Raw genomic sequence first — 57,671 nt, 5'->3', positions numbered from 1 at the left:
CAGTGCTGCGCGAAGTGGACAAGCTGGACAAGCGCGGCGCCGATTACGTGCGCGAGACGCTGGTGGGCGAGGGCTTCGAGATTCCGGCCGAGCAGGTCGAGAAGATCCTGGCGTTCGTGGCCGTGCGTTCGCAGGGCCATGCCGATGCACTGGCGCAGCTGGCCACGCTTGAAGCCGACGCCGGTTCTTCGGAGATCCTGCGTACCGGCGTCGCCGAACTGCGCGAAGTGCTGCAGCTGGTGCAGGCGCTGGGCGTGCCGGAAACCGCGTACTGCCTGAATTTCTCCATTGCGCGCGGCCTGGACTACTACACCGGCACCGTCTACGAGACCACGCTGACCGACCACCCGCAGATCGGTTCGATCTGCTCGGGCGGCCGCTACGAAGACCTGGCCAGCCACTACAGCAAGTCGAAGCTGCCGGGCGTGGGCATCTCCATCGGCCTGTCGCGCCTGTTCTGGCAGCTGCGCGAAGCCGGCCTGATCGATGGCATCGAGGGCAGCAGCGTGCAGGCGCTGGTGGCGCTGATGGACGAGCAGGGCATGCCGCAGTCGCTGGACATCGCGCGCCGCCTGCGCGCCGGTGGCATCAATACCGAAGTGCAGATGGAGCCGAAGAAGATCGGCAAGCAGTTCCAGTACGCCGCCAAGGCCGGCATCCGCTTCGTGGTGCTGGCCGGCGAGGACGAGCTGGCGCGCGGCGTGGTGGCAGTGAAGGACCTGCTGCGCGAGCAGCAGTTCGAAGTCTCCCGCGACGAGCTGGCCAGCACCCTGCAGGTCGAGCTGGAGCAATCGAAGGTGATGTAACGGCCCCTGGCAGCATGCAGCGCTTCAACGAAACGCCCACCAACCGGTGGGCGTTTTCGTTTCCGGGCCCCGTTCCGGGGTCAGAGCCGTTTTCCTCTGGAAAACAGATCCGACCCCAGCCGTCCCGACAGCTCGCGACCACCTGTCGAGGGCGGGGTCGGTCCGGAACCCAGCTGTGCCGATGCTCCGCCCTCTGTGGGTGCGGGGCAGCTGCCCTGCCGCCCCAAACCCTGCATTTGACGCACCGCGCAAGAATGCGCTAATGTACTAACGCGCTATTACATTGATGCATGGAAACGACCCCGTGAAAGCCCGCCCCGAAATTGCCGCCAAAGACCCGAAGGCCGACCTTGAAGCCCTGGCCCGGGCCTTTGCCGCCCTGCGCGAGCCGGAACAGGTCGAGGCCTTCCTGCGCGATCTGTGCACACCGGCCGAGCTGGAAGCCATGGCCGACCGCTGGAAGGTGGTGCCGCTGCTGCAGCAGGGCGTGCCGTATCGCGAGATCCACGAGCGCACCGGGGTCAGCGTGACCACCACCGGACGGGTGGCGCGAACGCTCGAGCATGGCCATCGAGGCTATGCCGCCGCCATCGACCGCCTTGCTTCGCGCTGATCCGCGCCCCGTTCCGAACTTCGAGACCTCCCCCATGAGTGCAACCCAGGCAGCGCCGGCACGAGACCGGCTGCGTATCGCCATCCAGAAGAGTGGCCGGCTGGCCGAACCCGCGCGCAACCTGCTCAGCGCCTGCGGCCTGAGCTGGCGCGAGAGCCGCGACAAGCTGTTCTGCTACGGCGAATCGCTGCCGGTGGACCTGCTGCTGGTGCGCGACGACGACATCCCCGGCCTGATCGCCGACGGCGTCTGCGACCTCGGCATCGTCGGCCGCAACGAGCTGGACGAGCAGGCTGCGGCACGTCGCCAGATCGGCCTGCCGGATGCCTACCAGGCACTGCGCGGACTGGGCTTTGGCCAGTGCCGGCTGATGCTGGCGGTACCCGAGGAGTGGCAGTGGCAGGGACCGGCGCAGCTGGCCGGTGCCCGCATCGCCACCAGCTACCCGGCCATCCTCAAGCAATGGCTGGCCGAACAGGGCGTGGACGCACAGGTGGTCGAGCTGTCCGGGTCGGTGGAAATCGCCCCGCGCCTGGGTACCGCCGACCTGATCTGCGATCTGGTCTCCAGCGGCGCCACGCTGCGCGCCAACCAGCTGACCCCGGTGCACAACCTGCTCGACAGCGAGGCGGTGCTGGCCGGTGCGGTGCGCGTGCCGGATGATGCACGTGCATCGCTGCGCGCGATGCTGCTGCGCCGCCTCGACGGCGTGGTGCAGCGCCAGGACCGCAAGCTGTTGATGTTCCGCGCCAGCGAGGATCGCGTCGACGCGCTGGCGCAGCTGCTGGCCGATGCCGAGCCGCTGGTGCGGCTGCCGGCCGACGGCGGCGCACTGCGCCTGCAGACCATGTGCCCGGGCCCGCTGAGCTGGCAGCGCATGGAGGAACTCGAGCGCGCCGGCGCGCAGGGCTTGATGGTACTGAGCGTGGAGCGGTCGCTGGCATGAACCGTCTGATCTGGTCCCGACTTGATGAGGCCGCGCGCAGTGCGGCACTGACCCGCCCGGTGCAGACCGTGGCGCAGCAGACCCGCGATGCGGTGGCTACGCTGATTGCACAGGTGCGCGGGCAGGGCGATGACGCGCTACGTGCGATTACCGCACGTTTCGACGGCGTCGAGCTGCCATCGTTCGAAGTGAGCGAAGCCGAGTTCGCAGCGGCCGATGCCGCCGTCCCCGCCGAGCTGCGCCAGGCGATGGTCGAAGCTGCCGAACGCATCGCCCGCTTCCACGCCGCCGGCATGGGTACGCGGTATGCCGTGGAAACCGCACCGGGCGTGGTCTGCGAACGCATGCTGCGCCCGATCGGCCGCGTCGGCCTGTACGTGCCGGCCGGCAGCGCACCGCTGCCGTCCACCGCGTTGATGCTGGGCGTGCCCGCGCAGCTGGCCGGCTGCCCGCAGGTGGTGCTGTGCACGCCGCCACGCGCCGACGGCACGGCCGATCCTGCGGTGCTGGTGGCCGCACGCCTGACCGGCGTGCAGCGCGTGTTCAAGCTGGGCGGCGCCCAGGCCATCGCTGCGATGGCTTACGGCACGGCCAGCATTCCGGCCTGTGACAAGCTGTTCGGGCCGGGCAACAGCTTCGTGACCGAAGCCAAGCAGCAGGTCGCACAGGACGGCGCCGCCGCCATCGACATGCCGGCCGGTCCCTCCGAAGTGCTGGTGATTGCCGATGCAGGTGCAAACCCGGCGTTCGTTGCAGCCGACCTGCTGTCGCAGGCCGAGCACGGCCCGGATTCGCAGGTGCTGCTGCTGACCGACGATACCGCGATGCTGGCGGCGGTCGAGGCCGAAGTCGAGCGCCAGGTGGCCTTGCTGCCGCGCCAGCAGATCGCACGCCAGGCGCTGTCGGCCTCGCGGCTGATCCAGGTCGACTCGTTGGACGAAGCCTTCGCGATCAGCAACCGCTATGCACCGGAGCACCTGATCCTGGCATTGCGTGATCCGCGTGCGTGGCTGGACAAGGTGCAGGCGGCCGGCTCGGTGTTCCTGGGTGATTACACCCCCGAGGCACTGGGCGACTACTGCAGCGGCACCAACCACGTGCTGCCCACCGCGGGTGCCGCACGCGCCTACAGTGGTGTCAGTGTGGCCAGCTTCCAGAACCTGATCAGCGTGCAGAGCGCCAGCGCCGCCGGCCTGGCAGCGATTGGCGGCTGCGCGCGCATCATCGCCAGTGCCGAAGGCCTGGATGCACATGAACGTGCGGTCGCAGTGCGCATGGAGGTGGCAGCATGAACGCGGCTATCGATGATGTGCTGGCACTGGTTCGCCCGGATCTGCAGGCCTTCGCCGGCTACAGCTCGGCGCGCAGTGCGGCGGTGCAGGGCGAGGTCTGGTTGAACGCCAATGAATCGGCCTGGGCCAATCCCGCTGATGCCGCGGGCAGCAGCCGGCGCTATCCCGAACCGCAGCCGTTGGCATTGCGCGAGGGACTTGCGGCGCTGTACGGCGTGACGCCACAGCAGCTGCTGATCGGTCGCGGCAGCGACGAAGCCATTGATCTGCTGGTGCGTGCCCTGTGCGTGCCGGGCCGCGATGGCGTACTGGTCACGCCGCCGGTGTTCGGCATGTACGCCGTCTGCGCACGCCTGCAGGGCGCCGCATTGATTGAAGTGCCGCTGGTGGACAGCGAGGATGGCCTGCGCGCCGATCTGGATGCGGTGATCGACACCGCCAGGGCGCGCAATGCCAAGCTGGTGTTCCTGTGCGCACCGTCGAACCCGGCCGGCAGTGATATCGCCCTGGACGAGGTCGAACGGGTGGCGGTTGCGTTGCGCGGGCAGGCACTGGTGGTGGTGGACGAGGCCTATGTCGAGTACGCGCAGCGTCCGTCGGCGACCACGTTGCTGGCCGTGCACGCCAACCTGGCGGTGCTGCGCACGCTGTCGAAAGCACACGCACTCGCGGCCGCGCGCATTGGAACGCTGATCGCCGCGCCGGAACTGATTGCCGTGCTGCGCCGCTGCCAGGCGCCGTATCCGGTGCCGACCCCGTGCGCGGAACTGGCCGTGCAGGCCCTGCAGCCGGCCGCGCTGGCACGCACCGCCGAGCGCGTGGCCACGGTCATCGCCGAGCGCGAACGCCTGCGAACGGCACTGGCCAGCCTGCCCGGTGTACGCCGGGTGTACGCCTCGTCCGGCAACTACCTGCTGGTCCGCTTCGCCGATGCGCAGGCGGCGTTCGATACGCTGCTTGCTGCAGGGGTGGTGGTGCGCGACCAGCGCGCCGCGCCGCAGCTGGGCGATGCGCTTCGCATCAGCATCGGCAGCCCGGAAGAGAATGACCGCGTGCTCGCGGCCCTGTCGGCGCGGAGGGCCGCAGCATGACCCCGATCCTGTTCATCGACCGCGACGGCACCCTCATCGAGGAGCCGTCCGATTTCCAGATCGACGCCTACGAGAAGCTGCGCTTCGTGCCGCAGGTGATCCCGGCGCTGCTGAAGCTGCGGGATGCCGGCTACCAGTTCGTGATCGTCACCAACCAGGATGGCCTGGGCAGCGACAGCTACCCGCGTGCCAGCTTCGATGGCCCCAACGAGCTGATGCTGCAGATCTTCGAAAGCCAGGGCATCACTTTCCGTGACGTGCTGATCGACTGCAGCTGGCCGCACGACAATGCGCCGACCCGCAAGCCGGGCATCGGACTGATGACGGCTTATCTGCAGGACCGCAGCATCGACTGGGCGCGTTCGGGCATGGTCGGCGATCGCATCACCGACCTGCAGTTTGCCGACAACCTCAACATCCGCGGTTTCCAGCTGCGCACCGCGCAGTTTGGTGGCGAGTGGGATTGGCCGGGCATTGCCCATGCGCTGGCCGATGCGCCGCGCACCGCCGTGGTCCAGCGCAACACGAAAGAAACGAAGATCCGCGTCGAACTGGACCTGGATTGCGCGGGTGATGCACGCATCTCCACCGGCCTGCCGTTCTTCGACCACATGCTGGAACAGATCGGCAAGCACGGTGGCTTCGCGCTGGACATCCAGGCCGAGGGTGACCTGCACATCGACGAACACCACACCATCGAGGATACGGGGCTGGCCCTGGGCCAGGCGCTGCGCGAGGCGCTGGGCGACAAGCGCGGCATCGGCCGCTACGGTTTCACCCTGCCGATGGACGAGACGCTGGCCAGCGCTGCGCTGGACTTCAGTGGCCGCCCGTACTTCGTGTTCGAGGGCGAGTTCAAGCGCGAACGCGTGGGCGATATGCCGACCGAGCTGGTGCCGCATTTCTTCCGCTCGCTGTGCGATGCCAGCGGCCTGAACCTCAACCTGCAGGTACGCGGCGACAACGATCACCACAAGGTGGAGGCGTGCTTCAAGGCCCTGGCCCGCGCGCTGCGTCCGGCGCTGGCCCGGCAGGGCACGGCACTGCCGAGCACCAAGGGGGCGCTGTGAGTGACGTTGCGCTGATCGATGCCGGCGGCGCCAACCTGGGCTCGGTGCGCTACGCACTGGAGCGCCTGGGTGCGACTGTGCGGCTGGTGCGCGATGCGGACGGTCTGGTCGGTGCGCAGCGGGTGATCCTGCCCGGCGTCGGCGCCGCCGGTCCCGGCATGCAACACCTGCATGCGCAAGGCCTGGTGGAACCGCTGCAGCGACTGGAGGTGCCGCTGATGGGAATCTGCCTGGGCATGCAGCTGCTGTTCGAACGCTCCGAGGAGGCGGGTGTGGAGACACTGGGACTGATTCCCGGCGTGGTGCGCAAGCTGGTGCCGGCCTGCGGCATCCGGGTGCCGCACATGGGCTGGAACCGCCTGCTGCCGCTGCGCGAATCGCTGCTGCTGCGCGGCGTGCCGGAGCGTGCCAGCGCCTACTTCGTGCACAGCTACGCCGCGCCCCTCAATACCCACACCGTCGCTGCCTGCGACCACGGCGGCCTGTTCACTGCCGTGGTGGAGCAGGGGCGTTACTACGGCGCACAGTTCCACCCCGAGCGCTCCGGCGAGACCGGCTCGCTGATGCTGCGCAATTTTCTCGAGGGCACTGCTGCATGAGTTTCATCGTCTACCCCGCGCTGGATATCCGCGACGGCCGCGTGGTGCGGCTGCGCCAGGGCGACTACGCGCAGGAAACCTCGTATGGCGACGATCCGTTGCCACGCGCGCAGGCCTTCGCCGCGCAGGGTGCGCAGTGGATGCATCTGGTCGATCTGGACGCTGCGCGCGCCGGTGGCTATACGCTGGCGCCGCTACTGTCGTCGATCCGCGCGCAGACATCGCTGCAGGTGCAGACCGGCGGTGGCGTGCGCGGCCGCGACGATGTGGCGCGCATCCTCGATGCCGGCGCCGGTCGCGTGGTGGTCGGCTCGCTGGCGGTGCGTCGCCCCGATGAAGTGGTCGGCTGGCTGGAGGAATTCGGCGCCGATCGCATCACGGTTGCGCTGGACGCGCGCCAGGACGCACAGGGGCAGTGGCAATTGCCGGTGCACGGTTGGACCGAGAACGCCGGAGTGACCCTGGATGACCTGGCCCAGCGCTACGCGCGCGCCGGCATGCGCCACCTGCTGTGCACCGACATCGCCCGTGACGGCATGCTGGCCGGGCCCAATATCGACCTCTATTGGCACCTGTCCGGCTTGTTGCCGGGTGTGGCGGTGCAGGCGTCCGGTGGCATCCGTGACGTAGCCGATGTGGCCGAGGCCCGTGCCGCCGGCTGCGGCGGTGCGATTCTCGGCAAGGCACTGCTGGAGCAGCGCATGGACCTGGCGGAGGCACTGGCATGTTGAGCCGCCGCATCATTCCCTGCCTGGACGTGCGCGATGGCCGCGTGGTCAAGGGCGTGCGCTTCCGCGACCACGTCGACATGGGCGACATCGCCGAGCTGGCGCAGCGCTATCGCGACCAGGGGGCGGACGAGCTGGTGTTCTATGACATCGGCGCCAGCCCCGAGGCGCGTTCGGTCGACGTGGCGTGGATCGAGCGCATCGCACGATTGATCGACATTCCGTTCTGCGTGGCCGGTGGCATCGACAGTGTGGAAACCGCGCGCCGCGTGCTGTTTGCCGGTGCCGACAAGGTGTCGATCAACTCGCCGGCGCTGGGGCGCCCGGAGCTGATCACCGAGCTGGCGGACGAGTTCGGCGTGCAGTGCGTGGTGGTGGGCGTCGATTCGGTGCGCGAGGCCGACGGGCAATGGCGGGTGCGTCGTTTCAGCGGCGATCCGGATAAGACCCAGGCGGTGCCGCTGCGCACCCTGGACTGGATCGTCGAAGCACAACGGCGTGGCGCGGGCGAGATCGTACTGAACTGCATGGACAGCGATGGCGTGCGCCGTGGCTACGATGTCGTGCAGCTGCAACAGGCGCGGGCACTGTGCCAGGTACCGTTGATCGCCTCGGGCGGTGCCGGTGCGATGGAGCACTTCGCCGAAGCCTTCGACCAGGCCGACGTCGACGGCGCGCTGGCCGCCAGCGTGTTCCACAGCGGCGCCATCGCCATTCCAGAATTGAAGCGCTACCTGCGCGGACAGCAGATCGAGGTGCGGGATGTCTATTGAAGTCAGGCCGTCGTTGGACGCATTGCAGGCGCTGGACTGGGCCAAGGGTGACGGCCTGCTGCCGGCGGTGGTTCAGGATGCCGATACCCTGCAGGTACTGATGCTCGGTTATGTCAGCGCCGAATCGCTGGCGGCCACGCTGGCCATCGGCCACATGACCTTCTTCAGCCGCAGCAAGCAACGGTTGTGGACCAAGGGCGAGCAGTCCGGCAACGTGTTGGTGGTGCAGTCGATCAGCGTCGACTGCGATGCCGATACTTTGCTGGTGATGGCACGGCCGGCGGGGCCAACCTGCCACACCGGTGCAGAGAGCTGCTTCGACCAGGCGCCGAAGGATTTCCTGGGCGGGCTGGGCCAGCTGGTGGCGATGCGTGAGGCGCAACGCCCGCCGGGCAGCTACACCACCAGCCTGTTCGAGGGCGGCATCCGCCGTATCGCACAGAAGGTGGGCGAGGAGGGCGTGGAGACCGCCCTGGCGGCGGTGGCGCAGGATGATGAGGCGTTGCTGGGCGAGGCCTCGGACCTGCTGTACCACCTGCTGGTGCTGCTGCGCGCGCGCGGGCTGTCGCTGGTTGATGCGCGCGCGGTGCTGGAAAAACGCCATCGTTGACGTGTGGTAGTGCCGGCCGCTGGCCGGCAAGCCCCGGATGCACGACGTTCATGAGGCTGCCGGCCAGCGGCCGGCACTACCGGCATGCGTCATCGCGTGCGCGATGTCATCAACGGAATCTACAATAGGCGGTCTTTCTTTACCCGGACCGCCCATGAAACTGCCTGCCGCCTGGCTGTGCTGCCTGTTGCTGACCTCGCCGGCCTGGGCCGCGGATACCGTGGTCACCGGCAAGGTCTATCTGGAGCGCGACGGCAAACCCGGCCGCGGTGCGACCGATCCGGGCCTGGCCGGCGTGCAGGTCTCCAACGGCGAGGCCATCGTCAAGACGGCTGCAGACGGCAGCTACAGCCTGCCGGTGCGTGATGGCCAGACCGTGTTCGTGATCAAGCCCGATGCGTATTCCTTCCCGAAAGCGGCCGACGGCCTGCCTTCGTTCTGGCGCCACTATCGCCCGAACGGTTCGCCGGCGCTGAAGTACGGTGGCATCGCCGCCACCAGCGATGTCACCCGCAACTGGGATTTCGCCCTGCAGTCGGATCGCCATGACAGCCGCCGTGGTTTCCAGATGCTGGTATTCACCGACTCCCAGACCGCCAGCCTGAAGGATATCGGCTACTACCAGCAGTCGATCGTCGCGCCATTGGTGGGACAGACCAAGGCGCGCATGGGCACCACCCTGGGTGACATCGTCAACGACGACCTTACCCTGTATCCGGCGATCAACAAGGTCACCACCGGACTTGGCGTACCGTGGTTCCATGTGCCGGGCAACCACGATCTCGACTTCGACGCGGTCAGCGACGAACACTCGCTGGACAGCTGGCGCAACATCTACGGTCCGGACACCTACGCGGTGGAAGAGGGCGGCGCCAGTTTCGTGTTCCTGGACGACGTGGTGTACGACCCCAAGGCCAAGCCGAAGTACATCGGCGGCCTGCGCGAAGACCAGTTCGCCTTCCTCGCCAGCTACCTGAAGGGCCTGCACAAGGATCGCCTGCTGGTGCTGGGCATGCACATCCCGCTGTTCGACGCGGCGCCCGGACGCGAGACCTTCCGCCATGCCGACCGTCAGCGCCTGTTCGACCTGCTGAAGGACTTCCGCAACGTGCTGGTGCTCAGCGGCCACAGCCACACCCAGCAGCACGTCTACCATGGCAAGGCCGAGGGCTGGAACGGCGACAAGCCGCTGCACGAATACAACGTCGGCGCCAACTGCGGTGCGTTCTGGTCGGGCGTGAAGAATGCCGCCGGCGTGCCGGACAGCACCATGAGCGATGGCACGCCGAAGGGCTATGCGTTGCTCGACGTGGCCGGCAATGGCAGCTACAGACTGCAGTACCGCGTGGCCGGAAAACCGGCCAGCGAGCAGATCGGCCTGCATGCGCCGAAGGTGCTGCGCCAGGGCGCCTACCCGGCCTGGGGCATCTATGCCAACGTCTACATGGGTGAGGATGCCAGCGTGGTCGAGTACCGCGTCGATGGAGGCGCCTGGCAGCCGATGAAGCAGGTCAGCCAACCCGATCCGCGCCTGATGGTGGAGAACGTGGCCGACGATCTTGCAGACAGCCTGCGTGGCTACGACCGCTCGCCGGAGGCCACCGCATCGCCGCACCTGTGGCGTGGCGCGCTGCCGACCGATCTGGCCGTGGGCAGCCACAAGGTCGAGGTGCGCTCCACCCAGCCCGACGGCGCGGTGTTCACCGCCAGCACCAGCTACAGCCTGCAGACTGCCCAGCCCTGACCCCGCACACCACCGCTCCAGCGAAAGGACCCCGCATGGATATCCGCTTCATGGCCGGCACCACGCCGGTGACCCTCAGCCGCCACTGGTTCACCGGCGCGATGCAGTTGCAGAGCGCCACCGAGACGGTCTGGGTGCAGCACCCGCTGCATCCGGGCACCCACTTCTCGTTCTCGCTGGTACAGTCGTGGCTGCGCCACATCGCCGGCCATGAAGTGCTGGTCGAGCGCACCCGGCCGCTGCTGTTCGCCGGCTTCCGCCCGCAGCGGCTGCGAGTGCTGGTGGATGGTGTGCAGGTGGCCGAACAGGAAGGCATGTAGGCCAACCTGAACCATCGGCGCGCTAGGCAAAGCCGCCCCGATGCCTGAGAATCGGGGCGATTCAATCGATCCAAGCAGGCCAGCGTGACCATCGCAGCAGCGTCCCCGGTTTCCTCCGACTCCGCCCGCGGCGGTCTTCCACGCCGCCTGGTCGTTGCCGATGTCGGCGGCACCTTCGCCCGCCTTGCGCTGGCTGAAACCCAACCCGGCCAAGCGCCGCTGCTGGGCAACCATCGCACCTACGCCTGCGCCGAGCATCCCAGCCTGGCGGCGATCCTGGCCGATTTCACCGCAGGCCTTGGCCAGCCGGTGCAGACCGCGGTGGTGGCCATCGCCGGACTGCTTGATGGCGATGTGCTGATCAATTCCAACCTGCCGTGGACGGTCTTGCTGTCGACCACCCGCGCGCAGTCCGGGCTGCACGAGTTGCAGCTGATCAACGATTTCGAGGCGGTGGCGCTGGCCATCCCTTATCTGCAGCCGGACACGCTGGTGCCGCTGAACGGCGATGCTGATCCGGCGCAGGCATTCCCGGCGCTGGTGCTGGGTGCCGGTACCGGCCTGGGCGCCGCACTGCGCTTTGCCGACGGCGAGCGCCCGGTGCTGGCCAGCGAGATCGGCCATGCCGCGCTCGGCGCCGGCAACGCGCTGGAACTGCAGGTGCTGGGCAAGCTGCTGCAGCGTTGGGCGCACGTGGACAACGAACGCGTGCTGTCCGGCAGCGGCCTGATGAACCTGTATCCGTGCCTGTGCGAACTGCGCGGCGTCACCCCGGTGTGGACCAGCACCGAGGCACTGATCGGCGCCGCACGCAGCGGCGAGGATGCGCTGGCCGTGGAAACACTGCAGGTGTTCTGTGCGTGGCTGGGCAGCCTGGCCGGCGACGCAGCGATCGCCGTCGGTGCACGTTCGGTGTACCTGGCCGGAGGCATTTCCGCGCATGTGCAGGATTTCCTGGCCGATGGCCGCTTCCGTGAGCGCTTCCTCAACAAGGGCGTGCTGACCGAGGTGCTGCGCCAGGTGCCGGTATGGCGCGTGGAGCACGGCCAGTTGGGCGTGCTCGGCGCAGCGGTCTGGCACGCCGCACGGCAGCCCACGCACGACTGATCGGCAGGGTCGGCATCGGGCCGGCCGTGCATTGCAGACTGGGAGGGGAAGATGGTGGATCGCAGGCAGTTCCTGCAGGCCGGTGCACTGGCTGCAGGCATGGCGGCTTTGCCGGGCGTGCAGGCGCGCACGCAGGGTGGGGCCAAGGTGGTTTCGACCTGGGACTTCGGCGTACCGGCCAACCAGGCCGCGTGGAAGGTACTGGCGCAGGGCGGCAGCGCGCTGGATGCGGTGGAAGCAGGCGCACGCTGGGCCGAGAGCGAGCTCTGCAATCCCACCGTCGGCCATTGTGGCAACCCGGATCGCGACGGCGTGCTGAGCCTGGACGCGAGCATCATGGATGGCGATGGCCGTTGTGGCGCCGTGGCCGCGCTGGTCGACATCCTGCATCCGGTGTCGGTGGCCCGCAAAGTGATGGAGAACAGCCCACACGTGCTGCTGGTGGGCGAGGGCGCGCAGCAGTTCGCGGTGCAGCAGGGTTTCGAGCGCAAGCACCTGCTGACGCCGCAGGCCGAAGCGGCCTGGCGCGAGTGGCTGAAGACGGAGAAGTATCAGCCGCAGATCAACGCCGAGCGCCGTGGTATTCCCGGCAACAGCGACAACCACGACACCATTGGCATGCTGGCGCTGGATGCCAAGGGCCACCTTGCCGGTGCCTGCACCACCAGCGGCATGGCCTGGAAGCTGCACGGCCGGGTCGGCGACAGCCCGATCATCGGTGCCGGCCTGTATGTCGACAACGACGTGGGCGCGGCCACTGCTTCGGGCGTGGGTGAAGAGATGATCCGCAACGCCGCTTCGTTCCTGGTGGTCGAACTGATGCGCCAGGGGCGCTCGCCGGCACAGGCCTGCCGTGAAGCCATCGACCGCGTGGTGCGCAAGCGCCCCGAAGCGAGCAGGACACTGCAGGTCTGCTTCCTGGCCATGAACAAGCAGGGCGAGGTGGGCGCCTACGCGTTGCATCGCGGCTTCGTCTACGCCGTGTGCGATGCGCAGCGCCAGGATGACCTGCGCGACTCGCCGTCGATCTACACGAGCACCCAGGCGTGAGCACGCGGCTGACCCTGGAGATCGCCAGCAACTCGCTGGCCTCGGCGCTGGCCGCCCAGGCCGGCGGCGCCGACCGCATCGAGCTGTTCGACAACCTGGCCGAGGGTGGTACCACGCCGTCGTTCGCCAGCATCGCGATTGCGCGCGAACGCCTGTCGATTCCGCTGTTCGTGCTGGTGCGGCCCCGCCCGGGCGACTTCCACTACGACGCGCTGGAAATCGAACTGATGCTGCGTGACATCGCGCAGTGCCGCGCGCTCGGCTGCGATGGCGTGGTGATCGGTGCGCTGGATGTGCAGGGCGGTATCGACGTGGCGTTGTGCCGTGAACTGGTGCAGGCTGCCGGGCCGCTGCAGGTGACCTTCCACCGCGCCTTCGATGCCGCCCGCGATCTGCCGGCGGCACTGGAACAGGTGATCGAACTGGGTTGCCAGCGCGTGCTGACCTCGGGCGGCCAGGTCAGTGCCGAGGCCGGTGCCGATGTGCTGGCAGGCCTGGTCACCCAGGCGGCGGGACGTATCACGGTGATGGCCGGCGCCGGGCTGGGCCCGGCCAATGTCGCCGCCGTCGCACGACGCAGCGGCTGCACCGAACTGCACGCCTCGGCCAAAGGCCTGCGGCGCTCGGCCATGCAATTCCAGAACCCGGACCTGCGCGGGCTGGACCCGGACTGGAGCCAGACCGCCACCGCGACCGTGGCCGCACTACGGCAGGCGCTGGACGGCTGAGAGCTGCCCGGGGTCGGATCCCTTCGCAGAGGGGCTCTGACCCCACCCGACGCAATCGGGTCAGAGCCCCTCTGCGAGGGGATCCGACCCCGGACGCTGGCTTGCGCCGGACATATCCGTTCCGCGCGCGATTGTCGCGATCGTGTCATCGACGTGTGCGCTGTTCTCTCAGCGATGTTTCGCAACCCTTTGATTGTTCTGGATGCCGGCAGCCGATAGCGGCATTTCCTCGGGCATTGCTGCATCGCCGCATGCCCGGCGTGGTTCAGCTGTGCTTTAGTTTGGATCGATCCACAGGGGAGGGTGTCGGGACGGTCTTGAACCGATCCAGGTGCCCGGATCAGCCGTAGCGCCGCGCCACCACCCGTCCGTGCGTCCACACTTTCGAAGAGCAACCACCCATGGCTCAGATCGTCCGCAAGCGTCGTCACCTGCTGTCCCAGGCCCTGGTCCTGGCCCTGTTGCCCCTGGCTGCCAGCGCGCAGGAGGCTGCCAGTTCATCCACCAAGGATCTCGACGCGGTCACCGTCACCGGCTCGCGCATCAAGCGCGCCAGCGTCGAAGGCCCGGCACCGGTCAACGTGATCACCGCCGCGCAGATCCAGAAGGAAGGCTTCGTCAGCGTGTACGACGCGCTGAAGACCCTCACCGAAGCGACCGGCACTGTTGAAGCCGCCTCGCAGTGGGGCTCGCACACGCCCAATGCCAGTGGCCTGAACCTGCGCGGGATGGGCCCGAACCGCTCGCTGCTGCTGGTCAACGGCCGTCGCGTGGCCGACTACCCGCTGCCCTATGGCGGTGAAACCAACTTCTCCAACTACGGCAACATTCCGGCCGCGGCGGTGGAGCGCATCGAAGTGCTGACCGGTGGCGCCTCGGCCATCTATGGCTCGGATGCGATCGCCGGCGTGGTCAACGTCATTCTGAAGACCAACTACGACGGCGACGAAGTGCGCGTGCGTGGCGGCACCTCCACCGAGGGTGGGCGCGACACCTGGGACCTGTCCTGGGCCGGCGGCAAGACCGGTGACAACTGGAGCGTGACCTACGCGCTGCAGTACACCAAGCGCGATCCGTTGTTCGGCCGTGACCGCCCGCAGATGGACGACGCCGATGATGCGCCGTACCCGTCCTGGAACATGGAACAACGCAAGGTCGGCTTCCGTCCTACCGCCGGTCTGGCGCTGATCGATCCCACCACGGGCCAGCGCCTGGCGCCGCCCACCGGCACCTGCGAGAAGTTCGGCAGTGAGTACTACACCGCCGATCGACTGGTCTACAACTACGCCGCCAACACCATCACCAACACCGGCCGCCTGTGCGGCATGAGCGCCGACTACGCCAACTGGCTGCTCACCGGCGGCGCCGAGAACGTGTCCGGCAACCTGTATGCCACCTTCGATTTCAGCAATGACCTGCAGGCCTGGACCAATCTGGCGGTCTACCGTTCCGAAGCGATCTGGGGCACCAATCCGCCCGGCGTGTCGCTGGTCGACGATGACAACGGCTACTACTGGGACGCCAACCGCAACCGCCCGATCCTCGGCGTGCGCCAGTTCACTCCAAACGAGGTGGGTGGCCTGGATACGCTGCGTAACACCAACCGCGAACTGTCCTGGGACTGGAGCGCCGGCCTGCGTGGCCGCCTCGCCGACCGCTTCGACTGGAGCGCCACGGTGGGGCGCTCGTACTACCGCGTGGAAGAACGGCAGAACGTGGTCGACAAGCAGAAGTCGTACGACTACTTCCTCGGCCCGAAGCTGGGCACCACGGCCGATGGCGAGGCGATCTACGCCTTGAACGAATCGCGCTGGTGGAATCCGCTGACGCCGGACCAGTACTGGCAGATGGGTACGGTGGCGAAGAACCGGGCGGCGTCCTGGGTCAACCAGGCCTCGGCGGATATCACCGGCGAACTGTTCCAGGGCTGGGCCGGCCCGATCTCGTTCGCCGCAGTGGCTGAAGTCGCGCAGCAGGGTTATCACCTCAGCCCCGACCCACGCGCAGGCATCAACTTCGACCTGCAGAACGTCGATCGCGGTGGCGGCGAGCGCACCCGCTATTCGGCCGGCGTCGAATTCAAGATTCCGCTGCTGGACAGCGTGACCGCCACTGCGGCCGCGCGCTATGACCGCTATGGCAACTACAAGGCCGACGACAGCAGCGAAGCACTGGACATCGGCAGCCAGAAGGAAACCACCTGGAACGTCGGCCTGGAATGGCGCCCGGTTGAATCGTTGCTGGTGCGTGGCTCCTATGCCACCAGCTTCCATGCGCCGGACATGCATTACCTGCTGGGCCAGCCGAGCAGCTCCGAAGTGCAGACCTATGACCGCCTGCGCTGCATCCAGAGTGGCGCGTACCTGGTCAACAACTGCGGCGTGGGCAACACCGATGTCTGGTACACCTTCGACGTGAACCGGCGCGGCACGCCGCTGCTGCGCTCGGAGACCGGTGATTCGTGGACGGTCGGTTTGGTCTGGGACGTGATGCCGAACCTGTCGGTCAGCGCCGACTACTGGGCGATCAAGCTGGAAGACATGATCGTCGACGTCGGCGCCGATGAGGTGCTGGCCAGCGAGGCCGGCTGCCTGACCGGCAAGAACATCGATGGCACGCCATGGGCCAATCCGGCCGGTGGCGAATACTGCGCCGGCATCCTGGCCCGCGTGAACCGTGACAGCAGCGGCCGCCTGGTGTCGATCGAGCGCGGCCCGTTCAACCTGGCCAGCCGCGAAGTGCGTGGTGTCGACCTGACCGCACGCTATCGCCTGGAAACCGCGCAGTGGGGCAGTTTCCAGCTGGGTCTGAACTACACCAACCAGATCTCGACCAAGGAACAGCGCTACGCCAACGACCCGAACCCGGAACGCCGCGACCGCGACCTGCGCAGCAAGCTGCGCGCGAGCCTGGCCTGGCAGCGCGGCAACTGGAATGCCAATGTCTATGCCGACCGCGTGGGCTCGGTGCCGGGCGTGCGCTACCACTGGGGCACCGACCGCCTGGACAACCCCGGCGGCTGCCTGCCGTTCGCCGACGGCTACGTGCCCAGCGACAGCCCGTCGCTGAACTGCCTGGAGCCGGCGACACGTCCCGACGGCTCGCCGAACCCGAACCCCAATGCCGGGCAGCAGACGGCGCGCTACTACGGTCGAGTGGGGCCGTTCATCACCTGGAACTTCAACGTGGGCTACCAGGTGACCGAACACGCGAAGGTAAACGTGTACGTCAACAACGCCTTCAACTCCGCCAGCTGGAACCACAAGGACCCGTACAAGCTGGATTACGACTTCGCCCCGACCCGCCTGCTGGGGGCGGTCGGCCGCGAGTTCGCGTTGGCGTACGTGTTCACCTTCTGAGCGGACCTGCAGGGGGCGCCGGGCTTGATCCGCCTGACGCCTCCGTCCGCTCGGTAGTTCCACGCCATGCGTGGATGAACCCCATCATGAACCCCGGGGTGGCTGGATTTGACCTTCCCACGATGGCAAGGTTTAGCCTGTCCGCATCCAGAAGGAACCCCGGGAATCCGATCATGAGCATGCCCCGCGCCACTGCAGCCCCCGCAAGCCCTGCCACCATCAGCCTGCCCATCGAGGGAATGACCTGCGCCAGCTGTGTCGGCCGGGTCGAGGCGGCGCTGTCCAAGGTCGAAGGCGTGGGCAGTGTTTCGGTCAATCTGGCCACCGAGCGCGCGGATATCCGCCCGTCCGGTCCGGTCGATCGTGCCGCGTTGATCCAGGCGGTGGAGCGGGTGGGCTACGACGTGTCCCCCGCCACCGTTGAACTGGCCGTGGAAGGCATGACCTGCGCCTCCTGCGTGGGCCGCGTGGAGCGCGCGCTGCTGGCGTTGCCAGGCGTGAGCCAGGCCAGCGTGAACCTGGCCACGGAGCGTGCGACCGTGCGCGGCGTGGCTGATACGGCCGCCTTGGTTGCGGCCATCGACAAGGTCGGCTACGCCGCCCGCCCGATCGAGGCCGGTGTGCAGTCCGATGATGAAGCCGCTGAAAAGAAGGATGCCGAGCGCGCCGAACTGAAGCGCGACCTGATCGTGGCGACCGCGCTGGCGCTGCCGGTGTTCGTGCTGGAGATGGGCTCGCACCTGATTCCCGGCATGCACGAATGGGTGATGGCCACCATCGGCATGCAGGCGAGCTGGTACCTGCAGTTCGTACTGACCCTGCTGGTGCTGGCCATTCCCGGCCGCCGTTTCTACCAGAAGGGGTTCCCGGCACTGCTGCGGCTGGCGCCGGACATGAATTCACTGGTGGCGGTGGGCACCGCCGCGGCGTTTGGCTACTCGGTGGTGGCGACCTTTGCACCGCGGCTGCTGCCGCCGGGCACGGTGAACGTCTACTACGAAGCGGCAGCAGTCATCGTCGCGCTGATCCTGCTCGGCCGCTTCCTCGAGGCCCGCGCCAAGGGCCGTACCTCCGAAGCGATCAAGCGTCTGGTCAACCTGCAGGCCAAGGTCGCCCATGTGATCCGTGACGGCCGCACCGTCGACATCCCGGTCAATGAAGTGCAGAGCGGCGACATGGTGGAAGTGCGGCCGGGCGAGCGCGTGCCGGTGGATGGCGAGGTGGTTGAAGGCCGCAGCTACATCGACGAATCGATGATCAGCGGCGAGCCGATCCCGGTCGAGAAGCAGCCGGGCAGCAGCGTGGTGGGCGGTACGGTCAACCAGGAGGGCGCACTGACGGTACGTGCCACGGCGGTGGGCGCGCAGACCATGCTGGCGCAGATCATCCGCATGGTCGAACAGGCGCAGGGCTCGAAGCTGCCGATCCAGGCGGTGGTCGACAAGGTCACGCTGTGGTTCGTGCCGGCGGTGATGCTGGCCGCGCTGGCGACCTTCGCAGTCTGGCTGATCTTCGGCCCGTCGCCAGCCCTGAGCTTCGCGCTGGTCAACGCGGTAGCGGTGCTGATCATTGCCTGCCCGTGCGCGATGGGGCTGGCCACGCCGACCTCGATCATGGTCGGTACCGGCCGTGGCGCTGAAATGGGCGTGCTGTTCCGCAAGGGCGAGGCGCTGCAGCTGCTGAAGGACGCGCAGGTGGTGGCGGTGGACAAGACCGGTACGCTGACCGAGGGCCGCCCGCGCTTGACCGATCTGGAGATCGCCAGCGGTTTTGATCACGGCACGGTGCTGGCGGCGGTGGCGGCGGTGGAGTCGCGCTCGGAGCATCCGATTGCCCGCGCCATCGTCGATGCAGCCACCGAGCAGGGCATCGCGCTGCCGTCGATGGTCGATTTCGAATCGGTCACCGGCATGGGCGTGCGTGCCAACGTTGATGGCGCGCGGGTGGAGGTCGGTGCCGATCGCTTCATGCGCGACCTGGGCGTGGACATCACTTTGTTTGCGACGCTGGCGGCAGAACTGGGCACCCAGGGCAAGTCGCCGCTGTATGCCGCCATCGACGGCCGCCTGGCCGCAATCATCGCGGTATCCGATCCGATCAAGCCGAGCACGCCGGCCGCAATCGCGGCACTGCATCAGCTTGGCCTTAAGGTGGCGATGATCACCGGTGACAATGCTGGTACCGCGCAGGCGATCGCGCGCCAGCTCGGCATCGACGAAGTGGTGGCCGAGGTGCTGCCGGAAGGCAAGGTCGAGGCGGTGCGCCGCTTGAAGGCCACACATGGCCATGTCGCCTTCGTCGGCGACGGCATCAACGATGCGCCGGCGCTGGCCGAGGCCGATGTCGGCCTGGCCATCGGCACCGGCACCGATATCGCGGTCGAGTCGGCCGATGTGGTGCTGATGTCGGGCAACCTGCAGGGCGTGCCGAATGCCATTGCACTATCGAAGGCAACGCTGGGCAACATCCGCCAGAACCTGTTCTGGGCCTTCGCTTACAACACCGCATTGATTCCGGTGGCGGCCGGCGTGCTGTATCCGGTCTGGGGCATGCTGCTGTCGCCGGTGTTCGCGGCCGGTGCGATGGCACTGTCCAGCGTGTTCGTGCTGGGCAACGCGCTGCGCCTGCGCCGCTTCCAGCCACCGATGGCGGATGCCGCCGCAGCGACCCATTGAAGGAGATCCGTATGAACATCGGTGAAGCTGCCAAGGCCTCCAGCGTGTCGGCGAAGATGATCCGCTACTACGAACAGATCGGTCTGATTCCCGCCGCTGATAGAACCGAGTCGGGCTACCGGGCGTATTCGCAGGCGGACATCCACCGTCTGCGCTTCATTCGCCGCGCGCGCGATCTCGGCTTCCAGGTGGCCGAGATCACAGATCTGCTGGGCCTCTGGAACGACACCTCGCGGCACAGCGCCGACGTGAAGCACCTGGCCGAACAGCACATTGCCGATCTGGAACAGCGCATCGAGCACATGCGGCAGATGGCCGACACGCTGAAATCGCTGATCAGTTGTTGTGCCGGCGACGAGCGCCCGGAGTGCCCGATCCTACAGCGGCTGGGTGAGGACGATCAGACGCCGGTGCCGGTCGATACCGCGAAGACCGGTGCGGTGCGGCGGCGTACCCAGAAGCACTGAATCGATACCACATGCATCAAAAAGCCCGCCCTGTGCCAGTGCACGGGGCGGGCTTCGCTGTGGATGCGGGGCAGGGGATCGGATCAGGCGCTACGCGGCGGGAAACCGGCATCGTTCACCGCCGCGAATACCTGTTCCTGCGACGCGGTGGTCTGCACCTTGACCAGGCCGGTCGGCGGGTCGGCAACCACGCTGGCGTTCGGATCGATCTGCTGGATCGCGCGGGTCACGCTGCGCGCGCAGCCGCCGCAGGTCATGCCGTCGACATGGAATTCCATCTTTAGCTCCTTGGATGCTCTTGGGGTAGGGCCAGTGTGCACCTTCCAACGATGGCAGGGTCAAGCGCCGGACTGAACGCCGGGCATATCGGAGCCAATGAAAACGGCAGCCGCCTGTACCAGCGCGGCTGCCGTGGAGGAATGGCCCCGCGCTGGGCGGGGCGGGGCAATGCCGGGCAGGACCCGGCAGGCCCGGTCGGACCTTAGAACTTCCAGGTCAGGCCGACGTAGTACTGGCGGCCCGAGTAGGTGTTGGACAGCAGGCGCGCCTTGGTGTCGTTGCCCAGGTGCACACGCTGCTCGGACTTGGTGACGTTGAGCACCGAAGCGGTCAGTGCCAGGTCTCCACGGATGTTGTATGCGGCGTTCAGATCCAGCTGGTCGTACGGCTCGGAGTAAGAGCTGAAGCCGTTGTTGAGGCCACCGACCACCACGCCGCGACGGTTGTAAGAGGCGCGTGCGAGGAACTTCTCGTTCTCGTAGAACATGGTGAAGTTGGCCTGGTTCTTGGCACTGCCCACCAGTGGCGAGGAACCGATCTGTTCGCCGTTGATCTCCACCGAGGCCATGTTGGTGTCGTTGTAGGTGTAGTTGGCCTGGAAGCCGAGGCCGAAGTCCAGGGTGTACTGGCCGTAGATTTCCACGCCCTGCGACACGCCGTCACGGCCGTTGGCCTGGGTCTCGTACTTCTGCACGGTCACGTTCTGGCCGCCGACGTTCATCTGCTGGTCGCGCACCACCGGCACGGTGAAGTTCTTGACGTCCTTGCGGAACACGCCCACACCCGCCACGGCACCCGGCTTGAAGTACCACTCCAGGCTCAGGTCGTACTGGGTGGCCTTGAACGGTTCCAGCTCCTTGTTGCTGCCCGAGCCATACCAGCCGGGGTTGGTGGCACCACCGGCAACGCGACGGTCGTTGCTGTACTCATCGGAGTAGTAGCTGAGGCCGCCGGGGTAGGCGATGTTGGTGTAGCTGGGGCGGGCAATGACCTTCGATGCAGCACCGCGCAGCACCAGCGAATCGGTGATGTCCCAGGCGATGTTGAAGCTCGGCAGGATGTCGGTGTAGGTCTTTTCCAGCGAGGACAGTTCGTAGGTCTTGGCGCGGGCCAGTGCATCCGGCAGGCGCACGAAGCCGCTTTCGCAGCCATAGCCGCTGTTGGAGCCGAGCAGGGCCGCTGCTGACGGATCGGTGCAGGCCAAGGGCGAGCCGGCAGCGTTGTCGGCGAAATAGTCATTGAAGCGTTCGACCGAATCGCTGGAGGCGGCGTGCTGCTTGGTCCGTGCCACGCGCACGCCGATGTTGCCGCGCAGGCGCTCGGTGCGGAAGTTGGCCTGGAAGTAGCCCGAGTACACCTTTTCCTGCACGTCGTAGACGAAGTCGTCCTCGGTACGGTTCTGCACGCCGCCGTAGCGGTCGTTCAGGTAGTCGATGTAGGCCGGGTAGTTGATGCCCGGGAACACATTGGCGTTGAACCCACCAGCGATGTTGTCCATCGGCTTTGACAGGAAGAAGCCGGGCTGGGCGATGCCGGCGGTCGAATCACAACCCGCCTGGTAACGCTTGCTGTAATCGCTCGGGTCGGCTCCCTGGCAGACCCAGTAGGTGTTGCCGGTATTGCGGTGGACCTTGCCATCGCTGTACTTGGCGCCGAACTGGATCGAATCCAGCCAGCCGGCCTCGAACAGCTTGGTGACGTCAGCCTGGAAGTGGTTCTGCTTGACCTCGGTGCGCTTCCACGACGAATCGGTCGAGCCGGTGTCCACTTCGGCGATGCCGTTCATCAGCTGCTGCTGCAGGTCGGGCGAGAAGTTCACCGACGGCGTGCCGGTCAGGTCCCACGCGCTGTAGGTGTTGCCGGCCTGCCACTGGCCGTTGACCTGGCGGCGCGGCTTGGCCGACATGCGGAAGTTCATCGACGGGCCACCTTCGGACCACGTCCGGCCACCGGCGAAGCTGGCCTTCCACAACGGGCTGATGTCCCAGTCGATGGTCAGGTCCGCGGTCTGCGACAGCGCCTTTTCCTTGCTGTAGGTGCCGGTCAGCTGCGGGGTAGGGATGGTGCAGTCATCCGGGCCCCAGCCGCCTGGGCGCAGGCCGGCGGCGGCGGCCTGGTCTTCGCTGCAGATGTAGTTGCGACCCGGCTGCATCTGGTACTGCGCACCGGTCACGATGGTGCCACTGGGGTCCATGGTGAAGCCGTTGAGCATGCGGCCACCTTCCCAGTTGCCGTCGCCCGCCACGCGCGCCAGGTTCCATTCCGGAACCTTCAGCATGTTCTGGGTGTAGTTGCCCTGCAGTTCGAAGCGGAAGTAGTTCGCCGTCATCGTGACGTTGTCGAGGGGCTTGAACTGGAACGTCAGCTGGCCGCCGGTGCGCTCGCGGCGCTCGTCACGCACTGCGAAGTTGACCGACGTCGGCATGAAGAAGCCGGAGTAGTGGCCACCATTCTGGTTGTAGATGCCCGAGCGGCCCCAGAACTGGGAGGCGTCAGGCAAGGCGTTGCCGTACACGTCGACGGCCGGATTACGCGTGCGGCCCGCCGCGTTCCAGACGTAGTCATGGATGACGCCGCCGTTGGCATCGACACGGTCGCTGTACCACTGCCAGTCTTCGGTACTGACTTCCATGCTGCGGTTGGTGCGAACCTGCTTGGTCGCGCCGATCAGCAGGCCAAAGCGCTCGTCCTTGCTGTGCCAGGAGTACATCGCCGATGCCTGCGGGTCGACACCACTGCTGGTGTCCGACGAGGTGCCTTCGATCGAGGCGAAACCGGAGTTGGCTTCCATGTCCAGCGGACGGCGGGTGCGCAGGATCACGGTGCCGCCGATGCCGCCTTCGTCGATGCGTGCTTCCGGCGTCTTGTACAGCTCGGCTGCCGACAGCATGTTCGATGGCAGCAGGGTGTAGTTGAACGAACGCGAGGCCTCGTCATTGGTTTCCGAGGTGGCGACGTAATTGCCGTTCAACTGGGTCAGGGTCAGGTCCGAGGCCAGGCCGCGCACGCTGACATTCTTACCCTCGCCACCGCTGCGGGTGATGATCACGCCGGGCACGCGCTGCAATGCGTCGGCCACGTTCTTGTCGGGGAACTTGCCGACATCCTCGGCGGTGATCACTTCGACCACGGCATTGGCGTCGCGCTTCTGCTCAAGGCTCTTTTCGATGGCGTAGCGGTAGCCGGTGACCTGGACGCTGTCCAGGTTGGTGGCTTCCTGCGAGCCGGTGGTGGTTGCCTGCTGCGCGGCGGCGCCGGCCGGAACGACGGCGGCGGCCAGGGCCAGCGCGATGGCCAGCGACAGTGCGTCCTGGCCATGCGTACGTGTTGAATGCTTCATTCCCATCTCTCCCTCTCTCCTGGATTGATCCGGTGACGTGGCACGGACAACTTGAATCGATCTAATTTGAAGTGACATTGTCGCTATCGCCATGCAGTGGCAGTTGCACCGTGCGCGTGGCCTGGTACGTCCTGTTGCCGCTCCCCCAACTCCCGGCCATCGCAATGTCGTCTTGGATCGATCTAAGCGATGGGCGGGCGTTTTTTAGCATGGGTCGCCCGTGGGCGCATGCTGCTCCGCAATATGGTACTGGCGTGGCGAAGGGATGACGGTTTGCTGAAACCAGTGAAATCGTTTTCGTGCGCAGGGGAGGGTGGGTCGGCAGGGCTGCGCCCTGCACCCGCGGTGTGCCGGCCGCTGGCCGGCAACAACCCAAAGCCAAAGCGGCTCTGGTTTTCTGCTGGTTTGGCGGGGCGGTGTGGGCTGGCAGGACACGCCGTAAACCCCCCTTCCGGGGTCCGGCCCAGCCGCTGGCGGCTGTGCGTTCGGGCGCTTGCGAAGCAGTGCTTCGCAAGCAAAGGGCCCTCACCCCTGGGGGCTCGATGGCGCCATCCATGGCGCCAACGGTCCTGCCAGCCCACACCGCCCCACCTTTGACAGTTTCCCGGTGACGGTTGGACTGATCCTGGAACGACATGGGGTCCTGGGGCCAGATCCGTTTTCCTTTGGAAAACGGATCTGACCCCAATCGATTTCGATATCCGACAGAGATTCATCCACGCATGGCATGGATCCACAGATCGCGGAAATCTGTCGAAGGCGGGGTGGGTCCGGTTGCGGGGGTGTCCGCGGCATGGATGCCGCGGCCAAGCCCCCAGGGACGGGTTTACGGCGTCCCCCGCAACCGGACCCACCCCGCCATCCCACGGATAGTCGGCTTTTGCTGTTGCTTCGGCTTCGGCAGGTGCAGGGCGCAGCCCTGCCGAACACCCCCTCTCATGCTGCGCCGCAGAATGCATTCGGCTGAACCTGCATGCTCTACTTGAATCGATCTAAATCCACGGTCTGGTGGGTCGGGCGTCATTCCAGGGGGAGCTCTCTGCCGGTCACGGCGGGACTCAGCGGAACGGTGCCGAACGATCCCGGCCGTCTGCCTCCGCGTCATCGACTACAGGAACCCGACATGCGTCCAGTGCCGTCCGCTCCCGCCGTCCCATTGTCCTCCCGCCCGCTGGCGCGCCTGGCCTGTCTGCTGGCGCTTTCGGCCATGCCGATGCTGCTGCAGGCCGCACCGGCGGCGCTGGAGCGCGAGGTCAACACCTTCATCGGCAGCAAGGACGACGGCAATACCTTCCCCGGCGCATCGGCACCGTTCGGCCTGATCCAGGTCAGCCCGATCGGCAGCCACTATTCCGGCTGGCGCTACGACGACGAGAAGATCCGCGGTTTCGGCCACTCCTTCATCTCTGGCGCCGGTTGCTGGGAGCAGGGCGGGCAGGTGTCGATCCTGCCGGTCACCGGCAGCATCGGTCCGGGCGGCGATTTCGATACTGCTGACGCCAAGAACTTCAACCACAAGACCTATGCCGCTTCGTACACGCATGACGGCGAGATCGGCCAGGCCGGCTATTACAAGGTGCGCCTGACCAGCTACGGCGGCATCGATGCCGAGGCCACCGCGCGTACACGTGCCGCGGCCGAGCGCTACACCTTCAGCCAGCGCCAGGGCGAGGGCCACGTGCTGGTCAATGTTGGCCAAGCCAATGAGCGCCATTCGGTGATCGGCAGCGTGGTCGATGTGGTCGGCGACCGCGTGGTCGAGGGCAAGCTGGTGACCAAGAGTTTCTGCGGCGGCCATCAGTACACCACCTGGTTCCGCATCGAGTTCGACCGCCCGTTCAAGGCGCATGGCACCTGGGGCGAGGGCGGCGGCCTGCCGGGTGCGCGCCACAGCATGGAAGGCGAACAGAAGCCGAATGGTGCCTGGCTCAGCTTCGACCTCGCCAAGGGCCAGTCGGTAACGGCGATCAGCGCGATCTCGCATGTGGATGCCGAAGGCGCGCGTACCAACCTGCGCGCGGAAGGCATGCAGGGCGGCGCGCTGCTCGGTTTCGATCGGATGCGGGCGCTGTCCCAGCAGTCGTGGCGCGAGCAGCTGGGCCGGGTGCGCGTGCAGGGCGGCACCGCCGACGACCGCGCCGTGTTCTACAGCGCGGTCTACCACGCGCTGCTGCAGCCGATGACCGGCAACGACGCCGACGGCCGCTACCGCGGCTATGACGATGGCATCCACCGTGCCGATGGCTGGACCTACTACGAGTACTTCTCGCTGTGGGATACCTACCGCGCGCAGAACCAGTGGTTGGCGCTGACCCGCCCGGACGTGGCGCGCGACATCGGCCGTACCCTGCTGGCGATCGACGAGCAGGGCGGCTGGCTGCCGCGCTGGGGCTATGCCAACTTCGAGACCAACATCATGACCGGCGATCCGGTCACCCCGTTCATGGTCGACCTGTGGCGCTTCGGTGCGCTCAAGGGCCGTGAATCGCAGGCCTGGGATGCGCTGCGCCGCAATGCCTTCGGCACGCCGCCGCTGAACTCACGCATGGCCGGCCGTTCCGGCAACCCTACCTACCTGGACAAGGGCTATGTGGTCTACGACCGCGCGTTCCCGTCCAAGGGCATGGACGTCGATCCGCACCACGGCGGTTCGGCTACCTTGGAATACGCACTGGCCGACTGTGCGCTTTCGCAGATGGCCGATGGCCTCGGCCATGCGCAGGACGCGGCGACGCTGCGTGAGCGCGGCCGCAACTGGCGCAAGGTGTGGGACCCGCAGGTGCGCGACGCCGAGACCGGCTTTACCGGTTTCCCGCGCCCGCGCACCGAGGACGGCCAGTGGTACACCCCGGCCGATGGCCACTACAGCCCGCGCTCGCACCACGGTTTCCATGAGGGCACGGCGTGGCAGTACCAGTGGCTGGCGCAGCAGGACGTGCCGGGGCTGGTCGAAGCGATGCAGGGCCGCGAACAGGCCGGCCGCCGCCTCGACGCGTTCTTCGCCATGGACGCGCTGCAGGCCGATCCGCTCAATGCCGCCCGCAAGGAGTGGGTGGTCGGGCCGTACAGCTACTACAACCAGTTCCGCTACAACCCGAACAACGAGCCTGACCTGCACTCGCCGTGGCTGTACACGCTGATCGGCCAGCCGTGGAAGACCGCGGCCGTGGTGCGTGCCGCGCAGCAGTTGTTCACCAATGCGCCCAATGGCGTGACCGGCAACGACGACCTCGGCACGATGTCGGCCTGGTATCTCTTCAGCGCCATCGGCGTGTATCCGGCGGTGCCGGGCAGCGGCCAGTTCCTGCTGCACACCCCGCGCTTCAGCAAGGTGGAACTGGACATGGGCAATGGCCGGACGCTGCGCATCGACGCGCCGGGTGCCGATGGCCGCCGCCTGCAGTACGTTCAGGGCGTGCAGGTCGATGGCCAGGCGCATGCGCCGGTCTGGCTGGACTGGAACCAGCTGCAGCAGGGCCCGCGCCTGCAGTTCGCGCTTGACGCGAAGGCCCCGGAGCAGGGCTGGGGTACGGCGGTGAAGGACCTGCCGGTGTCCTGGTGCGCGGCACCGGGTAGCCAGCTGCGCTGAGCCGGACTGTGCCGTTCGCGGTGACCCAGCGAACGGCACGGCACGACACGGCCCTGATCCATTAGGCTTGAGCCTCCAGCGGAGTCCGGGAAGACGATGAACGACAACGGCAGCAGTCCCAGCAAGCGCGCCGGCAAGGCAGTGACGGTGACCGACATCGCGCGTGCCATTGGCGTGTCACGGGCGACCGTGTCGCTGGTGTTGCGCGGCAGCCCGCTGGTCAACGTCGATACCCGTGCCAAGGTCGAGGCCGAGCTGCGCCGGCAGCGCTATGTCTACAACCGCGCTGCCGCCAACCTGCGCCGACGTACCTCGTCGAGCATCGCGCTGGTGATCAACGATCTTTCCAACCCGTTCTTCGCCGAATTCGCGTCCGGCGTGGACGAGGCGCTGGGCGGACGCGGTTACGTGACCCTGCTCGGCAGCACTGGCGAATCGCCGGAGCGCCAGCAGGCGGTGCTGTCCACGTTGATGGAGCACACCCCGGCCGGCCTGATCCTGTCGCCGGCCGAGGGCAGCGATACCGTGCAGTTGCGACAGGCACTGGGTGCCAATGCCAACGTGCTGCTGTTCAACCGCGAACTGGAAGGGGCCGACTGGGACTTCCTGACCCTGGACAACCAGCACGGCGCCTATCTGGCCACGCGTCACCTGATCGAGCGCGGCCATCGCCAGATCGCCTTCTTCGGCGGCCACGCCGCATCCAGTTCCTGCCACCAGCGCCGCGCCGGGTTCCAGCAGGCGCTGGCCGAGGCCGGGCTGTCGCTGCCGCCGGGTTGGATGATCGAGTCGGCGCCGAACCGCCTGGAAGCGGCAGCGCGCACCGATGAGCTGTTTGCCGATGGCCATCGGCCGAGTGCGGCGGTCTGCTACAACGACACCGTCGCGCTGGGCCTGATGCTGGGCTTGAATTCACGGGGCATCCGTCCGGGCGGTGACTTTGCCGTTACCGGCTTCGACGATATTTCCGAGGCTGCGGTGGCGGTGCCGCCGTTGACCACGCTCACCGCCGATCCGCGCGAGCGGGGCCGGCAAGCTGCGGCGCTGCTGCTGCAACGACTGGACGAACCGGACGCGCCGCCACGGCGCACGGTCGCGCCGGTGCAGTTGCGCATCCGCGAAAGCAGTGCCGCACGACCGAACTGATTTATTCCATACACCCCTTCCACGCAACAACGACCTTCCGCGCATCGAGGCGCGTACCGCATGCCGATCTCCGCAACGCCCCGTCCAACGGGATCTTCGGGCAACGCACCTGCCGTCACCAACGGCAAGGCGCTGGCCGTGGTCACCACGATCTTCTTCATGTGGGGCTTCCTGACCTGCCTCAATGACATCCTGATCCCGCACCTGAAGGCGGTGTTCGAGCTGAACTACGCCAAGGCGATGCTGGTGCAGTTCACCTTCTTCGGCACCTATTTCCTGATGTCGCTGCCGGCGGGTCGGCTGGTGGCGGCGCTGGGCTACAAGAAGGGCATCGTGGCCGGCCTGGTGATTGCCGGTATCGGTGCGCTGGGCTTCTGGCCGGCGGCCGAGCTGCGCGTGTATGGCGCCTTCCTGGGCGCACTGTTCGTTCTGGCCACCGGCATCACCGTGCTGCAGGTTGCTGCGAACCCCTACGTCGCGCTGCTGGGCCCGGAGCAGACCAGCTCCAGTCGCCTGACCCTGGCGCAGGCACTGAACTCGCTGGGCACGGCCATCGCCCCGATCTTCGGCGGCATGCTGATCCTGTCCAACACGGTGAAGAGTGCCGATGACATCGCGGCACTGCCGGCCGCCGAACAGCTGGCCTACCGTGCCGCCGAGGCGCAGGCCGTGCAGGGCCCGTACGTGGGGCTGGCCGTTGCGCTGGTGCTGCTGGCGCTGTTCGTATACCTGTTCCGCCTGCCGGCACTGAGCGACGCCACCGAGCAGGCCGACCAGGGCCACCACCACAGCTACCTGGATGCGCTGCGCAAGCGCCACCTGCTGCTGGGTGTGCTGGGCATCTTCTTCTACGTCGGTGCCGAAGTTTCGATCGGCAGCTTCCTGGTCAACTACCTGTCGATGCCCAACATCGGCGGCTTCAGCGAGCAGGAAGCCACGCATTACGTGTCGGCCTACTGGACGATGGCGATGATCGGCCGCTTCGCCGGCTCGGCGCTGCTGGCGCGCTTCTCGCCCAGCCGCCTGCTGGCGATCTTCGCGCTGGTCAACGTGGGGCTGCTGGTCACGACCATGCTGACCTCCGGCAACATCGCGCTGTACTCGGTGGTGGCGATCGGCCTGTTCAATTCGATCATGTTCCCGACCATCTTCGCGCTGAGCATCGAGCGCCTGGGCCCGCTGACCAACAAGGGTTCCAGCCTGCTGATCATGGCCATCGTCGGCGGTGCGGTGGTGCCGTACCTGCAGGGCGTGCTGGCCGACCACATCGGTGTGCAGGCCAGCTTCATCCTGCCGCTGCTGTGCTACGGCTACATCATTTTCTACGGACTGGTCGGCGCACGTACGCCGGCTTCCGCAACGCAGGGAGGCTGAGTCCGGAATGGGTTCCATCGTTTGCTTCGGCGAAATTTTGATCGATCTACTAGCGCAGCCGCCGGCCTCGGCCGATACGCCGCGGGCGTTCCTGCAGTACGCCGGCGGGGCGCCGGCCAACGTTGCCGTGGCCGCTGCGCGGCTGGGCGCGAAGACGCAGTTCGTCGGCATGCTCGGCCGTGACATGTTCGGTGACTTCCTGGCCGACAGCCTGGTCGAGCACGGCGTGGGCACGGATTACATCGTGCGTACCGATGCGGCGAAGACCGCGCTGGCCTTCGTCGCCCTCGACGCCAGTGGCGAGCGCAGCTTCAGCTTCTACCGCCCGCCGGCCGCCGACCTGCTGTTCCGTGACAGCGATTTCCAGGCCGCCTGCCTCGACAGCGCGCAGTGCTTCCACGTCTGCTCCAACAGCCTGACCGAGCCGGGCATCGCCGAGGCGACCTTTGCCGGCATGGACCGTGCACGTGCGGCCGGAGCGGTGGTCAGCCTCGATCTGAACCTGCGTCCCGCGCTGTGGCCGGCGAACGAGGATCCGACGCCGCGCCTGTGGCAGGCGCTGGAACGCGCCGATCTGGTCAAGCTGTCGCGCGAGGAGCTGGACTACCTGGCCGCACCGCTGGGCAATGACGGCGAGGCGACGGTGCTGCGGCGCCTGCTGGCCGCGCAGGCGCGCTGGGTGATCGTCACCGACGGTGCGGCCACACTGCACTGGTACACCCGCGACAACCACGGCACGGTCACCAGTTTCCGCGTGGCCACGGTCGACACCACGGCGGCGGGCGATGCCTTCGTCGGTGGCGTGCTGGTCGGCCTGCTGGAGCGCGGTGGGGCGGGCGCTGGTTTCGCTGCGTTCTGCCAGGACCCGGAGGCGATCACCGCCACGCTGCGTTTCGGCGCCGCCGTGGGGGCGCTGGCTGTTACCCGCAAGGGCGCGTTCGCCGCAATGCCCTCGCTCGATGAAGTGCAGCAGCTGCTGCAGGCCCAGGACATTACCGCATGAGCACCTCGCCCGATTTCCGTTCGCCCGCGTTCCTGCGCGCGCACATCGCCGATACCATGGCGTTCTACCATCCGCGCTGCATCGATTCGGACGGCGGCTTCTTCCACTACTTCCGGGATGACGGCAGCGTCTACGATGCCAGCCACCGCCACCTGGTGAGCAGCACGCGCTTCGTCTTCAACTACGCGATGGCCTACCGCGAATTCGGCAATGCCGAGTACCGCGAGGCGGTCGAGCACGGCGTGCGCTACCTGCGCGAGGTGCACCGCAACCCGGCCACCGGTGGCTACGCCTGGACCCTGCGTGATGGCAAGGTCGAGGACGACATGAACCACTGCTACGGCGTGGCGTTCGTGCTGCTGGCCTACAGTTGCGCGCTGAAGGCCGGTATCGAACAGGCGCGTGTGTGGATGGACGAAACCTGGAAGCTGCTGGAAGCGCGCTTCTGGGAGCCACAGCACGGCCTGTACAAGGACGAGGCCGACGGCCAGTGGAACTTCACCGGCTATCGCGGCCAGAACGCCAACATGCACATGTGCGAGGCGATGCTGGCTGCGTTCGAGGCCAGTAGTGAGCAGCGCTATGTCGAGCGTGCGCTGCAGCTGGCCGACAACATGACCCGCCGCCAGGCGGCCAAGGCCGGCGGGCTGGTCTGGGAGCACTACGATGAGAACTGGGAGATCGACTGGGACTACAACCTGGACGACCCCAAGCACCTGTTCCGTCCATGGGGCTTCCAGCCCGGCCACCAGACAGAATGGGCCAAGCTGTTGCTGATCCTCGATCGCCACGTGCAGGCCGACTGGCTGGTGCCGACCGCGCAGCACCTGTTCGATGTGGCTGTGGCGCGCAGCTGGGACGAGGCGCGCGGTGGCTTGTACTACGGTTTCGCACCGGAAACGCGCCGACAGGCGGGCATGGACGGTGCGCCGATCGGCGGCGACAGCTTCGTCTGCGACGACGACAAGTATTTCTGGGTGCAGGCCGAAACGCTGGCCACCGCCGCACTGATGGCCAAGCGCACCGGCGATGACCGCTACTGGCAGTGGTACGAGCGCATCTGGGCGTACTCGTGGGAGCATTTCGTCGACCACCAGTACGGTGCCTGGTTCCGCATCCTTGATGCGGACAACCGCAAGTACAGCGACGAGAAGAGCCCGGCCGGCAAGGTGGATTACCACACCATGGGCGCGTGCTACGAAGTGTTGAACGTGGTGCGTTGAGGCGCGTGTCGCCGTACGCATGATGAATCGGAATCGGTAGCGCCGGGCTTCGCCCGGCGGAGAATTAGGAGTATCACGTGCATCGCCTTTCCCTCGTTGTCCGTCTGCTCCTGCTGCTGATCGCAGTCTCCGCCTTCCCGGCAACTGCAGCCCCGCTGCAGGCGCGATGGGAATTCCGCATGCTGCCCGGCGATGCGCAGGGCGCCGCCCACCCGGGCCTGCAGCAATGGCGTGCGGCGAAGGTGCCGGGTAGCGTGCACACCGACCTGCTCGCCCACGCGCTGATCCGCGATCCGTACGTCGGTGCGCCTGAGGCCGAGCTGCAATGGATCGGGCTGGCTGCCTGGGAGTACCGCGCCCGCTTCGACGTGGATGCGGCGACGCTGGCCAAGCCCAATGCCGAACTGCGCTTCGACGGGCTGGATACCTATGCCGAAGTCAGCCTCAACGGCAGGCCGCTGCTGAGCGCGGACAACGCGCACCGCACCTGGCGTGCGCGCGTGGACGGGCGCCTGCGCGCGAATGGCAATGAACTGCAGATCGTGTTCCGTTCACCAATCCGCACACTGCTTCCCGGTGTACAGGCGATGCCGCACAAGATCGCCGGCAACTATCCTTCGCCCTATGGCGATGAGCCCAAGGACGCGATGGTCGGCAACTTCGCGCGCAAGCCGGCCTATCACTTCGGCTGGGACTGGGGCCCGCGCTATGTCACCGCCGGCGTGTGGCGCGGGGTCGACCTGCAGGCCTGGGATGCGCACCGCCTGACCGATCTTGCAGTGCGTACCGATGCATTGAGCGCGGAGCAGGCGAAGCTGGCCGTGCTGCTGGAGATGGAGCAGGGCGCGGCGGCCGGTTCTGCGGTGGTCCATGTGAATGTGCGCGATCCGCAGGGTCGCAGCGTGGCCCAGGTGCAGCGCACGGTGCTGCTGAAGCCCGGCCAGAACGCCGTCGAAGTACCGGTCGAACTGGTCAAGCCGCAGCGCTGGTGGCCGGTCGGCCACGGTGCACAGGACCGCTACACCGTGCAGGCCCGCCTGGATGATGGCGCCGATGCAGCGCTGGTGCGCGAGCAGCGTATCGGCCTGCGCACGGTTGAACTGCGCCGCGAGGAAGACGGCAAGGGCGGGCAGGGCTTCGCTTTCGTCATCAACGGCGTGGAGATCTTCGCAAAGGGCGCCAACGTCATTCCGTTCGATGCCTTCCCCGCACGGGTCGACGCCGCGCGCCTGCGCCAGGTGCTGACCGCCGCACGCGACGCCAACATGAACATGCTGCGCAACTGGGGGGGCGGCTACTACGAGGACGATGCGTTCTTCGACATCGCCGACGAACTGGGCCTGCTGGTCTGGCAGGACTTCATGTTCGGTGGTGGCATGCAGCCGGGCTACGATCCGGCCTTCCGTGCCAGCGTGGTGGCCGAGGCACGCGACAATGTGCGCCGGCTGCGCCATCACCCCAGCATCGTGCTGTGGTGTGGCAACAACGAGGAAGAAACCGCCTGGAAGGACTGGGGCCACGGCCGCGACCTGAAGGCGGCCGACCCGGCGTTTGCAGCGAAGGTCTGGCAGGGCTATGTCGACCTGTTCGGCAATGACCTGCGCCGGGTGGTGGGTGAGGAGGGACTGGGCGTGCCGTACTGGTCCAGCTCGCCCAGTAACGACCTGGGCGAAAAGGCGAACGACTCTACCCGTGGCGACAAGCACTACTGGCAGGTCTGGGGTAATCCGGCGCTGCCGGTGCAGGCTTACCTGCGCGAGACGCCGCGCTTCATGTCCGAGTACGGCCTGCAGGCATGGCCGTCGGTGGCCACCGTTGACCAGATCGCCACCCGCGCCGAGCAGCGCATCGACAGCCCGGTGATCCGCGCGCACCAGAAATTCATGGCCGGCGAGGGCAACAGCCGCCTGCTGCACTACATCGAACTGGGCTACGGCACGCCGAAGGACTTCGAGGACTTCGTCTACCTCAGCCAGGTGATGCAGGCCGATGGCATCGCGCTGGCCGCGTTGCACCATCGCGCTTCGCGGCCGTACACCATGGGCTCGCTGTACTGGCAGCTCAACGACGTCTGGCCGGGTGCTTCATGGTCCAGCGTGGACTACTTCGGTCGCTGGAAGGCATTGCACTTTGCCGCGCGGCGCTTCTTCGCGCCGGCCACGCTGGCGGCATTGCGTGACGAGGGCAGTACGCGGGTGCGCCTGATCAATGATGGCGCTGCCGGAGATGCACGCTGGCGGCTGCGGGTGATGGATGTGGATGGCAAGGTGCTGCGTCGTCGCGAGGACGCGGTGACGTTGACGGCGGCGGGCGTCACCTCGATTGGTGATTTCCGCGATGCCGAGCTGCTGGCCGGTGCCGATCCGAAGCGCACGGTGGCCGTGTTCGAGCTGCTGCAGAACGGGGCGGTCAGTGCCCGCCAGATCGTCGGATTCGTCGAAGCCAAGGACCAGGTGTTGCCGCGGCAGAAGCTGAAGGCCACCCTGTCCATCGAAGGCGATCACTACCGTCTGCGCCTGGAAAGCGCGTCTTACGTGCGCGCGACGTGGATCGATTTCGGCGCGCTGGATGTGCAGGTCGAAGACAACCTGCTGGATCTGCTGCCGGGCGAAATCCGCGATATCGCGGTGCGTGGCCCGGTGGACCTGACGACCCTGCGCGAAGCAATGAAGCTGAAGACCCTCAACGATCGTTGAGGGCGGCGTATCCCGCATTGGCAGGTGCCAACCTTGGTTGGCACACACCGAACATGCTAACCAAGGTTGGCATCTACCAGACGCGGAGACGGGCAGGTGCGGACCGTTGGTCCGCCCACCTCGATCGTTGAGGGCGGCACATCCTGTTTGGGTAGGTGCCATCCTTGGTTGGCACACCCCGAACATGCCACCCAAGGCTGGCATCTACCAGACACGGAGCCGGGTAGGTGCGGACCGTTGGTCCGCGCACCTCGATCGTTGAGGGCGGCACATGCTGTTTTGGTAGGTGCCAACCTTGGTTGGCACACCCGGAACATGCCAACCCAGGTTGGCATCCACCAGACGCGGAGACGGGTAGGTGCTGACCGTTGGTCCGCACACCTCTCTTCTTTACAGCTGGATCTGCTGGAAGTTCTCGACCCGCTCGTGGCCGTTGGCGGCCTGGCCGATGCGCGGCATCGGGTAGTCATCCAGGCGATCAATCAGGCGGGTCTGCAGGCCGGCTTCGCGGGCGGCGTCCAATTCCTCCACCACATCGGACAGGAACACGATCTCGCCGGCCGGGACGCCGATCGCCTGCACGATGCGGCGGTAGCTGTCGGCCTCGCGCTTGCCGCCGACTTCGGTATCGAACCAGCCCGATACCAGCGGGCTGAGGTCGCCGGCATCGCTGAAACCGAAGAACAGCTTCTGCGCCGGCACCGAGCCGGACGAGTACACGTAGAGCGGCAGGCCCGAGGCATGCCAGCCCTTCAGCATCGGTGCCACTTCCGGGTAGAAATGCGCGGTGTAATCGCCCCGGCGGTAGCCTTCGTCCCAGATCTGGCCCTGCAGCGCCTTCAGCGCGGTGTGCTTGCGGTCCTGGTCGATCCAGCCCTGCAGCGTCTCGGCCACCAAGCTGTCCTGGCAGGCGCCGCCGATCTCGGTGGCCACCGCGTCCAGCCAGCGGCGCACGTCCGGGTCCTGGCCGTGTTCGGCGACGAAGCCGGGCAAGGCCTTGCGGGCATAGGGGAACAGCACGTTCTTGACGAACGAGATGCTGCTGGTGGTGCCTTCGATATCGGTCAGGATGACGCGGGGCTGCATGGATCAGGACGCCTGGGTGGGTACGTAACGGGGGAACTTCTGCGCGATGTCGGTGCCGGTGAAATGACCGACCCAGCCATCCGGCTCGGTGAAGAAGCGGATCGCCACGAAGCTGGGCTCATCGCCCATGTCGAACCAGTGGGTGGTGCCATCGGGCACGGCGATCAGGTCATCCTTCACGCACTCGATCTCGTAGACCTTGTCTTCCACGTGCAGGGTGAACAGGCCGGAGCCGGCGACAAAGAAGCGCACCTCGTCTTCCTTGTGGAAGTGCTCGTCGAGGAACTTCTTGCGCAGCTCGGCGCGGTTCGGGTTGTCCGGGGCGATCGAGGCCACATCCACGCTCTTGAAGCCGTTCTCGGCCACCAGGCGGTCGATGTCGGCGCGGTAGGCGGCGAACACTTCCTCCTGGCTGGCGCCGGGTGCGACCGGTGCAGTGGCCTGCCAGCGTTCGAAGGTGACGCCGATCTTCTGCAGTTCGGCAGCAATGACCGCGCCGTCCTGGGTGTCCAGCAGCGGCGATTCGGGGCGGGTGTCGTCGTAGATGCGCAGTCGGCTCATGGCGGCAGCTTGAACGTCTCGGGGGGAAGACAGGGTAGCAGGGCGGGGGCAGGGCGCAGATTCCGGATCGGCATCTGTACCTGCGCGCGGGTTCAGCCGCGCAGCTTGCGCAGCTCCAGCTCGCAGTGGAACAGGAATTCGAAGGCTTCCAGGTGGCGGCGCGCTTCGGCCATGTCGCGGCCCCAGGCGTACAGGCCATGGCCATCGATCAGGTAGCCCCACAGGTTCTGCCGGTCGAGCAGGTCGTCGACCTGGGCCGAGAGCAGGTCCATGTCCTGGGTGTTGGCGAACACGGGCACGTCCACGGCCATCTCATGGGTGCTGTTGCCGGCGAAGGCCTTCAGCAGCTCGTAGCCTTCCAGGTGCACATGGCCCTGCGGCGCGTACAGGCGCGAGGCAATGGTCTGCACCGGCGAATGGGTGTGCAGTACGCAGCCGATTTCCGGGAAGCGGCGGTACAGCTGGGTGTGCAGCAGGGTTTCGGCGGAGGGGCGCAGCGGGCGGCCGACGGCCTTGCCATCGAAGTCCACCACCATGATGTCGTCCTCGATCAGGCGGCCCTTGTCCTTGCCCGAGACGGTGATCGCGGCGTGGCGGTCGTCCAGGCGGTGGGAGAAGTTGCTGCTGGTGGCCGGGGTCCAGCCGGCCTGGGCCAGTTCGCGGACGTTGTCGATCAGCAGCTGGGCCAGTTCGCCCAGGCGGGCGGTGTCGTAGGGGAAGGTGGTGGTGTCCATGGACGGCATTTTACGTGATCCGGCCCGATGCTGGGCCCGCGCGGCGACCGCCTGCCTGTTGCGTGGGCAACGCGAAGCGGTGTGCTGGCAGGCGGCGCGCAGGGGTTGGATCGAGGCAAGCACAGCGCTGGCTGAATGGGGAGGACAGCGCTCCCGCTGGAAGCGATTCCGGTCGTGGACAGCCCTCTTGCTGCGAAACATCATCGGATTGCCGCAGAGATTCCGGCGAGCGCCAGGGAAAGGAGTACTTCGATGATCGCGCGCGCGATGGGGATGTTGGGGGTGATTGGCATCATGCTTGCCAGCAATGGCTGCACGATGGAATGGGTGAAGATGGATGCGGGTGCCCGGTCATTCGGCCCCGCCCATTCGAGTTGCAAGGCGCAGGCCGACGATCACTGGCCGGTCAGGAATGAAGTGGCCACGCGCACTGTCTACGAAGACCGCAAGGTGCCCTGCAGGCTTGATGAAGTCTGCGCCATTGACGGCAAGTACAACATGGTGCCGATGCCGAAAGATGAGAGTTACATCGTCGACGTCAACGCGTCCGACCGCAGCAGCGAGTTCAATGCCTGCATGGCCGGTGCCGGCTGGCAGCAGCAGCTCATCTGGTTCAATCGCCGCTAGGCGGGGCGGGCGCAGCGGACGACAGCTGCTCGACCGGTTGATGCTCAACGGAGTCCAGGCAACAGTGGCCAGCGGAGAATGACATGGCTCTGCGAACCGTTTAGGCGTTGAGGCTGGAGACGAGCAGGGGGCAGGACAAGAACACGTACGACCTGGACGGAAAGTACGAGCGCGTGCTGCGACCGGAAATCGAGAAGTGATGATGGAGATGGCTACGTGTATGCGAATGGCCGTTGCTGCGGGGCTTGCGCTGTTGACCGGCGGTTGTGCGACCGAATGGGCCCGCTTCAGTGATCATGCTGATCCGCTGGATGAGTCGCGGTGGCGCTGCAGGGCAGAGCGATGCTGATGCCAAAGACCGAGCGCTACACCGTGGACGTCAACGTCAACGGTAACCATGAGTACTTCATGGGTTGCATGGGCGGCGCAGGCTGGATACAGAAGACCATCTGGTTTGGCCGCAGATGATCATCGTCGGGCGCCTTGGTCGCTGGGAATGACCATCATCCACACATGGCGTGGATCTACCGGACGTGCCGGGAAAGTGTCAGGGGCGGGGAGGCATGGGTTCGCGGGGGTGTCCGCGGCATGGATGCCGCGGCCAAGCCTCCAGGGATGGATTCACGGCGTCCCCCGCTAACCCATGCCTCCCCGCGAAACCCTCAACCCAGCTGTTGCTCTGGAAGTTGCTCCGGCTCCGGCGGGTGCAGGGCCGCAGGCCCTGCAATCCCTTTATTTCGCGCGCAGGCGGCTGTGCCGGAACCCGTAGCAGAAATAGATCACGAAACCGACGAACGTCCACACCCCCATCAGCATCCAGTTGTGCATCGTCATCGCCGACAGCAGGGCAAGGCAACTCAGCACGCCCAGGCTGCAGATCAGCCACGCCATCGGCATGCGGAACGGGCGCGGCAGGTCCGGCTGGGTACGGCGCAGGATCAGCACGCCGGCGCAGACTGCGGCGAACGCGATCAGCGTGCCCATCGAGGTCAGCTCGCCCAGGATGTCCAGCGGGAACAGCGCCGCCAGCAGCGCGATGCCGATGCCGGTGATCACGGTGTTGATGTGCGGAGTGCGGTACTTCGGGTGGATCCTGGTGAACACCGGCGGCAGCAGGCCGTCGCGACCCATGATCATGAAGATGCGCGGCTGGCCGATGATCATCACCAGCACCACCGAGGACAGGCCGACCAGCGCGCCGACCTCGACCACCCAGCGCAGCCAGCCCAGCTGCGGATGCGCGGCCACGGCAGTCACCACCGGCTCGTCGGTGCCGAGCAGCTGGAACGGCACCAGGCCGGTCATCACCGCAGCCATCGCGATGTACAGCACGGTGCAGATCACCAGCGACAGCATCATGCCGAACGGCATGTCACGCTGCGGATTCTTCGATTCCTGCGCCGCCACCGACACCGCTTCGAAGCCGATGTAGGCGAAGAACACCATCGCCGCGCCACGCAGTACGCCTTCCATGCCGTACTTGCCAGGCCCTTCGTTGGCGGGAATGAACGGGGTCCAGTTGCTGGTGTCCACATACTTCCAGCCGACCACGATGACCAGCAGGATCAGGCCGGTCTTGAGCACGACCATCGCCATGTTCATCGCCGAGGACTTGCTGATGCCGACGTAGCACAGCCAGGTCAGCAGCAGTACCAGCGCAGCGGCCGGCAGGTTGGCGATCGCGCCGGTGGGGCGCAGCTGTGCATCGAGTGGGGCGCTGACCAGCGCCGCCGGTAGATGGATGTCGAACTGGCTGAGCAGGCTCAGGAAATAGCCGGTCCAGCTGACCGCGACCGCCGAGGCGGAGACGCCGTACTCGAGCACCAGCATCCAGCCGATGAACCAGGCCGAGAGCTCGCCGAAGGTGGCGTAGGTGTAGGTGTAGGCGCTGCCGGAGACCGGCACCATCGAGGCGAATTCGGCATAGGCCAGTGCGCAGAAGGCGCAACAGATGGCGGCCAGTACGAACGACAGCATGATGGCCGGGCCGGCGTGGTTGGCGGCGGCCTGGCCGGTGATGACGAAGATGCCGCCGCCGATCACCGCGCCGATACCGAGGGCAGTCAGGCCCCAGGGGCCGAGGTGGCGGCGCAGGCTCAGGCCGTTGGCCTCTTCATGGGCGGCATGCGGGTGCTTGGTGGCCCACAGTTGCTTGAACATGTGTGGTGGTCTTGTCGAAGCGCGCCACGGGCGGCGCGCGGGGAAAACGGACGGGCCGGCGCGAGGCCGGCCCGTAGGCGGATCAGGGCGACTTGGCAAGCTTGCTGTTGCGGATGCCGTAGCCCAGGTAGATCAGCAGGCCGAGCAGGGTCCAGCCAACGAACAGGTGCCAATGCACCACGAACGCCTGCCAGAACAGGAACAGGCAGGTGGCAGCGCCGAGCGGGCAGATGATCCAGACCATCGGCACGCGGAACGGGCGGTGCAGGTCCGGCTTGGTATAGCGCAGCACCAGCACGCCGACGCAGACGGTGGCGAAGGCCAGCAGGGTGCCCATCGAGACGAGTTCGCCGAGCACGTTCAGCGGCACCAGGCCGGCCAGCGCGGCAGCGATCACGCCGACCACGATGGTGGCGACGTACGGGGTGCGGAAGCGGGCGTGGACCTTGCCGAAGAACTTCGGCAGCAGGCCGTCGCGGGAGATGGTGTAGGCGATGCGGGTCTGGCCCATCATCATCACCAGCACCACCGAGGACAGGCCGGCGATGGCGCCGATTTCCACGAACGTCTTCAGCCAGGACAGGGTCGGGTAGGGCTCCAGCGCGGTGGCCACCGGCTTGTCGGTGCCCAGCAGGTGGTACGGCATCATGCCGGTCAGTACCGCGCAGACGATGATGTAGACGATCGTGCACACCGCCAGCGAGCCGAGCAGGCCGATCGGCATGTTGCGCTGTGGGTCCTTGGTTTCACCGGCGGCGGTGGAGACCGCGTCGAAGCCGATGTAGGCGAAGAACACGATGGTGGCGGCGCGGAAGATGCCGCTCCAGCCGAACTCACCCGGCACGCCGGTGTTTTCCGGGATGAACGGCTGCCAGTTGGCCGGGTCGATATGGGCCGCGCCGATGCCGATGAACAGGCAGATGACGGTGACCTTGATTGCCACGATGATGGCGTTGACGAAGGCCGACTGGGTCACGCCCACGTACAGCAGGCCGGACACCGCCGCCACGATCAGCACCGCCGGCAGGTTGAACAGCTTGCCGGAGGAGACGAACTCGCTGCCGGTCCAGGCGATGGGCGCGGCGCTGAGCAGGTCCGGGAACGGCATGTGCAAGGTGGTGGTGATGAAGCTGATCAGGTACGCCGACCAGCCCACCGCGACCGAGGCCGAGGCGAACAGGTACTCCAGCACCAGGCACCAGCCGATGAACCAGGCCATGCCTTCGCCCAGGGTGGCGTAGGAGTACGAGTAGGCACTGCCGGAGACCGGCATCATCGCCGCGAACTCGGCGTAGCACAGGCCCGCCAGGGCACAGGCGAAACCGGCCAGCACGAACGAAAGCATCACCGCCGGGCCGGCATGGTTGGCCGCGGCCTGGCCGGTCAGCACGAAGATACCAGCGCCGATCACCGCACCCACGCCAAGCAGGATGAGGTGTTTAGCCGTGAGGGTCCGTTTCAGCGTGGCTTCGCCGTCCAGGCTGCCTTCGATGGGTTCGCCGGCATCGACGTGCCCGGCCGGTTCAACCGGCTTGACCCTCAACAGAGCTTTCAGCATGCAGTACTTCCTAGTGATCGGATGGGGTGGGCCGCCGATACGTTGCCGGCAACCCTGGAATGGTGAAGGCCGCGCGAACGGCCCGCTGTACCTTAGCCAAAGCTGAAGCCAACGCACAAGCGCAATCGCAACAATGAACGGCGATAATGAGCAGTATTTTTCCAGACCGCCCCCATTCATGCGCCAGACCGCCGAAACCCTTGCCGTGCTTGACGATCGCCTGCGTGGCCTGCTGCGGGACTATGCCCGCCGTGAGCCTGCCCACGACGCACTGGCTGCCGAATTCGGCACATTGCTGGACGATCCGGAAGATCCGTTCCGCCGCGAGCGCCTGGCCGGCCACTTCACCGCCAGCTGCTGGCTGGTCAGTGCCGATGGCCAGCGCCTGCTGCTGACCCACCACCGCAAGCTGCAACGCTGGCTGCAGCTGGGCGGCCACGCCGACGGCGACCGTGACCTGGCCCAGGTGGCGCTGAAGGAGGCCGAAGAGGAGTCGGGCCTGAGCGGCCTGGTGCTGGAAGACCCGGCGATCTTCGATCTGGACAAGCACTGGATCCCGGAGCGCAAGGACGTGCCGGGGCACTGGCACTACGACGTGCGTTTCGTAATCCGCGCGCTGGGTGGCGAAGCCTTCGTGCTCAGCGAGGAGTCACTTGACCTGGCATGGCGGCCGGTGACCGAAGTCGTGTCCGATCCGGAATCGGACGAGTCCATGCAGCGCATGGCGCGCCGGTGGCTGGCACGTTGAGGTAAAAAGGGGACGGAGGGGATTAAGTCGTTTATAGCGCATGTGCCGCAAACGACTTAATCCCCTCCGTCCCCTTTTTTCAATACAGGATGCGTGTCCGCAGCGTGCCCGGAATCGCGGCCAGCTCGTCGCGCACGGCGGCGGCCTGTTCCTCGCTGGCGGTGATGTCGATCACCACGTAGCCCACCTTCGGGTCGGTGCGCAGGAACTGGCCGTCGATGTTGACGTTGTGGCGCGAGAAGATCTCGTTGACCTTGGACAGCACGCCCGGCACGTTCTGGTGGATGTGCAGCAGGCGCAGGCTGTCTTCGTGTTCGGGCAGGGTCACTTCCGGGAAGTTGACCGCCGACAGGGTGCTGCCGTTGTCGCTGTAGCGCACCAGCTTGGCCGCCACCTCCACGCCGATGTTGTCCTGCGCCTCCAGCGTGCTGCCGCCCACGTGCGGGGTCAGGATCACATTGTCGTGGCGGGTCAGCGGCGATTCGAAGATATCGCCATTGCCCTTCGGCTCGACCGGGAACACGTCCAGCGCGGCGCCACCGACGTGGCCGCTGGCCAGCGCCGCGTCCAGCGCATCGATGTCGACCACGGTGCCGCGCGCGGCGTTGATCAGGTGCGCGCCCTTGCGCATCTTCGCCAGCTCGGTGCTGCCGATCATCCACTGCGTGGCCGGGGTCTCCGGCACATGCAGGGTGACGATGTCGGCGCGGGCCAGCAGGTCGTCCAGGCTGGCCGCAGCACGCGCATTGCCCAGCGCCAGCTTGGTTTCCACGTCGTGGAAGATCACCTGCATGCCCAGCGATTCGGCCAGCACGCCGACCTGGGTGCCGATGTGGCCATAGCCGATGATGCCCAGGGTCTTGCCACGCACCTCATGGCTGCCGCTGGCCGACTTCGACCAGCCGCCGCGATGGCACTCGGCATTCTTCTGCGGAATGCCACGGGTCAGCATGATGGCCTCGGCAATCACCAGCTCGGCCACGCTGCGGGTGTTCGAATAGGGCGCGTTGAACACCGGGATGCCGGCCAGCTCGGCCGCGTCCAGGTCGACCTGGTTGGTGCCGATGCAGAAGCAGCCCACCGCGATCAGGCGCTTGGCCTCGGCCAGCACCTCGGCGCTGAGCTGGGTGCGCGAGCGGATGCCGACGATGTGCGCCTCGGCGATGCGCGCCTTCAGTTCGTCCTCGGGCAGCGCCTTGGTGTGCGCCTCGATCTGGCTGTAGCCGGCGGCGCTGAACACCTCCACGGCGGTCTGGCTGACCCCCTCCAGCAACAGCACGCGGATATCCTGCTTGGGGAACGAGGTCTTCTTCGGCGACATGGGGCGACACGGCCAGTGGGACAGGGGCTGACCACTATGCCAGATCGAAGCGCCCATGGTGCAGTGCGCAATTGGTTGCATCCGTAGCTATCTGCAGCGCGGCAGGGCTGGACGCTGGCGCGTGCCGCTGGCACGCTTGCCCGTTCTTCACGCCCCGCGCTGGACCGTCATGACCGATTCCCGCATTGCCTCGCTGCAGCAGGCCTGTCCCGGCCTGAAGCTGAAGACCGACCCGGCCGACCTGGAGCATTACGGGCGCGACTGGACCCGGCGCTGGACGCCGGCGCCGTTGGCGATCGCACTGCCGGCCACGGTCGAGGAAGTGCAGGCGGTGATGCGCTGGAGTGCGGGCGAGGGCGTGGCCGTGGTGCCGTCCGGCGGCCGTACCGGCCTTTCCGGTGGCGCGGTGGCTGCCAACGGCGAGCTGGTGCTCAGCCTGGAACGGATGAACAAGGCGCTGGCCTACGACGCGGTCGATCGCACCCTGGTGGTGCAGGCCGGCATGCCGCTGGAAGCCGTGCACAACGCCGCGCTGGACCACGGCCTGATCTACCCGGTGGATTTCGCCGCGCGTGGTTCCTGCACGATCGGCGGCAACATCGCCACCAATGCCGGTGGCATCCGCGTGATCCGTTACGGCAACACCCGCGAGTGGATCGCCGGGCTGAAGGTGGTCACCGCCAGTGGCGAGTTGCTGGAGCTCAACAAGGGCCTGATCAAGAACTCCAGCGGCTATGACTTCCGCCAGCTGCTGATCGGTTCGGAAGGCACGCTGGGCGTGATCGTCGAAGCGACGGTGAAGCTGACCGATCCGCCGCCGGCCAGCAACGTGATGCTGCTGGCGCTGCCCAGCTTCGAAGTGCTGATGCAGGTATTCGCCGCGTTCCGCGCACGGCTGCAGCTGCAGGCCTTCGAATTCTTCACTGATCGCGCGCTGGAGCACGTGCTGGCGCATGGTGCGCAGGCACCGTTCGACGAGGTGCACCCGTATTACGTGGTCACCGAGTTCGCCGCCAACGACGAAGCGCAGGAAGCGGCGGCGATGGCGGCCTTCGAGGACTGCATGGGCAACGGCTGGGTCAGCGACGGCGTGATCAGTGCCAGCGATGCCCAGGCCGCCCAGTTGTGGCGCCTGCGCGAAGGCATCACCGAATCGCTGGCGCGCTACAAGCCCTACAAGAACGACGTCTCGGTGCGGATCTCGGCGATGCCGGCGTTCCTGGCCGAGACCCAGGCATTGATCGGGCAGGCCTACCCGCACTTCGATGTGGTGTGGTTCGGTCATATCGGTGACGGCAACCTGCACATCAACGTGCTCAAGCCCGATGACACCAGCGACGCCGATTTCGTGGCGCAGTGCGAGCATGTGACCAAGCTGCTGGCGCAGGTGCTGGCCCGGTTCGATGGCAGCATCTCGGCTGAACACGGCATCGGCCTGGTCAAGAAGGGCTACCTGGACAGCACCCGCGGCCCGGCCGAGATCGCCCTGATGAAGGCGGTCAAACGTGCGTTCGATCCCCAAGCGCGGCTGAATCCCGGCAAGCTGTTCGACCTTTGAGCCGGGCAAATCCTTCACGCACCCGTTACGCTCCACGCATCCTCACAACCGGCTTCGAACCGATGACCCGTCCGCTTCTGCTGCTCGCCCTGCTGTCCCTGCCGCTGGCCGGCTTCGCTTCCAGCTTCGCCGGCACCTCGGCCGGTTCCGCCACCGGTGCATCGTCGGGCTCTTCGGCCAGCAGCTCGGGCGACGACAAGGTGGTGCAGGCCGCACGCGACGATGCCGCCGCGTTCATCGCCAGCGACGGCCAGATCCGTGGCGCCCGCCTGCAGGCCGCGCTGGTCCACCTGCGTGAGCAGAGCGCTGCCGCGCAGCAGCAGAGCGACCTGGAACTGGCCCGCGCGCTGCTGGCGCGTTGATCCCGGGTAGTGCCGGCCGCTGGCTGGCAACGCCATGACATCTGCACGGAACGCAGCCAGGCATGGCCTGGCTCTACTGCTGGCCGTTCCGGCCGCACATGCCAGCAGCGACCTGCGCCTGGATCCGGAAGGGCTGAGCCCTGCACAGCAGCAGGTGGCGATGCAGACCCTGGCCGACGTGCAGTCCCTGCTGCCAGATGGCCTGCTGCGCTCACTGCCAGCACACGTGCAGGTGCGCTGGAGCGACCACCTGCCGGCCGATGTGCACGGTCGCGCTTTCGCCGGCCGCATCGACCTGCGTCGCGAGCTGCTGGATGATGCCGTGCCCGGCGCACGCCGTGCACGACGCAGCGCGCTGGTGCATGAACTGACCCATGTTGCAGACCGTAGCGGCGCGAACTGGTCGCGCAGTGCGCGCTGGCGCGACCTGGCCGGATGGCAGCGCAAGCCCTGGCATCTCGGCCGTGGTGGCAACGACTTCCGTGACCGTAGTCCGGATGCCTATGAACTGAAGGATCCGGCCGAGTACCTGGCAGTGAACGCCGAGCATTTCGTGCTCGACAGCGAGTTTGCCTGCCGGCGCCCGGCGCTGGCGCAGTGGTACCAGGCCCATTTCGGAACCCCGCCATCGCTGCCGCAGTCGCACTGCGCGGCCACGTTGCCATTGCTGCAGGCCGAATCGGAAGAGGGTGCGGCATCGCTGCTGCAGCTCGATCCTTCGCGCGTCTACGCCGTGGACTACCTGTTCGCCGAAGGCAGTGCGCAGCCGATGAGCCGCTGGGGGCACAGCATGCTGCGGCTGGTGATCTGCCGGCCGGGCCGTGCGCCGGGGCCGGACTGCCGCCTGGACCTGGAGCACCACCGCGTGCTGTCGTTCCGCGCATTCGTGGGTGATGTGCAGATTTCCAACTGGCGTGGCCTGACCGGCGGCTATCCCTCGCGGCTGTTCGTGCTGCCGCTGCAGCAGGTGGTGGACGAGTACACCAAGGTGGAACTGCGTGGGTTGCAGTCGCTGCCGTTGCAGTTGTCGCCCGGCGAGATCGCCGGCCTGCTCGAGCGCACTGCACAGGTGCACTGGAGCTACGACGGGCGCTATTACTTCGTCAGCAACAACTGCGCGGTGGAAACCGCAAAGCTGCTGCAGGCGGGCGTGCCGCGCCTGGGGGAGGCCGGGCTGGCCCAGCTGAGTCCGCGCGGGTTGAAGCGTCGGCTGGCGCGATTGCAGGTACTGGATGAGCAGGTGCTGGCTGATCGGGATTCCGCGCAGGCGCAGGGCTACTACTTCGCCTCGGCACGCGACCATTACCAGCAGTTGTTCGATGTGGCGGCTTCGCAGCTGGATCTGCCGGTGCGCGATGTGCGCGCCTGGCTGAAGCTGCCCGCACAGCAGCGTGCGCCCTGGCTGCTGCAGGGTGACCTGCGTGCCAGCGCCGGGCTGCTGCTGCTGGAACAGGCTGCGCAACGCCGCGCCGAACTGCGCGCGCGCGATGTGCTGAAACGGCGCCTGCTGGCGGCACCGGACAGTGCCGAGACGCGCGGCCTGCGCCAGCTGCTGGAGCAGGGTGGGCAATGGCTGCGCCCGGGTACGCTGCTGGTCGACGATGGCTACGGGTTGCCGCTTGCCGATGAGCAGGCGCTGTTGTCCGAGGTCGTGGCCACCGCCAGTGCGCAGGCGGTGCCGGCGTGGCAGGCGCTGCGCGTACAGCTGCGCCAGACGCTGCCGGCGCCGCAGCGCGACGAAATGGATGCGATCGACGCCAATCTGACCACACTCGGCGCGCACCTGCGCGAACAGGCCAGGCTGCCGGCTACTGGCGCGGAAGCTCGATGACGAAGCGGCTGCCGCCGGCGCTGCCGGGCGTGCAGTAGACGCGCCCGCCATGTGCATCGGCGATGGCCTTGACCACCGCCAGGCCCAGCCCGCTGCCGCCGCCCTGGCGCGAGCGCGAGCCGTCGGCGCGCATGAACGGAGTGAAGATGTCGGTGTGAAGTTCCGGGTCGATGCCCGGGCCTTCGTCCTCGATCGCCACCTGCACGTGTCCGGGCGTGTCGTGCACGGCAATCCGCACCTTGCCCGGGCTGGCGTAGCGACGCGCATTCTCCAGCAGTGCCAGCAGGGCCTGGCGCAAGCGTGTCGGGTCACAGTGCGCGTTGTGTTCCTCGCGGCTGGTTTCCAGCTCCAGCACGAAGCCGGCGGCGCGGAACTGCGGGTCGACCAGGGTCATCACCGAATGCACTTCGGCCACCACGTCGGTGCGCGCGCGGCGTACGTCCAACCGCGCGTTGTCGGACAGGCTCAACACGCGCAGATCCTCGATCAGGCGTGAGAGGCCTTCGACCTGTGCCAGCAGGCTGCGGAACTGGGATTCGTCTGGCTGGAACACGCCCTCGGCCAGCCCCTGCAGGCGACCACGCAGGATCGTCACCGGAGTCCGCAGTTCATGGGCAATGGCCGCATGCCACATCGCGCGCTCGCTCTCCATGTGCTGCAGGCGGCGCGCCATCGCATTGAAATCCTCGACCAGGGTGGCCACTTCGCCGGGCGAGTTTTCCTGGGCGCTGGCGCGCGCACCGAGGTCGCCGCCGGCAAGCGCGCGCACGCTGTCAACCAGCGAATTCAAGGGCGACAGGATGCGGTGGGCAAGGCGGAACGAGGCGGCGATGGCCAGTGCCAGGCCGGTCAGGATCACCCCGACCATCCATGCCAGCTCCGGCCCGGTCGGCAGCCAGCTTTCCGGCTCTTCGGCACTGCCGGGGAAGAACTCGACCAGCACCGCGTACAGCAGCCACGACGACAGGATCATCATCACGATGACGCCGATCACCATCAGCGACATCGAGACGATGATGTGGCGGCTGAGCCCGGAGCGGCGCAGGCGGGCCATCAGCGGTCGGCCATCAACCGGTAGCCGACACCGCGCACGCTGGCCGGAACATTGACCATGCCCACTTCATCCAGCTTGCGGCGCAGCTTGCTGACATGGCTGTCGACCGTGCGCTCCAGCGCCTCGCTTTCCGGCAGGCATTCGTGCATCAGTTCGCTGCGGCTGAAGATGCGGGTCGGCGCCAGCGCCATGCAGTGCAGCAGCTTGAACTCGGTGAGGGTGAGCAGCACTTCGTGGCTGTAGCCGTCGCCTTCCACATGCACGGCATGGGTGGCCGAGTCGATCAGCAACGGGCCCGCGCGCAGTGCGGTCGGTGCGTCCACGCGCGAGCCACGCAGCGTACGCCGCAGCACGGCGCGCACGCGCGCTGCCACTTCGGCTGGATTGAACGGCTTGACCACGTAGTCGTCGGCGCCCATGCGCAGCGCAGTCAGCTTGTCCAGGTCCTGGTCCAGCGCGGTCAGCATGATCACCGGCGTTTCGCCGCGCTGGCGTAGCTGGGTCAGTACGCTCCAGCCATCCAGCCGCGGCAGTTGTACGTCGAGCAGGACCAGGTCGGGGCGGGCGCTGCGGTGCAGGTCCAGTGCACTGTGGCCATCGGCGGCACGCAGGGTGCGTAGTCCTTCGCGTTCCAGGTAGGCGGTAAGAATATCGGCGATCTCGGCCTCATCCTCGACGATCAGGACGAGGGCGGCGAGGGCAGGGGAGGCATGCATGCAGGGGCGGGGCCTTAAGGTGCTTGCCTCCATCGTATCTCCACAGTTCCTCCATCGAAACCCCATCATCGCCCCGCAGACTGCACGCTTCAGAACCTATCAGCCGCCCGCGCGGCATTGTGCACAGCAATGAGAACCTTCAGGACTCCGGTCGCGTTGATCGCGGCCCTCGCCCTGGCCATGACGGCCTGCTCCGCCCCCGAAGCCACGCCCGAAGCGGCACCGCGCGTCAGCGTGGTCACGGTCGGCCCGCAGGTCGTGCAGCGCGATGACGAACTGCCTGGCCGCGTGGCCGCCGTACGCACCGCACAGATCCGTGCCCAGGTGGGCGGCATCGTGCAGCGCCGGCTGTTTGAGCAGGGTGCGGAAGTGCGCGCCGGCCAGGCCCTGTTCCAGATCGATCCGGCGGCGTTCCGTGCCGATGTCGACTCGGCACTGGCCGCGCTGCAGCGCAGTGAGGCCGCCCTGGGCCGCAGCCGCGTGCAGTCGCAGCGCCTGCATGCGCTGGCGGCCGCGCAGGCGGTCAGCCAGCAGCACCGCGACGATGCCAGTGCCGAGTACGAACAGGCCCGTGCCGCGGTGAACGAGGCGCGCGCGATCCTGGCCCGCCGCCAGCTCGATCTGCGCTATGCCACGGTCAGCGCGCCGATTGCCGGCCGCATCGACCAGGCGCTGGTGACCGAAGGTGCACTGGTCGGCGTGGCCGATGCCGAGCCGATGGCGGTGGTGCAGCAGATCGACCAGGTCTACGTCGATGTGCGCCAGCCGGCCGCGCAGCTGGAGTCGCTGCAGCGCAGCGCTGCCGGCGGCGGCGAGCTGCCGGTAACGATCATCGGTGCGGCCGGCAAGCCGCTGTCCGAGCGTGGCCAGATGCTGTTCTCCGGTATCAATGTCGATGCGCGCACCGGTGATGTGATCCTGCGCATCCTGGTCGACAACCCGCAGCGCCAGCTGCTGCCCGGCATGTACGTGCGCGCGAAGGTGCCGCGGGGTGCGCCGGCCAGCGCACTGACCGTGCCACAGCAGGCCGTGCTGCGCAGTGCCGGTGGCCAGGCCTATGCCTGGGTGATCGGTGGCGATGGCAAGGCGGTGATCCGCACGCTGGAAGTGGACGGTAGTGTCGATCGCCAATGGCTGGTGCGCACCGGCCTGAAGGCGGGCGAAAAGGTGGTGGTCGAAGGCCAGGAGCGCCTGCAGGAGGGCGTGGTGGTCGATGCGCGCGACTGGCAGATGCCGGTCGCCAGCGCCGGCGCGGTGCAGGCCGGCAGCAAGGGCTGAGCCTCTACCGGGCCGGTCCCTCCAGGAAAATCCAACATGGCACGTTTCTTCATCGATCGCCCGGTGTTCGCCTGGGTGCTGGCGATCTTCATCATCCTGGCCGGTGTGCTGGCGATCCCGCGGCTGGCGGTGGAGCGCTATCCGGCGGTTGCCCCGCCCAGCGTCAGCATCTACGCCAGTTACCCGGGTGCGAGCCCGCAGACGCTGAATGACGCGGTGGTCGGCCTGATCGAGCGCGAGCTGTCCAGCGTCAAGCACCTGCTGTACTTCGAGTCGTCGGTGGACACGTCCGGCGAAGCCTCGATCACCGCCACCTTCAAGCCGGGCACCAACCCGGAGCTGGCGCAGGTGGACGTGCAGAACCGGATCAAGGCGATCGAGCCGCGCCTGCCGCGCAGCGTGCGCCAGAACGGCCTGTTCGTGGAGGCCGCCGATTCCGGCTTCCTGATGCTGGTCGGTCTGCGTTCGCCGGATGCCAGCGTCAGCGAGGCCGCACTGGGCGACTTCATGGCGCGCAACATCATCGAGGAGCTGCGCCGCATCGATGGCGTCGGCCGGGTGCAGCTGTTCGGTGCCGAACAGGCGATGCGCGTGTGGCTGGACCCGACCCGGTTGACCGGCTATGGGCTGACCATGGGTGACGTGGCCGCTGCCATCGAGCAGCAGAACCTGGAGATCTCGCCGGGGCGCATCGGCGATTCTCCGGGTGTTCCGGGCCAGCGCATCACCGTGCCGCTCAGCGCCGATGGCCAGTTGTCCACGCCGGAACAGTTCGCTGCCATCGTGCTGCGCGCCGGGGCCGACGGCTCGCGGGTGGTGCTGGGCGATGTCGCCCGCGTCGAGCTGGGCGCGCAGAGCTATGCCTGGGGCACCCGCGAGGATGGCCATCCGGCCACCGCCGCCGGCGTGCAGCTGCGTCCTGGCGCGAACGCGGTTCGCACCGCGTCGGCGGTGCGCGAGCGCATGGCCGAGCTGGCGCCGCTGCTGCCGCGCGGCGTGGAATCGAGCATTCCGTTCGACACCGCGCCGTTCGTCAAGATCTCGATCCAGAAGGTGGTGCAGACGCTGCTGGAGGCGATGCTGCTGGTGTTCGCAGTGACGTACCTGTTTCTGCAGAACTGGCGCTACACGCTGATTCCAGCGCTGGTCGCACCGATCGCGTTGCTGGGCACCTTCGCGGTGATGCTGGCGCTGGGCTTCTCGATCAACGTGCTGACCATGTTCGGCATGGTGCTGGCAATCGGCATCATCGTCGACGACGCCATCGTGGTGGTCGAGGGCGTGGAACGGATCATGGCCGAGGAAGGCCTGCCGCCGCGCGAGGCCACCATCAAGGCGATGCGCGAACTGACCGGTGCGGTGATCGGCATCACCCTGGTGCTGACTGCGGTGTTCATTCCGATGGCGCTGGCCAGCGGCTCGGTGGGCGCGATCTACCGCCAGTTCACCGTGGCGATGGCGGTATCGATCCTGTTCTCGGCGCTGCTGGCATTGAGCCTGACGCCGGCGCTGTGCGCGACCCTGCTGCGCCCGAACACCCATGGCCACCATGGTCGGGGCGGTCTGTTCGGCGCCTTCAATCGTGGCTTCGAACGGATGACCGGGCGTTACCAGCGTGGTGTGGCGTCGGTGCTGCAGCGGAGCGGGCGGGTCATGGGCGTGTTCGCGGCTCTGGTGGCGGCGCTGCTGCTGGGCCTGCACTGGCTGCCGGGCGCCTTCCTGCCGGAAGAGGACCAGGGCTACTTCATGACCTCGATCCAGCTGCCGGCCGAAGCCACCGCCGAACGCACGCTGGCCGTTGTCGAAGCCTACGAACGGCACGTGGCGTCACGCCCGGGCATCGGCTCCAACCAGTCGATCCTCGGCTACAGCTTCTCGGGTTCCGGCCCGAGCGCGGCGCTGACCTACACCATGCTGAAGGATTGGGGCGAGCGTGCAGGGGCTACCGCGGCCGGCGAAGTGGAGGCCGCGCAGAAGGCGATGGCGACGATTGCCGAGGGCGAGGTGATGAGCGTAATGCCGCCGGCGATCGACAGCCTGGGCCGTTCGTCCGGCTTCTCGCTCGCCCTGCAGGCGCGTACCGGGCAGAGCCAGGCCGAACTGCGTGCGGCCCTGCAGCAGCTGCTGAAGCTGGCCGAGGCCAGCCCGCTGCTGTCGGAGGTGCATGCCGATGGCCTGCCGGCAGGTACCAGCGTGCGGCTGGACATCGACCGCGCCAAGGCCGAGGCGATGGGCGTGGGGTTCGAGCAGATCAGCAGCACGCTGTCGGCGGCGATGGGCTCGCAGTACGTCAACGACTTCTCCAACAAGGGGCGGCTGCAGCAGGTGATCCTGCAGGCCGATGCACCCCACCGGATGGAGCTGGAGGACGTGCTGAAGCTGTACGTGCGCAACAGCGAAGGCGGCATGGTGGCGTTGTCGGAGCTGGTGACGCCGCACTGGACCGAGGCGCCGCTGCAGCTGCAGCGCTATCTCGGCTTCCCGGCGCTGAACCTGTCCGGTGCACCGGCCTCCGGCGTGTCGACCGGCCAGGCCATGGCGGAGATGGAGCGGTTGGCGGAGAAGCTGCCGTCCGGTTTTGCCCTGCAGTGGACCAGCCAGTCGCTGCAGGAGCGGGAGTCCGGTGCGCAGGCGCCGTGGTTGCTGCTGTTGTCGATGCTGGTGGTGTTCCTGGTGCTGGCGGCACTGTACGAGAGCTGGTCGATCCCGCTGGCGGTGATGCTGGTGGTGCCGCTGGGCCTGCTCGGTGCGGTTGCTGCGGTGCTGTTGCGGGGCATGCCCAACGACGTGTTCTTCAAGGTCGGCATGATCACCGTGATCGGGCTGTCGGCGAAGAACGCGATCCTCATCGTCGAGTTCGCGCGCCAGCTGCAGCAGCAGGGTCGCGGCCTGGTTGAAGCGGCGTTGGAGGCGGCGCGGCTGCGCCTGCGGCCGATCGTGATGACCTCGTTGGCATTCGCGCTGGGCGTGGTGCCGCTGATGCTGGCGCAGGGCGCGTCGAAGGAAACCCAGCAGGCGATTGGAACCGGTGTGTTCGGCGGCATGGTCAGTGCGACGGTGCTGGCGGTGTTCTTCGTGCCGGTCTTCTATGTAGTGGTGCAGGGCACGCGGCAGTGGATCGCGCAACGCCTGCGCAGGCGCCGGCCGATGCCGGAAGGATCCGTGGATGGAACGGGACATCGTTGAAGACCTGCATGAGCGGCAGTTGGCAGCGCTGGAACAGCGCCTGCGGCAGGCATTGCTGGATGACGACCACGATGCGCTGACCGCGCTGGTATCGCCGGCATTGTTCATGATGGACGGGCAGGGCGGGCGCTTGCTCGACCTGCCTTGGCTGGGCGACTGGCTGGCCGGAAACCTGCAGGTGCGCAGCCTGCAGTCGTACGCGGTGGAAACGCTGCTGTGCGGACGCCTGGCATTGTTGTCCAGCGACGTGCGCTTGTCGGTGCGCGGGCAGGGCCAGGAGCGCGAGCTGAAACTGCGCCTGCTGCGGGTGTGGACCTGCAGTTCCGGCGAAAGCGGCGCGCAGCTGTTGTCGATGGCGGTACTGGCCGCATGAGCGCGGTCAGGCCGCTTTCAGGCCCCGCTCACCGACAGGTGGTAGGGTCGAGCCTCTCTGTAGTGTCGACAAGGAGTCGAGCCATGCGTGTAGTTCCCAGTCTGTTGGCAGCCTCCCTCGGGTTGGTGCTGGCCGCGTGCCAGCCGGCCCAGCCGCCCGCCGCAGGCGGCAATGACGCCCCGCCTGCCGCGCCGCAGCCGAGCGCCAGCACCGAAGGTGGCAGCGAGACCGCCTACCAGTGTGGTGATCTGAGCGTGCGCGCGACCTTCAATGGCGAGGATGCGGCCACGGTGGTGATCGGCGAACGCACCTTCGCCATGACCTCCGAGCGTGCGGCGTCGGGTGCCAAGTACGGCGATGGCAAGGGCAACAGCTTCTGGACCAAGGGCAGCGATGACGGCCTGTTGAGCCTGAAGGGCGAAGCCGATCGCGAGTGCCATGCGGTCGAAGCCACTGAAGGCGATGGCAGCGCCGGCAATGCCGCATTCCGTGCCACCGGCAATGAGCCGGGCTGGCTGGCGGTTGTCGACGGCGACACGCCGGGCCTGCAGGTGGAAGTGGATTACGGTGAGCGTCGTTTCGATGTCGCCAAGCCCACCGCAGGTGCTGACGGCTGGAGTGGCAAGGCGTCTGATGGCACCGACGTCAAGCTCAGCTTCCAGCGCACGACCTGCCAGGACGACATGAGTGGCGAGGCGTTCGATGCCAAGGTGAACCTGACCATCGGCACCCGCCAGTACCACGGCTGCGGCAATTTCGGCGCGAAGCAGCCGTAAGCTACCTGTAGAGCCGAGCCACGCTCGGCTGCAGTCCCTGTCCAACGCACAGCAGCCGAGCGTGGGCTCGGTGCTACACGACTGCTACATCCGATGGCCTGCCTGCGGCGAACGCGCCGCAGGCAGGGACAGGCAGCCGATCAGCGCGAGGCGCTTAGTCGGCACGGCCCGCGAATTCGCCGGTGGCGGTGTTCACCAGCACGCGTTCGCCGTTGACGATGTACTCCGGCACCATGATCTCGATGCCGGTGTTGAGCTTGGCCGGCTTCGGGCGCTTGGTGGCGGTGCCACCCTTCAGTTCCGGCGGCGTCTCGATCACTTCCAGCACCACCGAGGCCGGCAGCTGGATCGCCACCGGCTGCTCGTCGATCACCTGCACGTAGATGCCGGTCAGGCCATCGGTGATGTAGCCGGCGTCATCGCCGATCACGTCCGCGTCCAGGGTGTAGGGGGTGTAGTCCTCGTCATCGAGGAACACGAACGCGTCGCCGTCCTTGTACGAATAGGTGGACTGGCGGCGCAGCAGTTCGACCTCGACCAGGTTGTCGTCGGCATCGAAGCTGGCATCGAGCTTGTTGCCGCCCGGCACGCTGTACATGATGAAGCGGAAGCGGACGTTGCCGCCGCGACCCTGCGGCGAGCTGCGCTCGATGTCGCGGATCTGGTACACGCCGTTGTTGTACTCGACGACGTTGCCCTTCTTGATGTCGTTGGCTTTCATGGTGATCTAGGTCGTTGGGGGAGGGCGCCGTCCCGGCGCCCGTGGGGAATCACTTCGGAGCGAGGCGGGTAGCGCCGTCCAGGCGGATGGTCTCGCCGTTGAGGTAGGTGTTGCCGAGGATGAAGCCGACCAGGCTGGCGAAGTCTTCCCGCTTGCCCAGGCGCGACGGGAACGGAATCGAGGCGGCCAGCGACTGCTGCACGGCTTCGGGCATGCCGTCGACCATCGGCGTCCAGAACACGCCTGGAGCAATCGTATTGACGCGGATGCCGAAGCGCGACAGTTCGCGTGCCATCGGCAGCGTCATCGAGACCACGCCGCCCTTGCTGGCGGCATACGCGGCCTGGCCGATCTGGCCTTCATAGGCGGCGATGCTGGCGGTGTTGATGATCACGCCGCGCTCGCCGTCGGTGCCGGCCTCGTTGTGCTGCATGCGGTTGGCAGCGGCCTTTGCAACGTTGAAGCTGCCGACCAGGTTCACCATCACCGTGCCCTGGAAGCCGGCCAGCGGCATCGGGCCTTCCTTGCCCAGCACGCGGCCGGCGCCCAGGATGCCGGCGCAGTTCATCGCCACGTTCAGGCCGCCGAGGAAATCGTGGGCCTGGTCGATGGCCGCGGTCACCGCCGCCTCATCGCTGACGTTGACGTTGAAATAGCGGGCCTTGTCGGCACCCAGCCCGGCAATGGCGGCAGCGCCCTTGTCGTCGTTGAGGTCGAACAGGGCCACCTTGCCGCCCTGGGCGACGAGGTGCTGGGCCACGGCCAGGCCGAGGCCGGAGACGCCGCCAGTGATCACGGCACGTACGGAAGACAGCTGCATTGAACGGTCCTGCAGGTTCGAGAACCGCCGATTCTAACGGAAGCCGCGACCGCCGCTGTTGTGCACTGCGCCGCCTTTGCGGGGCGGCGCAGTGCGGCGGTCAACCGGCGGCGGCCAGCGCCTGCCCGGTGCGGCTGGCGGTGGCGCGGCCGAGCAGGCCGGCCAGCCAGCGGCCGGTCTCGGCCAGTGCCGGCAGGTCCACGCCGCTGTCCAGGCCGAGGCCCTGCAGCAGGTAGACCACGTCTTCGCTGGCCACATTGCCGCTGGCGCCCTTGGCATACGGGCAGCCACCGGCACCCGACACCGCACTGTCGACCACGCGCACGCCTGCTTCCAGGCAGGTGGCGATGTTGGCGATGGCCTGGCCGTACGTATCGTGGAAGTGCACGGCCAGTGCTTCCATCGGAATCTCGGCAGCGACCGCCTTCAGCATCGCCCGTGCCTTGCGTGGGGTGCCGACGCCGATGGTGTCGCCCAGCGAGATTTCGTAACAGCCCATCTGGTGCAGGGCGCGTGCAACGCGCACCACATCAGCCAGCGGCACTTCGCCCTGGTAGGGGCAGCCGAGCACGGTGGAGACGTAGCCGCGCACGCGCACGCCATCGGCGGAAGCACGGCGCAGGATCGGTTCAAAGCGGGCCAGCGACTCGTCGATGCCGGCATTGGTATTGGTGCGGTTGAACGCCTCGGAGGCGGCGGTGAACACCGCCACTTCCTCCACGCCCACCGCACGGGCGCGGTCGTAGCCTTGTTCGTTCGGCACCAGTACCGGGTAGTGGATGCCGGGCCGGCGCTGGATGCCGGCGTAGACCTCGGCGGCATCGGCCAGCTGCGGGATCCACTTCGGGCTGACGAAGCTGGTCGCCTCGATGCTGCGCAGGCCGGTGGCCGACAGGCGGTTGATCAGTTCGATCTTGTCGCCGGTGGAGACCGACTGCTTTTCGTTCTGCAGGCCGTCACGCGGCCCGACCTCGACGATGCGGACGTAGTCGCTCATGCGGTTGCCCCATTGGCAGGGCGGTGGCAGTCCGCCTCGATGTTGTTGCCATCCGGGTCCAGCACGAAGGCGCCGTAGTAGTCCGGGTGATACCACGGGCGCAGGCCCGGGGCGCCGTTGTCGCGGCCACCGGCGGCGAGGGCGGCGGCATGGAAGGCGTCCACCTGGTCGCGGCTGGCGCAGGCGAAGGCCACATGCACGCCATGGCTGGCGGTGCCGCCATTGCCAAGCCAGAAGAACGGCTTGCCGTCGCTGCCGAAGCCGATGTGGTCGTGCGCGCCGGTCTGTTCGGCGGTCACTTCCATCACCACGCCGATCTGCAGTGGCGCCAGTGCCTGCAGGAAGAAGGCCTTGCTGCGCGCCAGGTCGGCGCTGGTCAAACCAAGATGATCGAGCATGTTCAGGCTTCCGTGACCCAATGGGGGGCGCGCTTGTCGAGGAAGGCGCCCAGGCCTTCCTGGCCCTCTGCCGACACCCGCAGGCGCGCGATCAGGGCGGCATTATCGCGATCCAGGGTGTCGCGGTCATGGCTGTCGCGGACCTGGCGGACCAGTTGCTTGGCGGTGGACGAGGCGA

General features: G+C 67.1%; 49 protein-coding genes (2 of these 49 cut by a window edge). 34 read left to right on the top strand and 15 right to left on the bottom strand.

Going from position 1 to position 57,671, the window contains the following annotated elements:
* The 18 genes from hisS to cueR all read left to right on the top strand — a co-directional run.
* A protein-coding gene (gene hisS / locus AC5P9N_RS12870) for a histidine--tRNA ligase (protein ID WP_005413164.1) crosses the window boundary here: on the top strand, positions 1–806 show its 3' portion. The gene continues 589 nt to the left of window position 1, outside the view; the window shows 806 of its 1,395 coding nt (coding positions 590–1,395); its start codon lies beyond the left edge, outside the window; its stop codon occupies positions 804–806.
* 304 nt (positions 807–1,110) lie between these two features.
* A complete protein-coding gene (locus AC5P9N_RS12865; protein ID WP_005416326.1) occupies positions 1,111–1,419 on the top strand; it encodes a YerC/YecD family TrpR-related protein in 309 nt (102 codons plus the stop codon).
* A gap of 34 nt (positions 1,420–1,453) precedes the next feature.
* A complete protein-coding gene (hisG, locus tag AC5P9N_RS12860) occupies positions 1,454–2,365 on the top strand; it encodes an ATP phosphoribosyltransferase (RefSeq protein ID WP_012480030.1) in 912 nt (303 codons plus the stop codon).
* On the top strand, positions 2,362–3,657 hold the full coding sequence (gene hisD / locus AC5P9N_RS12855; protein WP_049461200.1) for a histidinol dehydrogenase: 1,296 nt from the start codon (positions 2,362–2,364) through the stop codon (positions 3,655–3,657). The genes hisG and hisD overlap by 4 nt, the downstream gene beginning before the upstream one ends.
* Entirely contained in the window at positions 3,654–4,748 is a 1,095-nt protein-coding gene (hisC, locus tag AC5P9N_RS12850) for a histidinol-phosphate transaminase (RefSeq protein WP_005409427.1), read from the top strand. The genes hisD and hisC overlap by 4 nt, the downstream gene beginning before the upstream one ends.
* Entirely contained in the window at positions 4,745–5,818 is a 1,074-nt protein-coding gene (gene hisB / locus AC5P9N_RS12845; RefSeq protein WP_005409428.1) for a bifunctional histidinol-phosphatase/imidazoleglycerol-phosphate dehydratase HisB, read from the top strand. Before hisC ends, hisB begins: the two co-directional genes overlap by 4 nt.
* Positions 5,815–6,417, top strand: a complete 603-nt coding sequence (gene hisH / locus AC5P9N_RS12840) for an imidazole glycerol phosphate synthase subunit HisH (protein WP_087803382.1) — start codon at positions 5,815–5,817, stop codon at positions 6,415–6,417. Before hisB ends, hisH begins: the two co-directional genes overlap by 4 nt.
* On the top strand, positions 6,414–7,148 hold the full coding sequence (hisA, locus tag AC5P9N_RS12835) for a 1-(5-phosphoribosyl)-5-[(5-phosphoribosylamino)methylideneamino]imidazole-4-carboxamide isomerase (RefSeq protein ID WP_065183922.1): 735 nt from the start codon (positions 6,414–6,416) through the stop codon (positions 7,146–7,148). Before hisH ends, hisA begins: the two co-directional genes overlap by 4 nt.
* Positions 7,142–7,918: an imidazole glycerol phosphate synthase subunit HisF gene (hisF, locus tag AC5P9N_RS12830; protein ID WP_005409431.1), complete on the top strand. Its 777-nt coding sequence runs from the start codon at positions 7,142–7,144 to the stop codon at positions 7,916–7,918. Before hisA ends, hisF begins: the two co-directional genes overlap by 7 nt.
* Positions 7,908–8,528, top strand: a complete 621-nt coding sequence (gene hisIE / locus AC5P9N_RS12825; RefSeq protein ID WP_099485076.1) for a bifunctional phosphoribosyl-AMP cyclohydrolase/phosphoribosyl-ATP diphosphatase HisIE — start codon at positions 7,908–7,910, stop codon at positions 8,526–8,528. Before hisF ends, hisIE begins: the two co-directional genes overlap by 11 nt.
* 154 nt (positions 8,529–8,682) lie before the next feature.
* Complete coding sequence (locus AC5P9N_RS12820; RefSeq protein ID WP_049461190.1) at positions 8,683–10,272, top strand: calcineurin-like phosphoesterase C-terminal domain-containing protein; 1,590 nt, start codon at positions 8,683–8,685, stop codon at positions 10,270–10,272.
* Between the two features lie 35 nt (positions 10,273–10,307).
* Positions 10,308–10,592, top strand: a complete 285-nt coding sequence (locus AC5P9N_RS12815; protein ID WP_012480039.1) for a hypothetical protein — start codon at positions 10,308–10,310, stop codon at positions 10,590–10,592.
* Between the two features lie 84 nt (positions 10,593–10,676).
* Entirely contained in the window at positions 10,677–11,699 is a 1,023-nt protein-coding gene (locus AC5P9N_RS12810) for a glucokinase family protein (protein ID WP_024956876.1), read from the top strand.
* Between the two features lie 51 nt (positions 11,700–11,750).
* A complete protein-coding gene (locus AC5P9N_RS12805; RefSeq protein WP_049461188.1) occupies positions 11,751–12,749 on the top strand; it encodes a glycosylasparaginase in 999 nt (332 codons plus the stop codon).
* The gene (locus tag AC5P9N_RS12800) at positions 12,746–13,477 is read left to right on the top strand and encodes a copper homeostasis protein CutC (protein ID WP_049461186.1); all 732 of its coding nucleotides are present in this window, start codon (positions 12,746–12,748) and stop codon (positions 13,475–13,477) included. Before AC5P9N_RS12805 ends, AC5P9N_RS12800 begins: the two co-directional genes overlap by 4 nt.
* 401 nt (positions 13,478–13,878) lie before the next feature.
* On the top strand, positions 13,879–16,836 hold the full coding sequence (locus AC5P9N_RS12795) for a TonB-dependent receptor plug domain-containing protein (protein ID WP_164212625.1): 2,958 nt from the start codon (positions 13,879–13,881) through the stop codon (positions 16,834–16,836).
* A 173-nt stretch (positions 16,837–17,009) separates the two neighbouring features.
* Positions 17,010–19,511, top strand: a complete 2,502-nt coding sequence (locus AC5P9N_RS12790) for a heavy metal translocating P-type ATPase (protein WP_099485074.1) — start codon at positions 17,010–17,012, stop codon at positions 19,509–19,511.
* Positions 19,512–19,522: 11 nt separating this feature from the next.
* A complete protein-coding gene (cueR, locus tag AC5P9N_RS12785; RefSeq protein WP_060381153.1) occupies positions 19,523–19,978 on the top strand; it encodes a Cu(I)-responsive transcriptional regulator in 456 nt (151 codons plus the stop codon).
* A gap of 83 nt (positions 19,979–20,061) precedes the next feature.
* Here the strand turns inward: cueR and AC5P9N_RS12780 are convergent, their stop codons facing one another.
* Together AC5P9N_RS12780 and AC5P9N_RS12775 are read right to left on the bottom strand one after the other, a co-directional pair.
* On the bottom strand, positions 20,062–20,256 hold the full coding sequence (locus tag AC5P9N_RS12780) for a heavy-metal-associated domain-containing protein (RefSeq protein ID WP_049444910.1): 195 nt from the start codon (positions 20,254–20,256) through the stop codon (positions 20,062–20,064).
* Between the two features lie 203 nt (positions 20,257–20,459).
* On the bottom strand, positions 20,460–23,603 hold the full coding sequence (locus tag AC5P9N_RS12775; RefSeq protein ID WP_099485073.1) for a TonB-dependent receptor: 3,144 nt from the start codon (positions 23,601–23,603) through the stop codon (positions 20,460–20,462).
* 1,117 nt (positions 23,604–24,720) lie between these two features.
* On the opposite strand from AC5P9N_RS12775, the gene AC5P9N_RS12770 reads away from it, so the two are divergent.
* The 6 genes from AC5P9N_RS12770 to AC5P9N_RS12745 all read left to right on the top strand — a co-directional run bounded on the left by AC5P9N_RS12770 (position 24,721) and on the right by AC5P9N_RS12745 (position 34,628).
* Positions 24,721–27,186 carry a GH92 family glycosyl hydrolase gene (locus AC5P9N_RS12770; RefSeq protein WP_049459806.1) on the top strand — a complete coding sequence of 822 codons (2,466 nt, stop codon included), beginning with the start codon at positions 24,721–24,723 and terminating at the stop codon, positions 27,184–27,186.
* A gap of 96 nt (positions 27,187–27,282) precedes the next feature.
* Positions 27,283–28,332 (top strand): LacI family DNA-binding transcriptional regulator, encoded by a 1,050-nt coding sequence (locus AC5P9N_RS12765; RefSeq protein WP_005413180.1) that lies wholly within the window; start codon positions 27,283–27,285, stop codon positions 28,330–28,332.
* A gap of 60 nt (positions 28,333–28,392) precedes the next feature.
* Positions 28,393–29,706, top strand: coding sequence for an L-fucose:H+ symporter permease (gene fucP, locus AC5P9N_RS12760; RefSeq protein ID WP_005409446.1), 1,314 nt, complete (start codon positions 28,393–28,395; stop codon positions 29,704–29,706).
* A gap of 7 nt (positions 29,707–29,713) precedes the next feature.
* On the top strand, positions 29,714–30,709 hold the full coding sequence (locus AC5P9N_RS12755; protein WP_012480047.1) for a carbohydrate kinase family protein: 996 nt from the start codon (positions 29,714–29,716) through the stop codon (positions 30,707–30,709).
* On the top strand, positions 30,706–31,932 hold the full coding sequence (locus tag AC5P9N_RS12750; protein ID WP_099485069.1) for an AGE family epimerase/isomerase: 1,227 nt from the start codon (positions 30,706–30,708) through the stop codon (positions 31,930–31,932). Before AC5P9N_RS12755 ends, AC5P9N_RS12750 begins: the two co-directional genes overlap by 4 nt.
* 77 nt (positions 31,933–32,009) lie before the next feature.
* Positions 32,010–34,628 carry a beta-mannosidase gene (locus AC5P9N_RS12745; RefSeq protein ID WP_099485068.1) on the top strand — a complete coding sequence of 873 codons (2,619 nt, stop codon included), beginning with the start codon at positions 32,010–32,012 and terminating at the stop codon, positions 34,626–34,628.
* A 390-nt stretch (positions 34,629–35,018) separates the two neighbouring features.
* On the opposite strand, the gene mtnC is transcribed toward AC5P9N_RS12745, so the two are convergent.
* From mtnC to AC5P9N_RS12730, 3 genes are all read right to left on the bottom strand, one after another.
* Positions 35,019–35,714 carry an acireductone synthase gene (gene mtnC, locus AC5P9N_RS12740; RefSeq protein WP_099485067.1) on the bottom strand — a complete coding sequence of 232 codons (696 nt, stop codon included), beginning with the start codon at positions 35,712–35,714 and terminating at the stop codon, positions 35,019–35,021.
* 3 nt (positions 35,715–35,717) lie between these two features.
* Positions 35,718–36,275 (bottom strand): 1,2-dihydroxy-3-keto-5-methylthiopentene dioxygenase, encoded by a 558-nt coding sequence (locus AC5P9N_RS12735; protein ID WP_099485066.1) that lies wholly within the window; start codon positions 36,273–36,275, stop codon positions 35,718–35,720.
* Positions 36,276–36,367: 92 nt separating this feature from the next.
* On the bottom strand, positions 36,368–37,009 hold the full coding sequence (locus AC5P9N_RS12730) for a methylthioribulose 1-phosphate dehydratase (RefSeq protein WP_099485070.1): 642 nt from the start codon (positions 37,007–37,009) through the stop codon (positions 36,368–36,370).
* 252 nt (positions 37,010–37,261) lie between these two features.
* Between AC5P9N_RS12730 and AC5P9N_RS12725 the strand changes: the two genes are divergently transcribed.
* Both AC5P9N_RS12725 and AC5P9N_RS12720 read left to right on the top strand, forming a co-directional pair.
* Positions 37,262–37,636: a hypothetical protein gene (locus tag AC5P9N_RS12725; protein WP_164212683.1), complete on the top strand. Its 375-nt coding sequence runs from the start codon at positions 37,262–37,264 to the stop codon at positions 37,634–37,636.
* Between the two features lie 342 nt (positions 37,637–37,978).
* The gene (locus tag AC5P9N_RS12720) at positions 37,979–38,104 is read left to right on the top strand and encodes a hypothetical protein (protein ID WP_254913578.1); all 126 of its coding nucleotides are present in this window, start codon (positions 37,979–37,981) and stop codon (positions 38,102–38,104) included.
* A gap of 264 nt (positions 38,105–38,368) precedes the next feature.
* Here the strand turns inward: AC5P9N_RS12720 and AC5P9N_RS12715 are convergent, their stop codons facing one another.
* Both AC5P9N_RS12715 and AC5P9N_RS12710 read right to left on the bottom strand, forming a co-directional pair.
* A complete protein-coding gene (locus AC5P9N_RS12715) occupies positions 38,369–39,796 on the bottom strand; it encodes an amino acid permease (protein ID WP_060380254.1) in 1,428 nt (475 codons plus the stop codon).
* 82 nt (positions 39,797–39,878) lie between these two features.
* Positions 39,879–41,354 carry an amino acid permease gene (locus AC5P9N_RS12710; RefSeq protein ID WP_005409456.1) on the bottom strand — a complete coding sequence of 492 codons (1,476 nt, stop codon included), beginning with the start codon at positions 41,352–41,354 and terminating at the stop codon, positions 39,879–39,881.
* Positions 41,355–41,487: 133 nt separating this feature from the next.
* Here AC5P9N_RS12710 and AC5P9N_RS12705 point away from each other — a divergent pair, with 133 nt between their 5' ends.
* Positions 41,488–42,102, top strand: coding sequence for an NUDIX hydrolase (locus AC5P9N_RS12705; protein ID WP_012480055.1), 615 nt, complete (start codon positions 41,488–41,490; stop codon positions 42,100–42,102).
* A 79-nt stretch (positions 42,103–42,181) separates the two neighbouring features.
* Here AC5P9N_RS12705 and serA read toward each other — a convergent pair whose 3' ends face one another.
* Positions 42,182–43,423, bottom strand: a complete 1,242-nt coding sequence (gene serA, locus AC5P9N_RS12700) for a phosphoglycerate dehydrogenase (protein ID WP_033833465.1) — start codon at positions 43,421–43,423, stop codon at positions 42,182–42,184.
* 169 nt (positions 43,424–43,592) lie between these two features.
* On the opposite strand from serA, the gene AC5P9N_RS12695 reads away from it, so the two are divergent.
* From AC5P9N_RS12695 to AC5P9N_RS12685, 3 genes are all read left to right on the top strand, one after another.
* The gene (locus AC5P9N_RS12695) at positions 43,593–44,981 is read left to right on the top strand and encodes an FAD-binding oxidoreductase (RefSeq protein ID WP_099485064.1); all 1,389 of its coding nucleotides are present in this window, start codon (positions 43,593–43,595) and stop codon (positions 44,979–44,981) included.
* Between the two features lie 62 nt (positions 44,982–45,043).
* Positions 45,044–45,343: a DUF2388 domain-containing protein gene (locus AC5P9N_RS12690; protein ID WP_005409460.1), complete on the top strand. Its 300-nt coding sequence runs from the start codon at positions 45,044–45,046 to the stop codon at positions 45,341–45,343.
* 34 nt (positions 45,344–45,377) lie between these two features.
* Positions 45,378–47,174, top strand: a complete 1,797-nt coding sequence (locus AC5P9N_RS12685; RefSeq protein ID WP_062605893.1) for an Lnb N-terminal periplasmic domain-containing protein — start codon at positions 45,378–45,380, stop codon at positions 47,172–47,174.
* Here the strand turns inward: AC5P9N_RS12685 and AC5P9N_RS12680 are convergent.
* Both AC5P9N_RS12680 and AC5P9N_RS12675 read right to left on the bottom strand, forming a co-directional pair.
* Positions 47,152–48,228 carry an ATP-binding protein gene (locus tag AC5P9N_RS12680; protein ID WP_005409462.1) on the bottom strand — a complete coding sequence of 359 codons (1,077 nt, stop codon included), beginning with the start codon at positions 48,226–48,228 and terminating at the stop codon, positions 47,152–47,154. The genes AC5P9N_RS12685 and AC5P9N_RS12680 overlap by 23 nt on opposite strands.
* Positions 48,228–48,944 (bottom strand): response regulator, encoded by a 717-nt coding sequence (locus AC5P9N_RS12675; protein WP_005413196.1) that lies wholly within the window; start codon positions 48,942–48,944, stop codon positions 48,228–48,230. Before AC5P9N_RS12675 ends, AC5P9N_RS12680 begins: the two co-directional genes overlap by 1 nt.
* 129 nt (positions 48,945–49,073) lie before the next feature.
* Here AC5P9N_RS12675 and AC5P9N_RS12670 point away from each other — a divergent pair, with 129 nt between their 5' ends.
* From AC5P9N_RS12670 to AC5P9N_RS12655, 4 genes are all read left to right on the top strand, one after another.
* On the top strand, positions 49,074–50,222 hold the full coding sequence (locus AC5P9N_RS12670; protein ID WP_099484308.1) for an efflux RND transporter periplasmic adaptor subunit: 1,149 nt from the start codon (positions 49,074–49,076) through the stop codon (positions 50,220–50,222).
* 36 nt (positions 50,223–50,258) lie between these two features.
* Entirely contained in the window at positions 50,259–53,408 is a 3,150-nt protein-coding gene (locus AC5P9N_RS12665) for a multidrug efflux RND transporter permease subunit (RefSeq protein WP_164212684.1), read from the top strand.
* Positions 53,389–53,781 carry a nuclear transport factor 2 family protein gene (locus tag AC5P9N_RS12660; RefSeq protein WP_049448951.1) on the top strand — a complete coding sequence of 131 codons (393 nt, stop codon included), beginning with the start codon at positions 53,389–53,391 and terminating at the stop codon, positions 53,779–53,781. The genes AC5P9N_RS12665 and AC5P9N_RS12660 overlap by 20 nt, the downstream gene beginning before the upstream one ends.
* 83 nt (positions 53,782–53,864) lie before the next feature.
* Positions 53,865–54,557, top strand: coding sequence for a COG3650 family protein (locus AC5P9N_RS12655; RefSeq protein ID WP_099484310.1), 693 nt, complete (start codon positions 53,865–53,867; stop codon positions 54,555–54,557).
* A 154-nt stretch (positions 54,558–54,711) separates the two neighbouring features.
* Here the strand turns inward: AC5P9N_RS12655 and yeiP are convergent, their stop codons facing one another.
* The 5 genes from yeiP to AC5P9N_RS12630 form a co-directional block, all read right to left on the bottom strand.
* Positions 54,712–55,278 (bottom strand): elongation factor P-like protein YeiP, encoded by a 567-nt coding sequence (yeiP, locus tag AC5P9N_RS12650; RefSeq protein WP_005409468.1) that lies wholly within the window; start codon positions 55,276–55,278, stop codon positions 54,712–54,714.
* 49 nt (positions 55,279–55,327) lie between these two features.
* Positions 55,328–56,098 carry an SDR family NAD(P)-dependent oxidoreductase gene (locus AC5P9N_RS12645; protein WP_099484311.1) on the bottom strand — a complete coding sequence of 257 codons (771 nt, stop codon included), beginning with the start codon at positions 56,096–56,098 and terminating at the stop codon, positions 55,328–55,330.
* A 100-nt stretch (positions 56,099–56,198) separates the two neighbouring features.
* On the bottom strand, positions 56,199–57,095 hold the full coding sequence (locus tag AC5P9N_RS12640) for a hydroxymethylglutaryl-CoA lyase (protein WP_099484312.1): 897 nt from the start codon (positions 57,093–57,095) through the stop codon (positions 56,199–56,201).
* Entirely contained in the window at positions 57,092–57,493 is a 402-nt protein-coding gene (locus AC5P9N_RS12635; protein ID WP_495223836.1) for a VOC family protein, read from the bottom strand. Before AC5P9N_RS12635 ends, AC5P9N_RS12640 begins: the two co-directional genes overlap by 4 nt.
* Positions 57,494–57,495: 2 nt before the next feature.
* Positions 57,496–57,671, bottom strand: the final stretch of a protein-coding gene (locus AC5P9N_RS12630; RefSeq protein WP_005409472.1) for an enoyl-CoA hydratase/isomerase family protein. Its footprint extends 613 nt past the window's final position; 176 of the gene's 789 nt are visible here — the last part of the coding sequence; its start codon lies off the right edge, out of view; the stop codon is at positions 57,496–57,498.

The sequence above is a fragment of the Stenotrophomonas sp. YJH_SMC_6 genome (assembly GCF_059371335.1).
This window is presented reverse-complemented; position numbering and strand designations above follow the sequence as displayed.

Coding starts and splice junctions, on each gene's coding strand:
- AC5P9N_RS12770 (WP_049459806.1), top strand. CDS start 24,721: ATGCGTCCAGTGCCGTCCGCTCCCGCCGTCCCATTGTCCTCCCGCCCG.
- AC5P9N_RS12750 (WP_099485069.1), top strand. CDS start 30,706: ATGAGCACCTCGCCCGATTTCCGTTCGCCCGCGTTCCTGCGCGCGCAC.
- AC5P9N_RS12755 (WP_012480047.1), top strand. CDS start 29,714: ATGGGTTCCATCGTTTGCTTCGGCGAAATTTTGATCGATCTACTAGCG.
- AC5P9N_RS12715 (WP_060380254.1), bottom strand. CDS start 39,796: ATGTTCAAGCAACTGTGGGCCACCAAGCACCCGCATGCCGCCCATGAA.
- AC5P9N_RS12795 (WP_164212625.1), top strand. CDS start 13,879: ATGGCTCAGATCGTCCGCAAGCGTCGTCACCTGCTGTCCCAGGCCCTG.
- AC5P9N_RS12765 (WP_005413180.1), top strand. CDS start 27,283: ATGAACGACAACGGCAGCAGTCCCAGCAAGCGCGCCGGCAAGGCAGTG.
- hisIE (WP_099485076.1), top strand. CDS start 7,908: ATGTCTATTGAAGTCAGGCCGTCGTTGGACGCATTGCAGGCGCTGGAC.
- AC5P9N_RS12710 (WP_005409456.1), bottom strand. CDS start 41,354: ATGCTGAAAGCTCTGTTGAGGGTCAAGCCGGTTGAACCGGCCGGGCAC.
- AC5P9N_RS12790 (WP_099485074.1), top strand. CDS start 17,010: ATGAGCATGCCCCGCGCCACTGCAGCCCCCGCAAGCCCTGCCACCATC.
- AC5P9N_RS12645 (WP_099484311.1), bottom strand. CDS start 56,098: ATGCAGCTGTCTTCCGTACGTGCCGTGATCACTGGCGGCGTCTCCGGC.
- fucP (WP_005409446.1), top strand. CDS start 28,393: ATGCCGATCTCCGCAACGCCCCGTCCAACGGGATCTTCGGGCAACGCA.
- AC5P9N_RS12660 (WP_049448951.1), top strand. CDS start 53,389: ATGGAACGGGACATCGTTGAAGACCTGCATGAGCGGCAGTTGGCAGCG.
- AC5P9N_RS12730 (WP_099485070.1), bottom strand. CDS start 37,009: ATGGACACCACCACCTTCCCCTACGACACCGCCCGCCTGGGCGAACTG.
- hisG (WP_012480030.1), top strand. CDS start 1,454: ATGAGTGCAACCCAGGCAGCGCCGGCACGAGACCGGCTGCGTATCGCC.
- AC5P9N_RS12820 (WP_049461190.1), top strand. CDS start 8,683: ATGAAACTGCCTGCCGCCTGGCTGTGCTGCCTGTTGCTGACCTCGCCG.
- cueR (WP_060381153.1), top strand. CDS start 19,523: ATGAACATCGGTGAAGCTGCCAAGGCCTCCAGCGTGTCGGCGAAGATG.
- AC5P9N_RS12640 (WP_099484312.1), bottom strand. CDS start 57,095: ATGAGCGACTACGTCCGCATCGTCGAGGTCGGGCCGCGTGACGGCCTG.
- AC5P9N_RS12665 (WP_164212684.1), top strand. CDS start 50,259: ATGGCACGTTTCTTCATCGATCGCCCGGTGTTCGCCTGGGTGCTGGCG.
- AC5P9N_RS12805 (WP_049461188.1), top strand. CDS start 11,751: ATGGTGGATCGCAGGCAGTTCCTGCAGGCCGGTGCACTGGCTGCAGGC.
- serA (WP_033833465.1), bottom strand. CDS start 43,423: ATGTCGCCGAAGAAGACCTCGTTCCCCAAGCAGGATATCCGCGTGCTG.
- AC5P9N_RS12685 (WP_062605893.1), top strand. CDS start 45,378: ATGACATCTGCACGGAACGCAGCCAGGCATGGCCTGGCTCTACTGCTG.
- AC5P9N_RS12725 (WP_164212683.1), top strand. CDS start 37,262: ATGATCGCGCGCGCGATGGGGATGTTGGGGGTGATTGGCATCATGCTT.
- AC5P9N_RS12670 (WP_099484308.1), top strand. CDS start 49,074: ATGAGAACCTTCAGGACTCCGGTCGCGTTGATCGCGGCCCTCGCCCTG.
- AC5P9N_RS12675 (WP_005413196.1), bottom strand. CDS start 48,944: ATGCATGCCTCCCCTGCCCTCGCCGCCCTCGTCCTGATCGTCGAGGAT.
- AC5P9N_RS12780 (WP_049444910.1), bottom strand. CDS start 20,256: ATGGAATTCCATGTCGACGGCATGACCTGCGGCGGCTGCGCGCGCAGC.
- hisB (WP_005409428.1), top strand. CDS start 4,745: ATGACCCCGATCCTGTTCATCGACCGCGACGGCACCCTCATCGAGGAG.
- AC5P9N_RS12775 (WP_099485073.1), bottom strand. CDS start 23,603: ATGGGAATGAAGCATTCAACACGTACGCATGGCCAGGACGCACTGTCG.
- AC5P9N_RS12635 (WP_495223836.1), bottom strand. CDS start 57,493: ATGCTCGATCATCTTGGTTTGACCAGCGCCGACCTGGCGCGCAGCAAG.
- AC5P9N_RS12705 (WP_012480055.1), top strand. CDS start 41,488: ATGAACGGCGATAATGAGCAGTATTTTTCCAGACCGCCCCCATTCATG.
- AC5P9N_RS12720 (WP_254913578.1), top strand. CDS start 37,979: ATGCTGATGCCAAAGACCGAGCGCTACACCGTGGACGTCAACGTCAAC.
- AC5P9N_RS12695 (WP_099485064.1), top strand. CDS start 43,593: ATGACCGATTCCCGCATTGCCTCGCTGCAGCAGGCCTGTCCCGGCCTG.
- AC5P9N_RS12690 (WP_005409460.1), top strand. CDS start 45,044: ATGACCCGTCCGCTTCTGCTGCTCGCCCTGCTGTCCCTGCCGCTGGCC.
- AC5P9N_RS12680 (WP_005409462.1), bottom strand. CDS start 48,228: ATGGCCCGCCTGCGCCGCTCCGGGCTCAGCCGCCACATCATCGTCTCG.
- hisD (WP_049461200.1), top strand. CDS start 2,362: ATGAACCGTCTGATCTGGTCCCGACTTGATGAGGCCGCGCGCAGTGCG.
- hisF (WP_005409431.1), top strand. CDS start 7,142: ATGTTGAGCCGCCGCATCATTCCCTGCCTGGACGTGCGCGATGGCCGC.
- yeiP (WP_005409468.1), bottom strand. CDS start 55,278: ATGAAAGCCAACGACATCAAGAAGGGCAACGTCGTCGAGTACAACAAC.
- hisA (WP_065183922.1), top strand. CDS start 6,414: ATGAGTTTCATCGTCTACCCCGCGCTGGATATCCGCGACGGCCGCGTG.
- AC5P9N_RS12655 (WP_099484310.1), top strand. CDS start 53,865: ATGCGTGTAGTTCCCAGTCTGTTGGCAGCCTCCCTCGGGTTGGTGCTG.
- AC5P9N_RS12815 (WP_012480039.1), top strand. CDS start 10,308: ATGGATATCCGCTTCATGGCCGGCACCACGCCGGTGACCCTCAGCCGC.
- AC5P9N_RS12735 (WP_099485066.1), bottom strand. CDS start 36,275: ATGAGCCGACTGCGCATCTACGACGACACCCGCCCCGAATCGCCGCTG.
- hisC (WP_005409427.1), top strand. CDS start 3,654: ATGAACGCGGCTATCGATGATGTGCTGGCACTGGTTCGCCCGGATCTG.
- mtnC (WP_099485067.1), bottom strand. CDS start 35,714: ATGCAGCCCCGCGTCATCCTGACCGATATCGAAGGCACCACCAGCAGC.